We start from the raw sequence: 57,671 nt of genomic DNA, 5'->3' as shown, positions 1-57,671 counted from the left end.
TCCGGGTCGCCTTCCAGGAAGCTCACCAGCACTTCCATGCCTACCCTGGGAATGACCAGCGCGCCAAATCCGTCACCGGCCCAGCCCGAAGTCACCCGCAGCCAACAGCTGCTCGTATCGTCGTTTTTGTCCAGGCGATCCCAATGAAAGCGCACCTTCACCCGGCCATAGGCATCGCAATGCACGTCCTCTCCAACGGGCCCGGTTACCGTTGCGGTCTGGCTGCTACTGATCGTCGGCTTGGGGTGCTTGAGGGCCGGGCGATGTACTGCGCGCCAGGGGGTTGCAGTGAATCGGTTGCGATAGCCCTGAAACCCGCTGGCCTCGAATGCCGACTCTTCCAACACCTGCGGCTGGCAGCCCTCATGACGCACCGACGTCAGCAACCATAAGTCATTGCAGGCTGGATCCGGGTGACCGCACAGTTCAAGAAAGTGACCACTGCGTAACGCGGGTTGATCGCTTTTGCCCAACACCCGATGGCGATCACGCTGATGGCGCTCCAGGCCACGTCGCGCCAGTTGCGCCCCCCGGGCACGGCCGGTGAAACCACCGGGGCATTCATAGTCTTCCCATGGTTCTGCCGTTTTGGCACCGGCCTGTTCTTGCAGGCAAAACGAAGGATGCTCAAAGTCATAGTCTCGACGCACGGTTCGCTGACTGCGTGCTTGCAAACGCCGGTCGAAGCGCTGGACCACCCGGGCCTCGAGCGCCGGATCACCCGACGAGCAATAACGCTGCACCGCCAGCCGTCGAAATACCGTCTGGTCGTCACCGAATACCAGCAGATGGTTATCCACGCTGTGGCGAAAATGGTAGTGAATACCCTCCTCTTCACACAGCCGCTGTATAAAGTGCAGGTCGGATTCCCTGTACTGCACGCAAAACACCCGAGGTGGATACACCACCGGTCCAAGCTCGAAGGCATAGGCGTCGGCAAGGATCCCGTGGTGTTCAAGGACCGTTGCAATGATCTGCGGCACGCTGCGTTGCTGGAATATCCGCTGGTCGCGACGATGGGCAAGGCAGGCCAGGCGCGGGGCGAGGGTCAGGTGATAACGGGTGAGCCGCACGCCAGGGTCATCTCGACCGATGGCGTAGACCTGCCCATGCAGCCCCTGCTCCGCTTCGCCAAAGTCCAGATAGGCGGGTTGATGAAGAAGCGCCTCCAAATCGAAGGAAGGGTCTTCGCTGACCAGTTGCACATGTATGAAGTAAGGCTGATCGAGGGCTTCAGTGCCTTTGAATGCCACTACCTGAAAGTCTGTGGTTATGCCTGGAAGAACCAATTTGAAACGTGACGAAACAAACGCGTTAACCATCCTTTGTTACCCGCCATCAACTTTTCAACTGAACGACTCCCCCTCGCCAATACCTGATGGATTGCGAAAAAAAGCACCTGAACAGCCTAAAGCTTAGCGATTTCCCGCGCTTTTCGGCGCTTACCCAATAAAAAAGAAGTTTCGTACACCGAAGATGGAAGTGTCGCTTATAAAGCAAGATATACAGCCAATGAGCCATCTAAGAACAACAAGAAAACTCTTACGCGAGTTTATATCTGAATAACCAAGTTCCGAAGAAACAGCTGACATCTGCCCACCAACGTTATCGGACAGGGGAAGCGTATTACAGAACCTCCAACCTGTGGGAAGTGGACTGGAAGGTGGTAATCCGTCGCAAGAAACCTGGGGTTCAGCCACCCTCACGAGGATTACGCACCTTCCAGACCACCGCCTACAGGTTCAATCACTCCTGTGTGGTTATCAGCCACCAAAGCGTTCCGGCCCTGTAAAAAAATAATTTTCTCAATCCGTATTTTTAATCCCGAACGCGGAGGGAACCCGGCTCGCTCCAGAGGGCCTGATGTGCAAGGATGTAACACTGAACATCGCTCGATGAACGCAAAACCAAGGACTTTTCATGACTGCCATCCCCACCCCTGCGCCCGTAATTCCCGGGCGGCTGGAGCAGATGTCGACGCGCATCGCTTTCTTTATCGCTGGCTTCGGTATCGCCGCCTGGGCGCCGTTGGTGCCGTATGCCAAAGCGCGCGCCGATCTGAATGAAGGCACGCTTGGCCTGCTGCTGTTGTGCCTGGGAGTTGGCTCGATCATCGCGATGCCGGCAGCAGGCGCCTTGGCATCGCGCTACGGCTGCCGTCGCGTGCTGACCGCGGGGACGCTCATGATCTGCCTGGCCCTGCCGATGCTGGCCACGGTCAGTTCGATCCCGTTGTTGATCGCAGGGTTGTTCCTGTTCGGCGCGGGCTTGGGCACCGTGGATTCCACCGTCAATCTGCAAGCGGTGATTGTCGAGCGCGCCAGTGGTAAAACCATGATGTCGGGCTTCCATGGTTTGTTCAGCCTGGGGGGCATCGTCGGCGCAGCGGGGGTTGCCGGGTTGCTGGGCCTGGGCCTGTCGCCACTTGAGGCGACGCTGGTAGTAGTGGTTATCATGGTTGTGGCGCTGCTCAAGGCCGCACCGCACCTCCTGCCTTATGGCAGTGAAAGCTCCGGCCCGGCGTTTGCGGTGCCACATGGAGTGGTGTTGTTTATCGGTTGCCTGTGTTTCATCGTGTTCCTGGCCGAAGGTGCCGTGCTGGATTGGAGTGCTGTATTCCTCAGTGCCGAGCGCGGCCTGGATGAAGCTTACGCCGGCCTTGGCTACGCGGCATTTGCCTTGACCATGACCGCTGGGCGTTTGACCGGTGATGCCATTGTCCGACGCCTGGGGGCAACGCGAGTGATCGTGATCGGGGGCACCTTGGCGTGTGTCGGCCTGCTCATCGCGACGCTATTACCCGCCTGGGAAACTGCATTGCTTGGATACGCATTGGTGGGTGCCGGGTGTTCGAATATCGTGCCGGTGCTGTATACCGCCGTCGGCAAACAAAAGGTCATGCCGGAGCATATTGCGGTGCCGGCCATCACCACGCTCGGTTATGCCGGCATTCTCGCCGGCCCTGCGGTGATCGGTTTTATCGCCCATGGCAGCAGCCTGAGCACCGCCTTTGTATTGATAGCAGTGTTGCTGGCGGCCGTGGCCATCAGCGGCAAAATCCTCAAGGTATAAGTCAGCGCGCTTTGCGAGCATCGTCCTGCTCCCGCCAGCGCTCGAGGCTTTTGTTGCTCAGCCACCCCTCTTTGTGGGGGGGCCCAAACAGTCGCGTGCCGTTGGCACGTTCCAATGAGGGCAGCAAACCTGGGCGTTCGAAAATGTTCTTCGCCGTGTAGACACACAACTCACTGTATTGGGGCCTGGGCATGCCGGTAGACGTGTCCAGTACAGGGCTGCCCTGCTGATCAACTTCGTAAGGGTCCTGCATGACCGCCTTGAGCTTGGCAATCTCAACGTACTGGTGTTGTTCGAACAGGAAGGTGCGATCCATTGTCTTGTCTCTCAACTGTTCAAACTGGCTTTGCAGCGCTTGCACCACTTGCGCGTTGCCATGGGTATGAAACGGATCCTGGCTGAACACACTCGCCGAGCTGTTGCCATGCAAAGCCTGGGCTGCCGCACTGAGGCTGTCACGCGTGATATCGCCGTCGCGGCTGAAGATGGTGTCGCTTAACCGCGCACGCTTGAGAATTTCCCTGACGACCTGAATGACGCCGTCCAGTGCCTCGTTTTCACCCATGGGTTGAGCGGCGATCCGCTGCAATGACATCCAGGTCAAGCGCCCCTCATTAAGGAAGGGGTGCAACAGACCAAAGGCTTTTTCAAGGGCCTTTGCCAATTGCTTGTCCGTTGAAGTTTCACCCGGCAAGGAACTGCTCGCCCGTTCAGCGGGGAAGTTCTGCAGGTTTCGATGACTTAGAGCGGATAACGTTCCGCGCAAAAGAGTGGGCTGGCGAGAGATTCCTCGCTCCGACACGCAAGAGGCTTCCTGCCAAGTGACCGGTGATAGCGACGTTGCTCGCGCGGCTGATCCGCCAGGGGCGAGAGGCCGACCGGGAGGTAGTACACCCTCGATTTTCATGGGTTTTCTCCAACTCTATTCAGATGCATATCCGCTTGGTGACCTGTGTCGGAATGACAAGATCAACGAATGGATTCCACTCGGACAAGCACCTCATGTGTGGTTGGAGGGAGACGGCAGTTCCGGATGAGTAGCGAATACCAATGACAATATGTAAAAGCCCAGGCAAGGCAGCATCAACCTGACTTTCGACTACGCCACCACGTCGTCAGGCTATTGATCAGCCCGGTGCTTTTCAGTGAATCGGCGCGGGCCACTGGAACCTGGCGGTCAGCCAACATGCCCCGGGAAAAATCATCCGCAACGGGCGCCTGAAATTTTCGCTCGCCGGCAAACGCTTTCATGCGGCGGGCTTGGGCCACATATTCCTGCGCTGCAGTGGGCATACCTTCTGATACTCCGCCCTTGTCGGAGAGCGAAGGTTTTACTTGCTGGTTGTTTTGCAGAAGTTCAAGGCGGCAGGATTGGGAGGAATTAAACGAAGTTGAAGTCATGTGTTTTCCCTCAGGCGAAATCTGAAAAGCGGTGGGCCGATGCACCACCGCAGTTACCACCTATGTGGCAAATAAGCGTAAGCCGTTCCTTAAATAATTTAATCAGGCGCCGTTTTCGCAGCGCAGCGCCTGAAAGTGGGTTATTGCGACAGTAAGGCCAATGCTTTGCGACGGATCTTTCCATCACCGTCGGCACTGACGAGGTTATCCATCAGTTTGAGCAGGTCGCCCCGTTTCATGACTGCCTGGGCCAATTGGATCAGGTGATCCTTGGCTGCATCGCCCGTGAGCTCCTGACTTGCAAGTTTCCTCAAGTCTTTGAATTTCAGGTGGGGCCCGCCGCTCCCATCCTTGAGTTCATCGAAATGCTCGAGCATTTCAGCGGCCAATTCCTTGTCAGTCTTGTACTTGAAGTAGTTATCTCCCTGGATAACCGCGTTCAGGCTTTTCCAATCAATAAGATCATTCAACGCACCGGTGCGACCGTCCCGGTCAAGCGCCGCCATCAGTTCCGGACGTCGCAGCAGCTCATTGGCCAAGCGGGTGTTTTCCCTCATGACCGGGTTAGGTGACCATCCTCGTTTCGCCATCGCAAGAATGCTGTCAACGCTGATAGACCCAGGGTTATTTGGATCTCTAAACGCGTTGAAACTGTCGCGCAATTGCTGCGCCAACTCTTCGTTACTCTTTAATGAGTATTGCGGGTCCGGCCTGCCGGGGGCGACCGGATAAGGCCTACCCCCTGCGGTAGGGTCGGGGCGCGGCGGTGGATTGCTTGCCCCGGGGTTGGGCCTTGGCGGCGGGTTGCTGCAGCCCGGATGCATGGGCGGCCGATGCCCCAGGAACCAATGACTGAGCCAGCGCTTGAGTTGGCTCAGTAAGTGATGCAGCCCGGGAGGGTTGTGTTGATGGCCAAGCACATCAGCCGCGGTTGTTGCCGGCTGATGGTGATCGAACACCGGCCCGGCCTTGTTTTCCGCGCTCGGGAAGTTGACATGGGCAGCTCGCTGATCATTGAAAGAAGGCGCAGCAGGGGCCTCGCGAGTGTGTTTGACGACGGCCTTGCCAGTGACTTGTGAAAGGTCTGGCGTTTTTGAAGCAGAGACGGATGTATCCATCGATACCGACATAGGTTTCTCCATTGCAGTAGGCGCGATTTTCAGCTTGTCGCTCCAACACAGTGTCGAAGCCCATCAGCTTTCCCATGTGTGGTTTTGTGTCGGAAACAGTTCCTGACGCAGCAACAGTATGTGCTTTGGCAGTGTAGGAAACACATCAGGCAGGCTTGCGTTACGCCTGGCGCAGGCAAAAAAAATCGCAACCCTTGGGCTGCGATTTTTGCCATCCATCGAAGATCAGAATCCAACGCTTGCCTGTACGAAGAACGTGCGTGGCTCGCCCAGGTATATCCCGGCGTTGTTGTCGCTGGAGCGCGTGTAATGTTGCTGGTCGAAGAGATTTTTCACCCCCACGCCAAGTTTCAGGTTCGACAGTTGCGCGCCGAAGTCATAACCGCTGCGCACGTTGACCGAAACATAGCCCGGAATATCACCGTACTGGCCGTCAGCGGTGCCTTGAGTGATATAGGTGGTGCCGGTGCCTGGCGCACGCTGGCCAGACTGGGCATAGACGTCCAGGTTGTGCGTCCAGTGGTTGACATCGTAACGCAGGCCCAGGGTCGCCACTTCACGGGAATACAGCGGCAGATCGCGGCCCTTGAACGGTACGTCGCCCTCGGAGGTGGCCTTGGTGTAGGTAAAGCCGGCGTTGGCGGTCAGGCCGTCGAGGCGCGGGTCAAGATTGGACAGGTCGTAGTGGGCCGACGCTTCGATACCAGCGTGCTTGGTGGCGCCGAGGTTGGTCCAGCCTACGTCATTGCTGACGTATTGCAGTTCATCCGAGAAGTCGATGTAGAACAGCGTCACTTCGCCGCCCCAGATGCTGTCGTTGTAGCGCGTCCCGATCTCGTAGGTCTTGGCTTTTTCCGGGTTCAGACCGTTGGCGGTCTGGTTGCCGGTACCGCCCTGCCCCAACTGGAAATACTGCAAGCTGCCGAAGGAGGTTTCATAGTTGGCGAACAGTTTCCATGCGTCGCTGACGTGGTACATCACGCTCAGGGCCGGTAGCGGTTCATTGTTGTGAATCTCGCGGCGTTTTTCCTCGGTACGCTTGCCGTTCAGGGCCACGACCGGGCGGTCATGCCATTCGGTGCGGATGTCTTCAAAGCGGATGCCCGGCGTGATGGTCCACTGGCCGATGTCGATTTTGTTGTCGATGTAGAACGCGCTGGCTTCGGTGCCGCCGGTGCGGTCTTGATAAACGTGGCCGTCGTTCTGCCCACCTGGCGTGGGTACGTTGTTGACCAGGTTCAAGCTGGTGGCCTGCTCATGCATGCCTTCCTTCAAATAGCGGTAGCCAACGCTGACTTCCTGCGTGCTGGGGCCCACATCGAACACATGAGACACCCGTGGCTCGATGCCGAAGGTGTAGTAGGTGCGTGGGTAGGAACTGAGGGTTTTCAGATCGCGGTTGGCGATGTTGCTGCCTCGGAAGCTGTCGGAATAGTAGGTCAGCACTTCAGCCTGGGTACGGTCGTCGATCTGGCGGATGTACTTGAAGGACACGTCCTTGCGGCGGCCGCTGAAGTTGTCCCAGTCGCGCACCGACTGGTACGGGTTGGCGTCAAACTGCTTCTGGGTCAGGCCACCGGGCATGTCGGCGCTGGCATCGTAATAGTGGAAGTTGAGCGAGAAGTCATCTTGATCAGTCGGCGCCCAGTGGGTCTTGAAGATTACATCGTCAATGTCGTTGGAATTGTTGCTGTTGCGATAGCCGTTGCCATTGACCCCGGAGTACAGCAACGCGGCGCCGATGCCGTTGTCGGCGGTGCCGCCGATAAACGCATTTTCGACGTGCTTCCAGCCACCGTGGGCGGACGTTTGCAGGGTGGTGCCGACTTCCCCGGAGAATTTTTCCGGGATGGCGCGGGTCACGAAATTGATCACACCGCCGACGTTCTGTGGGCCATAGCGCACGGACCCGGCACCACGCACGACGTCGATGCTGTCCAGGTTACCGGCGGAAATGGGCGCCATCGACAGTTGCGGTTGGCCGTACGGGGCGAAGGCTGCCGGTACGCCGTCAATCAGCACGGTCGAGCGTGGCGACAGGCGTGAGGTCAAGCCGCGTACACCGACGTTGAGGGAAATATCGCTGCCCCCGGTGCCGTTGGATTCCTGTACCTGCACGCCAGGCACGCGGCGCAATACGTCACCGACGTTCATCGCGCCCTGCTCCACCATGGCTTCGCGGCGCACCACAGTGCGTGCACCCGCATGGTTTTGCACCACGGCGGCATCGGCATCGCCGAGCCAGTCGCCCACCACCTTGATGTCGGTGACGCCCAGTTCCAGCGGCGAGCCAGCTTCGCCAGTGCCGGCGCTCAGCGTGCGCAAGGTTACGGAGCCTGCGTCGATCTGGTAATCCAGCCCACTGCCTTGCAACAATTGGCGCAGGGCTTGTTCAGGCGAGAGGTTGCCATCCACTGCTGGGGCTTGCTTGCCGGCGACCATGTCGGGGCTGAAGAACACTTGCAGGGAGGTCTGCTGGCCCAGTTGGCTCAAGGCTGCGCCCAGGGGCTGGGCGCGAATATGAATGCCTTCGCCAGCCTGTGCGGCAGGCAGCGCGATGCTGACTGCAATAGCCAGGGCGAGAGGCGCCCAGCGGGAGATTTTATTGTTGTGGAGGGCGAGTTTTTTCACGTCGAACCTAGTCCTGTGATCGCAAAAGTGTGCGGCTGTTAATGCAAACCAGTTGCAGTTGCAGGAGAAGACGAATAACGCGAAAAAAACCTGAATGTCAGCGTGAAATAATTTCCTGGCTGCCGTCCGGCAAGGTGCGCAAGGCAACCGGCAGAATATGTGGCAAGGCTTTGAGCAAGGCTTCGGTGTCACTGGCGTTGAACACGCTGGTCAGACGCAGGTTGCCCACCGCTGCCGTGGTGACGCGCAACGGTTGCTCGCGATAGCGCGACACTTCCCGCGCCACTTCGGCCAGGCTAGCGTTGTTGAACACCAGTTTGCCGGTGCGCCATGCGGTCAGCTCTTCAGGGTTTACGGCGTAGGCCGCAGCCACTTCGCCCTGAGTATCGACATGAGTGCCCCGGCCGGCGGTGAGCGTCACGACTTGAGCCGACGCTCGTCCCTGCACCTTGACGGTGCCGGTCTCGACCACCACGCGGGTGCGGTCGTCATCGCGACGCACATCGAAGCGTGTGCCGGTGACCGTCACCTGCCCTGCCCCGGCGGCCACCACGAACGGGCGACTGACGTCGTGCTCGACACTGAACATCGCCTCACCCTGCTTGAGCTCAATGCCCCGCCGACCTTTTTCGTAGTGAACCGCAACCACACTGCGGCTGTTGAGGTCCATCACAGAACCGTCGGGCAAGGCCACCTGGCGCTGCTCGCCCACCCGGGTAGTGAACTCGGCGCTGTACGGCTTGGACTGGCCCAGCCCGCTGAACAAACCCAGGCCCACGGCAATGGCAACCACACCGGCCGCTACCGCATAACGCAGCACCGCGCCACCTCTGGGGCGCTCGGCCGGCGCATCGCACAAAGCCTGCAAACGGGGTTGGGGCAGCAGATCGGTGGCGCTCCACAGCCCTTGCAGCACATCGAATTCATATTGGTGTTCGGGCTGCTCGGCACGCCAGGCCTCGAAACGTCGCCGTTCTTCGGCGTTCAACGGGCCGTCTTGCAGGCGCACAAACCATTGTGCCGCTTCGTCACGGACACGCTTATCCATCGTGGAAGATCCTGTTTCAATGCGGGTCATGGCGCCATTGCATCCAGGCGGTCACGCAGATGCCGCAGGGTGCGGATCATATACTTCTCCACCATGTTTTTAGACAGCCCCAGGCGCACGGCGATTTCCTGCTGGGTGAGCCCCTCGATTTTCTGCCAGATAAAAATCTTGCGACAGTTGAGCGGCAACTCGACCAGGGCCCGCTCGATGGAGTCAGCCAACTGAATCGCGTGCATGTAATGCTCCGGATCACCGCTGTGGGGGGCGTGATCAGCGGCCTGCAACATCAACGCCTCGCGACGTTCTTCGCGCCGGTAGGCGTCCACCGCGATATTGCGCGCGGTTTGATGCAGGTAGGCGCGTGGTTGTGCAACCTCGCTGGCGTGGGACTCGAGCACTCGCACAAAAGTGTCGTGGGTCAGGTCCTCGGCTTGCTGACGGCTCCTCAAGCGGCGCGTCCACGTGCCGATCAACTCTTCGTAGTGCTCGAAAAAGCCTGTTCTGCGGGGCGGCTGAGGAATCATCGCGAAGGCACTGAGGAGGCGGGGCGTGAATAGTAATGTTTCCTATTAAGCAGGGCAATTGCTGTCCATCGGCGGTACGCCCGCCGCACTCAAACCCCTCAACTTTTTGAAATCACACTACTCATGTATTGATGCAGATCGCGGAAATCCTGAACGCTCCACGCGTGCGGCGCTATCTTCACACCGTTGTCCTTCAACGTCTTTGGAATCAGGTTGCCATTTGGGCGAAGTATTATCGACGACACGATCACGCCCGGATAATCATGCAGCCGTTGTTTGAACGCGGCGGTTGTAAGGTCGGGCGTGGGGGGATTGCTTTTTTTAGCCAATGGCCCGGAGGCCTTTATATCGGGGCCATGGCACACGGCGCATCGCTGTAGATAGAGCGTTTTTCCGTTGCTGTTTTCCGCAACGGCCAGTGATGTCTGAGCCAGTGGTAAAACGGCTGATAAGCCAATGAGTAAACGTTTCATCCTTGAGGTGCGTGTCGACATACACATTCCTTTGCTCCATCCCTTATCTTTTGTTTTCAGCATATTACGATAAACCTTTGCCTTGCGCCCCGGCGCTACACCTGCGGCCCACGGCCTGAGCGTACAAACCGCGCGGTGAACTTCCGCTCTACGCCGTCAGTCAGCTGAAAGGACTCTGATAAACACAGTGGGTGGGCGATGCAGATTTCCTTGCAGCAACAAGTAGCTCTGGTCACCGGCGCCAGTTCCGGCATCGGTGCTGGCGCAGCCAAAGCCCTGGCCGACGCGGGCGCGGCGGTAGTGCTTAACTACAACTCCCAGGCGGCCCCCGCCGAGGCCCTTGCCGCACAGATCAATGCCAACGGCGGTCGGGCGCTTGCCATCGGTGGCGATGTGTCCAAGGAGGCCGATGTCGAGCGCCTGTTCGCACAGACCCTCGATGCCTTCGGCCACCTGGATATTCTGGTGGCCAACTCCGGCCTGCAAAAAGACGCCAACCTGGTCGACATGAGCCTCGAGGACTGGAACACCGTGATCGGTGTCAACCTCACCGGGCAGTTCCTCTGTGCCCGAGCGGCGGTGCGTATCTTCAATCGTCAGGGCGTTCGCGAGGGCGTGTCACGAGCGGCCGGCAAAATCATCCATATGAGTTCGGTGCATCAAGTCATTCCGTGGGCCGGGCATGTGAATTATGCAGCGTCCAAGGGCGGCGTTGAGATGCTGATGCGCACCCTCGCCCAGGAAGTCAGCGAGCAACGCATCCGCATCAATGGCATTGCGCCTGGGGCGATTCGCACAGCAATCAACCGCGCAGCCACTGAAGGCGCTGCGGAGAAAGAGTTGCTCAAATTGATTCCTTACGGTCGTGTCGGCGATGTAGAAGATGTGGCCAATGCAGTGGTGTGGCTGGCCAGTGATGCTTCTGATTACGTGGTCGGCAGTACGTTGTTCATCGATGGCGGCATGAGCCTTTATCCGGAGTTTCGCGGCAATGGTTGATCTGAAAAAAGAACCCCAAAGCGCCATCGATGCCCATGGCATCATCGGCGACATGCGCAGTGCCGCACTGGTAAACGACCGTGGCAGCATCGATTTTTTCTGCTGGCCGGAATTCGACAGCCCGTCGATCTTCTGCGCACTGCTCGACACGCCCGACGCCGGCACCTTCCAACTTACCCCGGACCTGCCCAACGCCCGCCGCGAGCAGATCTACCTGCCTGACACCAACGTGCTGCAAACACGCTGGCTGAGTGACGAGGCAGTGGTGGAAATCACCGATCTGCTGGCCGTCAGCGAAGACGTTGACGATTTGCCGCTGCTGATTCGCCGCGTACGGGTAGTCAGTGGCCAGGCAACTCTGCACCTGCGTTGCGCCGTGCGCCACGACTACGCCCGTGCCAAGACCCACACCACAGCCGATGACAGCGGCGTGCTGTTCAGCGCCGACGGTCAGCCCGGCCTGCGCCTGGTAGGCAGCCACCCGCTGACCCTCGAAGAAAATGCCGTCGTATCCCGCTTCACCCTGGCCCAGGACGAGGGCGCTGAATTTGTGCTCGGCGGCCAGGATGATCCGCGGGTGGTCAACGACTGCACGGACCTGTACCTGGAACGCACCCTCAAGTTCTGGCGCGGCTGGATCTCCCAGTCCAATTACCGTGGGCGCTGGCGCGAAATGGTCAACCGCTCGGCCTTGGCGTTGAAGCTTTTGACCTCGCGCAAGCACGGCGCAATCATCGCCGCCGCCACCTTCGGCCTGCCGGAAAGCCCCGGCGGCGAGCGCAACTGGGATTACCGCTATACCTGGATACGCGATGCGTCGTTTACCGTCTACGCGTTCATGCGCCTGGGGTTTGTCGAGGAAGCCAACGCCTATATGCGCTGGCTCAAAGGCAGAGTCAGCGACTGCTGCGGCCAGCCGACCAAAATCAATATTCTCTACGGCATCGACGGTCGCCAGGAGTTGCCGGAAACCACCCTCGATCATTTGCGCGGCCACGGCGACGCCCAACCGGTGCGCGTGGGCAACGAAGCGTTCGACCAGATCCAGCTGGATATCTACGGCGAATTGATGGACGCGGTGTATCTGGTCAACAAGTACGGCGAAGCCATTTCCCACGAAGGCTGGAAACATACGGTGGAAGTGGTCGACCAAGTGTGTGAGATCTGGAACCGCAAAGACGTAGGTATCTGGGAAATGCGCGGCGAGCAACACCACTTTTTGCACTCGCGCCTGATGTGCTGGGTGGCTTTGGACCGAGCTATTCGCCTCGCCTCCAAACGCTCGCTGCCCGCCCCGTTCGCGCGCTGGGACCAGACACGCCAGGCTATCTACGCCGACATCTGGAGCAACTTCTGGAACGAAGAACGCGGGCATTTCGTCCAGCATATCGGCAGTACGGCGCTGGACGGCTCGATGCTGTTGATGCCGCTGGTGCGCTTCGTTGCGGCCACCGACCCGCGCTGGCTGGCGACGCTGGAAGCGATCCAGAAAAGCCTGGTGCGCGACGGCATGGTCTACCGCTACCGCAATGACGACAGCCAGATCGATGGGCTGCAAGGCACAGAAGGCGCATTTGCTGCCTGCTCGTTCTGGTACGTGGAATGCCTGGCCCGCGCCGGACAAGTGGAAAAGGCCCACCTGGAATTCGAACAGCTGCTGCGCTACGCCAACCCGCTGGGGCTGTACGCCGAAGAATTCGACAGCCAGGCTCGGCACTTGGGCAACACACCTCAGGCGTTGAGCCACTTGGCATTGATCAGTGCGGCAACCTTCCTGGACCGCAAACTCAGTGGGGAGAAGACTGTATGGCAACCCTGACGACCCCTGCCCCGCTGTTGTATGTGCGCACGTCCATGCTAGACGTGGCTTATGAGACGCACGGCCCCATCGCGGGCGAGCCGGTGATCCTGCTGCATGGATTCCCTTATGACCCTCGCAGTTATGACGAAATCGCGCCGGTGCTGGCCGAGCGTGGTTATCGGGTGTTGGTCCCGTATTTGCGCGGTTATGGCCCGACGCGGTTTATCAACGACCAGGTCATGCGCTCCGGCCAACAGGCGGCGTTGGCCAAGGACCTGCTGGATTTCATGGATGCGCTGTCCATTAAGCAGGCCACGCTCGCCGGGTATGACTGGGGTGGGCGCGCGGCGTGTATTGTCGCGGCGCTATGGCCCGAGCGGGTACGCGGCTTGGTGACGGGGGACGGTTACAACATCCAGGACATCGCCAAGTCCCTTGAGCCTCGGGCACCGGAAACCGAGCATCGATTGTGGTACCAGTATTACTTCCACACCCAGCGTGGGGTCGACGGTTTGACCGCCAATCGACGAGAGCTGTGTGAGTTGTTATGGCGGCTTTGGTCGCCGACCTGGCGTGAAGGGCCAAGTCTGTATGGCAAGACTGCGCCGTCATTTGATAACCCGGACTTTGTCGCGGTGGTGATCCACTCTTACCGCCATCGTTTCATGTATGCGCCGGGTGATCCCGCGTTGGAGTACATCGAACAGGCGCTGGTGCCCCAACCGGCGATAACGGTGCCCAGCATTTCGTTATGCGGGGCCGACGACGGTGTGGGCCCGCCGCCACTTGAGGATGACGATGTGGAGCACTTCAGCGGTTTTTATCGCCGGCAGGTTTTGCCAGGCATTGGTCATAATGTTTTCCAGGAAGCGCCCCTGGTCACGCTTGAAGCATTGCTGGAACTACTGGAGCGCTGAAAAACGCTCCCGGTAAGCTTGAGGCGTCACTGACAAGGCCCGCACAAAGCTGCGGCGCAAAGTCTCTTCACAGCCAAAACCGCACTGCATGGCGATACGTTTGATGGAGGTCGTGCTGTCTGCCAATTGCCGGCGCGCAGTTTCGACACGGATCAGTTCCACGGCCCGGGCCGGGGTCTGGCCGGTCTCGGCGCGGTAATGGCGCACAAAGCTACGCTCGCTCATGCCAGCCTGGGCCGCAAGGGTGGCGATGTTCAGATCCAGCGTCAGATGGTCGGCGATCCAAGCGTGCAGGTCGGCAAAGCGGCTGTCGCTCTTTTGCAGGGATAACGTCACGCTAAATTGCGACTGACCGCCAGGGCGCTTGAGAAAGACCACCAAGTGGCGCGCCACTTCCAAGGCAATGGCGCGACCCAGGTCATCCTCTACCAGGGCCAGGCACAGGTCGATCCCGGCGGTCACACCAGCAGACGTCCACACGGCGCCCTGCTGGATGAAAATCGGATTGGCCTCCACCGTGAGTGCGGGAAACTTGCGCGCCAGTTCTTCACACCGCGTCCAGTGCGTGGCCACTCGGCAACCATCGAGCAAACCACTGGCGGCCAGCAGAAAGGCCCCGGTGCACACCGAAGCCATGCGCCGGGTGTGCCGGGATTTATCGCGCACCCATTGCACCAGTGTCGCGTCTTCGGCGGCAGCGTACACGCCCCAGCCACCGGCGATCACCAGGGTGTCGCAAGGCGCGTCGATGGCGGGCAGCGGCTCAGCCAGCAGCGCCAGGCCGGCAGAAGTCCTCACCGGTTCAGGCTGAGCGGCGATCACGTTCACCGCGTAGGGCAACGGTAAACCACGTTGGCGCAACAGGTCATTAGCCGACGCAAACACTTGCAGAGGCCCGGTGACATCGAGCACCTGGGCATTTTCAAAAGCGAGTACATGAATAATCTTGGGCATGATTGGCGTGATTAGTGGGTTCAATGGCGTACCCGCCAAAGCCTAGGCTTCTACAGTGAGGTCGTCCATTTCTTTCGGAGCTTGCACCATGACCTTGCAGATCGGCTTTCTGTTGTTCCCCGGCATCCAGCAACTGGACCTGACCGGCCCCTATGATGTCCTCGGTTCGCTGCCAGACGTGAAGCTGCACCTGGTGTGGAAAGACCTCGCGCCGATCACCTCCAGCACTGGCCTGGTGTTCACGCCGACCATCACTTACGCCGACTGCCCGAACCTGGATGTGCTCTGCGTACCCGGTGGCGCCGGTGTGGGCCCTTTGATGGAAGACCCGCAAACCCTGGATTTTCTCAAGGCCCAGGCACAGACAGTGCGCTACATGACCTCGGTGTGCACCGGCTCATTGGTATTGGGCGCGGCAGGGTTGCTGCGCGGTCGCAAGGCCACGACCCACTGGGCCTACCACCACCTGCTCGCCCCGCTCGGTGCTATTCCCGTGCAGGAGCGCGTGGTGCGTGACGGCAACCTGTTTACCGGCGGCGGGATCACCGCCGGCATCGACTTTGCCCTGACCCTGGCCGCAGAGTTGTACAGCGAAGCGGCGGCGCAACTGGTGCAATTGCAAATCGAATATGCGCCGGCCCCACCGTTTGACTCCGGCCGCCCGGAGACTGCGCCCCGATATGTACTGGAGGAAGCCAACAAGCGCACGGTGGAGTCACGCAGAGTGCGTGGGGAGATTGTTGCGCGGGCGGCTGCGCGGTTGGGGTGAATGTTCATCCGTGGCGAGCCATCAACCTCAAAGGCCAGGTGCGCCGCTATGGCATTGATGGATTCCAGATCCTGGGAAGCATTGACCAGCAGGGTTTCTGTGTCGCGGTTGGGACGGAGGGTGAAGAGTAGGTTTGAATCTGAAGGAGGATTGGAGATGTCTTTGATCATGATGTAGTTCCTGAGAGTAATGGACTACTGGAGTAATTCGGATTTCTCACGTCCGGTCGCTGAATTGGCAGCGACTGGGCAAGACTAGTGACGACTGTTTCTAGCAGCAACCTTAAAGGGTTGTGGGAAAAAACCGGCTTCAGCGCCTGGACGCAAGGTGAGTCCTAGGCTGCTGTACGAAACTTCTTTTGATTCTTTCGGGGGTAAACGGCCTGTCCGGTTGTAGCCGACAGTAACCACGATGCGAAGCGAGCCGCTCTTGATCTCGATCTGCTTGTGATCTTGATCTTAAGCGCCCCGTTAAACCACGCTGGCGGATTACGGGCACACCGAGCCCAGGCGAGGTGCCGAGTGGTGGGGCAAGAGCGTTTTGCTTACTTTTGCGCTTTTCAAAAGTGAGCCGCCGTCAGGGCGGAACCCTAAGTGGCCGTTACCGCAGGAATGGATATGTACTCGGTATGACTGTGTCGGCTGTCAGGCCGCCTTCGCGAGCAAGCCCGCTCCCACATTTGGATCGCGGGGTGTCAGGTAGAGAAGCATCGCCTGTCAGGCCGCCATCGCAGGCAAGCCAGCTCCCACAATTGGATTGTGAGGTGTCAGGTAAATGAGCATCGACTGGCAGGCCGTTACGGGAGCAAGCTCCCTCGCCACACAGAAACCTGCTTGGCTTCCCGCGTGTCGTCAGGCAGGACGTGACATCACCGCCAAGCGCACGGCCAGCGCCATCAACACTGCCGCCAACCTCCACTTCTGCAGCCAGGCGCTTTTGGTGCGTTTGGCGAAGAAGCGGCTGAGCGCCCCGCCAAACATGCCCAGCAGTAGGTGAAACACACTCGCGATCAGCGTCAGCACGGCGCTCGCAGGCTCTACAAAAAATTGTGCTGGATACATTACTGACGCAGCGAACCAGTGATTGCTGAATGCCACAACCAACGTCTAGAATGCGAAACATTATCAATTAAGCCTGCTGCGCCAGGATGACCATGTCGAGCGATCACCCACTGGACCATGCCGCCATCGGCCAGCTTTACCAAGCCCACCATTCCTGGCTGCGCGGCTGGTTGAGCCGACGCACCGGCTGCCGTGAACACGCCGCTGACCTGGCGCAGGAAACCTTCGTGCGCCTGCTCAACGCGCGCAAGCAACAGACCTTGCAGCAGCCGCGTGCTTACTTGAGCAGCATCGCGCGCAGTTTGATGATCGACCAGTACCGACGCCGCGAACTGGAACGTGCCTACCTGGAAAGCCTGGCGCACTTTCCTCAAGTCGAGGTGCCGAGCGAAGAAACCCGCCTGCTGATCCTCGACAACCTGGAGCGCATCGACCGTTTGCTCGACCAGCTCAAGCCACGGGTGCGCGAGGCGTTTCTGTTGGCCCAACTGGACGGCCTGACCTGCCCGCAAATCGCCCTGCGCCTGGGCGTGTCCAAGGCCACGGTGGAGCGCGATCTGTCCAAGGCCCTGCACGCTTGTTATCGGTTGCGTTATGCCGAATGCTGATCCGCGCCTGGTGGACCAGGCCATCCAGTGGATGATCAAGCTGCGCTTCAACACCGCTGACGACGCCAGTACGGCGGCCTTCGAACAGTGGCTGCACACCAGCGCCGCGCATCAACTGGCGTGGCAGCGCGTGGCGACCATGAATGACGACTTCACCCAACTGCCGGCGCATGTCAGTCGCCATGCCCTCGATGGCGCGCGCCAACGTATCAGTCGGCGTGAAGGCTTGAAGCTGCTGGGGTTGTTGGCCGGCGCCGCCGGGTTGGCCTGGCTGGGTCGCGACTACACGCCCCTGCCCGCCCTGATGGCCGACTATCGCACCGCCACCGGCGAGCGGCGCTGGGTGGTGTTGAACGATGGCAGCAAGGTCCAGCTCAACAGCGCCAGTGCCATCGATATCACCCTGAATGCCGAGCGGCGTCTGGTGAACCTGCGTCAGGGTGAAGTGTTGGTCAATACCGGCGCTGACAACCGTCCGTTCTGGGTGCACACCCGCGATGGTTACCTGCGCACCCTCGGCACGCGCTTTGTGGTACGTGAAGAAGCCCAAGGTACGCTGCTGGCTGTGCAGCAGGGTGCGGTCGCGGTGTATGCCGACAGCCATGACGCCAGCGCACGCCAAATGATCAAGCCGGGCGAACAGGTGCTGTTCAACCGTAGCGGCATTCGCCCTTCTCCCACCAATGGCCTGGATCCCTGGGCCTGGAGCGACGGCGTCATCAGCGCCCACAATATGCGCCTTGACGACTTCCTGGCCGAACTGGGCCGCTACCGCAACGGCTTGCTCCGTTGCAGCGAAGCCGTCGCGGGGCTGCGGGTTTCGGGCACCTATCAACTGGAAGACACCGATCAGGTACTCAAGCTGGTGGCGCAATCGTTGTCGATCAATGTGACCTACCGCAGCCCCTATTGGGTGACCGTCTCCGCTCGGGTTTGAGCGACCGAAAATAAATGAGGTGAATTCTCATTGCCATTCGACCTGTAAGGAAAGGCCGATCAACAGGCCGGTGTTGTCCACTTCCTTCAGGAGCATCCCGCGGTCATGCAAGCGTTCCCCTCCAAACGTTCCCCCCTCAGACACGCCCTCAATGCCACTCTTCTTGGCGCGTGCGTGGCAGCCAGCGCTTTGCCGTATACCGCAACAGCCCAGGAACCCCGCAGCGAGCGCCAGGCCCGCGCCTGGAATATTGCGCCCGGGCCTCTGGCGGGCGCCCTTGATCAGTTTGCGCGGCAGGCCGGTATCAGCCTGTCGTATGACGCGGGCAGCGTGGCCGGCAAAAGCAGCCCGGGGCTGAGCGGCACCCTGGCCCCACAACAGGCCCTGAGTCAGTTGCTTCAGGGCCAGGGTTTGCAGGCGCAAAGCCAGGGCCAGAACGCCTGGTTACTGCTACCTCAGCAGCAAGCCGGCTCGGCGCTGAGCCTGGGCGCCACCACCATCACTGGTGATCGTCTGGGCGCCACCACCGAAGGCAGCGGTTCCTACACCACCGGTGCGGTGACCATCGGCAAGGGCGAACATAGCCTGCGACGCACGCCGCAATCGGTGAGCGTGATGACCCGCAAGCTGATGGATGACCAGAACATCACCACCATCGACCAATTGCTGGAGCGCACGCCAGGGATCACCAGCTACGAGTCGCCCATGGGCGGCAAGTATTTTTACTCCCGGGGCTTCAAGATGCTCGGTCAGTACCAGTTCGATGGTGTGCCGCTGGACATCGGCAAGGACTACATACAGGCCGACAGTTTCAGCGCGAACATGGCGATTTATGACCGGGTAGAGGTGCTAAAAGGCGCCGCCGGTATGCTCAAGGGCGCCGGCACCGCCAGCGGTGCAGTGAACTTCGTGCGTAAGCGGCCCCAAGCCACCCCGACCACCAGCCTCGGGCTGTCGGCGGGCACCTGGGATAACTACCACGCCGAACTCGACACCGGCGGCCCGTTGAACGACAGCGGCACGGTGCGCGGCCGTGCGTCGGTCAGCCAGCAGAATCGTGGCTCCTACATGGACCTTGCCAAGCGCCAGGACCAGGCGTTTTACGCGGCGCTGGACATGGATGTCAGCCCTGACACCACCCTAGGCTTCGGCGCCAGCTATGAGGATGTCGACGCCACACCGTGCTGGAGCGGCCTGCCGCGCTACCGCGACGGCAAAAGCCTCGGCCTGAGCCGCTCCACCTGCCTGGGCCAGGCCTGGAACGATTGGCAAAGCCAGCGCACCACGCTGTTCGCCGATCTGACCCATCACTTCAACGACGACTGGAAGCTCAAAGTCAGCGCCGTGCATAGCCGCAACCTGCAAGACATCAAATACGCCGCCAGCGAAAGCACCGTGGACTATGGCAACCCGGCCCCTACGCTCACCAGCTACGCCGCGCTGCTGGATTACGATCACAAGGACTACGGCCTGGATGCCTACATTGATGGTCAATTCGAAGCGTTTGGCCTGCAACATGAGTTGATCCTCGGCGCCAATGGCAGTCGTGGCACCCAGGACGATGTCTACGCGATCCGCAACCTGCCCCAGCGCCAAAGCGTTTTCAACCCCAACCACCACTTCCCGGAACCTGCCGACGATACCTTCTGGCCCAACATGTACCGTGGCGGCACGGTCAAGGAAACCGCCACCCAATACGGCGCCTACGCCACCTTGCGCCTGCGTCTGGCCGAACCGTTGATGCTGGTTCTGGGCAGTCGCGTCAGTTGGTATGAAAACCGCCGTGAGTCCTTGAACCTGGCCTGGGGCGAGTGGGCCGACCAGGATGCACGCACCAAGGAAACCGGCGTGGTCACGCCGTTTGCCGCGCTGATCTACGACCTCAATGACAACCTTTCGGTGTACGCCAGCTACGCCGATATCTTCCAGCCACAAAGCTCCTACGCCACGGTCAGCGGTTCGGCGCTCAAGCCGAAAATGGGTGAGAACTACGAGCTGGGTATCAAGGGCGAATGGTTTGACGGGCGCCTCAACAGCTCCCTGGCGCTGTTTCGCGCCATCGAAAAAAACGCCGCCCAAACCGATTTCGAGACCCGCTGCGGCAGCTCCTCCGACGGCTACTGCTACACCGACACGGGCAAAGTTCGCGCCCAAGGGGTCGAGGCCGAGCTGAGCGGCGAATTGCTTGAACGCCTGCAAGTGTTTGGCGGCTACACCTACACGCAAACCAAGAACCTGAAGAACATCGACAGCGCAGCCGAAGGCGCGGTGTCCAACACCTACGTACCAAGGCATATGCTGCGTTTGTGGGGCGACTACCAGTTGGACGGTGCACTGTCAAAATGGACAGTCGGCGCCGGGGTCAACGCCCAAAGCAGCAATTACCGGTTGCAAACCATCAAACTGGAACAGGCCGGGTATGCGTTGTGGAATGCGCGCATTGCGTATCAGGTGGACGACACCTGGACTGTGGCGCTCAACGGCAACAACCTGTTCGATAAAAACTACTACCAGACCGTGGGTACCTCAGGCTGGGGTAATCTTTATGGAGAGCCGCGCAACCTTACGCTGAGCCTCAAAGGCAACTTCTAAACATCAGCAGTCCTTGCACCAGAGCCGGCAAGCCGGCCCTGGTTCGACAACCCCCCTTCCCCCGCCCTGCTTCTGTCAAAAAAAAGCTTTTTTCGCTGGCAGGCAAATCCCCACGTTTGTTCCTACACTCCAAAAAGCCATCATCGATTCTCGATTTTTCTGAAAGCATGGCCTCTCATGTCAATAAATCGTCATATCATGGGGGCCTCATGAGAGCCATTGAAGGCAGCGGCGAAAAAAGCCAAATCATTGACACGGAACCTCAAGGAAGCCACTATTTAGCCATCACTCCGTAAATTCCTGCGTCTGAACAGGCATTACGTATTACCCAGCAACTGCAGTTGTTCGATTTGCACCACTTGTAAAGCAAACCTGCCTTATGGATGAGCAAAACGAATAGGAACGTTCTGGTGGTGTATTGAGGATCTGATCTATGCGCGGTAAATCGTCGGTCGATAGCCTGTTTTTGACTCGTCCCGGTTTCGTTGAGTTTTTTGTCGTCTTCGTAAAACTGATCCACGGCCTCACTGCTGTGGTGCCGGCAATTATCCTGTTGTTCTACCCGGAACCCGTCGCCGAGCACATGCGCAACCACTACCTGGGCCTGCTGATATTCTTTGCGCTCTTGACCATCATTCTGTTCCAGGCCCTGGGGGTGTACTCCGAGGATCTGTTCAGCAATCGCCTGCGTTTTCGCGTGATGCTGGTGGCCTGGGTCTCAGCGTTTTGCATCCTGCTGTTCATGTACCAGATCCTGCTCCTGTTCCCACAGTTGAGCCCACGCAACCTGGCGGCCTGGTTCTCCATGAGCCTGGTGCTGTTTGGCGTGGAGCGGATATTGATGCTGCGCCTGTATCGCCATTTGATGAAGAACGGCAAATTCTTGCAGCGTACGGTGATCCTGGGTTTTACCGAGACGGCGGTGCATGTGGCTGAACACCTGTCGCGCAACAGCGATATCCGTTCCGGCCTGATCGGCTTTATCGACGACCGTACCGAGCGCATTCCCAAGGAATTGAGCCGCCTGCCCTTGCTGGGCAATACCCGCGACCTGGAAAAGCTGATCCGCTCCGAACAGGTCAACCAAGTCATGATCACCCTGCCCTGGGCCGCCGAGCAGCGTATCAACGGGCTGGTCAAACGCCTGCGGCAGATGTCGGTGAACGTCATGCTGGTGCCCGACATGGCGGCCTTGCGTTATGGGCATAACCGCATTACCGATGTGGGCGGCATCCTGATGTTCAACACCTCGCAGTTGCCGCTGCGCGGCTGGTCGCCCTTTATCAAGCGTTGCGAAGACCTGCTGCTGGCCAGCCTCGGCCTGTTGTTGCTGTCACCGGTGATGCTGGCGACGGCCATCGCGATCAAACTCGATTCCAAGGGCCCGGTGCTGTTTCGCCAGAAGCGCTTTGGCTACAACGACAACCTGATCCGGGTGTTCAAGTTCCGCTCGATGTACGTGGAACAGACCGACCTCAACGCCGAGAACCAGACCACACGCCAGGACCCGCGCATCACCCGGGTAGGCAGGATCATTCGCAAGACCAGCATCGATGAGCTGCCACAACTGTTCAACGTGCTGCTGGGCAATATGTCGATGGTCGGCCCGCGCCCCCACGCCACGGCCACCAAGGCCGCCGGGATTCCGTTCGAGCAAGCGGTCAGCGAATACAGCTCACGCCACCGGGTCAAGCCAGGCATCACCGGCTGGGCACAGATCAATGGCTACCGTGGCGAGACCGACACCCTGTTCAAAATCCAGAAGCGCGTCGAATACGACCTGGAATACATCGCCAAATGGTCGGTGTGGCTGGATCTGTACATCGTTTTCATGACGGTTCCGGCCGTCCTTTCCACCAAGGAAGTCTATTGATGAACCCTCTTAACGGATTGATCCCGTGCATCATCTCCGGTGGTTCGGGCACGCGGCTGTGGCCGGTTTCGCGGCAGAACATGCCCAAACCCTTCATGCGCATGCGCGATGACCAGAGCCTGCTGCAAAAGACCTTCCTGCGCGCCAGTCACTTGCCGGGGGTGGAGAGCATCCTGACGGTGACCAACCGCGACCTGCTGTTTCGCACCCTCGACGACTACCGTGCGGTGAACACTCAGCGATTGGCCCTGGAGCTGCTGCTGGAGCCGTTTGGCCGTAACACCGCCGCCGCCATCGCCGTGGCCGCCTTGCATGTGCAGGAGCATTTCGGCGCTGAAGCACAGTTGCTGGTGATGCCCGCCGATCACCTGATCCTGGATGAAACGGCCTTCGCCCAAGCGGTGGAAAAAGCCCGTGCGCTGGCCGAGGCCGGTTACCTGGTGACCTTCGGCATTCAGCCTGACCGTGCCGAAACCGGCTTTGGCTATATCGAACAAGGCGCAGCGTTGGGGGCCGGGTTTCAGGTCCGGCGCTTTGTCGAGAAGCCCGATCTGGCCACCGCCCAAGGCTATCTGGACGGCGGCAAGCACCTGTGGAATGCCGGCATGTTCTGCTTCAAGGCGGCCAGCCTGTTGGAAGAATTGGCCAGCCACGCCCCGGCAGTCCTGGACGCTGCCAAGGCCGCACTCGAGCACAGCCAGAGCCTGCAGAACAGCAGCAGTCGCCAGCGTGAGCTGAGCCCGGAAGGTTTCGGTACCGCGCCGGACATCTCCATCGACGTGGCCCTGATGGAAAAATCCGCAAAGGTCGCGGTCGTGCCCTGCAACATTGGCTGGAGCGATATCGGCTCCTGGGAAGCGCTGCGCCAACTCACCCCCAGTGATGACAATGGCAACCAGATCAATGGCGAGGCGATCCTGCACGACGTGCATAACTGCTACATCGACTCGCCCAAGCGGGTACTCGGTGCAGTGGGCGTGCGCGATCTGATCATCGTCGACACCCCGGACGCACTGTTGATCGCCGACGCGCACCGCAGCCAGGACGTGCGCTATATCGTCGCCGAACTCAAGCGCCAGAATCACCCGGCGTTCAGTCTGCACCGCACGGTCACCCGCCCGTGGGGCACCTACACGGTGCTGGAAGAAAGCACGCGTTTCAAAATCAAGCGCATTGTGGTCAAGCCCAAAGGCTCGCTGTCCCTGCAAATGCACCATCACCGCAGCGAGCATTGGGTAGTGGTCAGCGGCGCAGCGATGATCACCAATGGCGAGCGCGAAATCCTGCTCAACATGAACGAGTCCACCTATATTCCCGCCGGCCACAAACACCGCCTGACCAACCCCGGCATCATCGATCTGGTGATGATCGAGGTACAGAGCGGTGAGTACCTGGGCGAAGACGACATCGTGCGTTATGACGACATCTACGGCCGCGCGCCGGTGGAAGAGAAACCCTGATGCGCACGTCCCTGATCATCCCCACCCGCAACGCGGCCAGCCATCTGGACCGCCTGCTGCCAGCGCTGCGCATGCAGACCCTGCAACCGGACGAGATGCTGGTGGTCGACAGCGCATCGAGCGATGACACCGTGGCGCGTTTTCGCGAGTTTGGCGCGCGCGTGGAGGTGATTGCTGCCCGCGACTTCAACCACGGCGGCACCCGGCGCTGGGCCAGTGAACAGGTGGGCGGCGACGCTTTGATCGTCATGACTCAGGACGCGATCCCCGCCACGGCCGAGACCTTCGCCAACCTGATCGCCGAATTGCAACTGGAGCCGCTCAATGGCGTGGCCTATGGACGGCAGTTGCCGCACCCCGGTGCAGGGGTGCTGGGGGCACAGTCGCGGCACTTCAACTACCCGGCGGCCAGCCGCAGCAAAAGCCTGGCCGATGCACCGCAGCTAGGGATCAAAACCTGCTTCAGCTCCGACTCGTTTTCGGTGTACCGACGCAGCGCCCTGCAGGCGGTGGGTGGTTTTCCCCAGGATGTGATTGGCAGCGAAGACGCCTACGTCGCCGCACGCATGTTGCTGGCCGGCTACCAGGTGCGCTACGCCGCCAGCGCGCAGGTTTATCACTCCCATGATTACCGCTTGCTGGACGAGTTCAAGCGCTACTTCGATATCGGTGTGTTCTACGGCCGCGAGGCGTGGATTCGCCAGGCGTTCGGCGACGCCGGCGGCGAAGGTAAACGTTATGTGCTGGCCGAACTGCGCGCATTGCGCGAGGCCAACGCGCTGCACCGTGCGCCGGAAGTGGTGGTGCGCAGCGCCTTTAAATTGCTGGGTTATCGCCTCGGCCACCTTGAACGCCACTTGCCCAACTCGCTTAAACGGCGCCTGGGCATGTTTTCCACCTACTGGACTTGAGCTGTCATGAAGACTACCAACCGACGTTCCCGTCTTACCCTGCTCAGCCTCTTGAGTGCCTCAATCTGGCTGGCGGGCTGTTCGACCCCCGCGCGGGTGCCGCTTCCTGACAACAATACGCTCAAGGCCGGCCATCAAGCGGCGCTGACCCTGGCCGACCTGCCACCACCGCAGGTGCTGATCCAGACCGGCGACTCGCTGCGGATCGTGCGCGATGCCCAGGAACCGGCGGCGGCCGATGACATGACCGTATTCGTCGTGCGCCCCGACGGCGTGATCTCGGTGCCCAATATTGGCCGGGTCAAGGCCGCCCTGCGCACGCCCGAAGACCTGGGCAAGGAAATCACCGAGAAGTACAAGCGCATCTACCGCGAACCGGCGGTGACGGTGAACATCGCCAGCGCACCGAGCAACAAGGTGTTTATCGGCGGCGCGGTGTCCAACCCGGCGTTTTTCGACCTGGCCGGCAACGTCAGCGTCGAGCAGGCGCTGCTCAGTTCCGGTGGTGTATTGCCCTCGGCGGATGCCTCCAACGTGGCCTTGCTGCGCACCGGGCCAGATGGCAAGTACAGGACGTACTTCATCAGCCTGGAGAGCATGTTGACCAACCCCAATCACCCGCGGGTGGCGTTGCAGCGCGGCGACTTGATCTTTGTGCCGCAGTCGGGCATCGGCGCGACGGTGGAAGCCGTGGATATGTACTTCACCAAGCTGTTTCCCATCAACAAAGGGATTGGCGTGGGCTTTAACTACGACCTGAACAAGAGCGACGTGAAAAACAGCGGCAACACCATCTACAACAACCCAACCATCAACGCAGGCCAAGGATTATGAAGCGGGCGTCGTATCACTCGAACCAAGCGTTCCCGTCTTTCGTAAACCCCATATGCAATGGAGTGATCCTGTGATCGAAATCCGCTCTCTTCGCGACCTGCTGCGGCTGTTTTTCATCTACCGCCGCGAATTCAAACTGGCAGTGATCACCACGATCGTCGTCGCGGTGCTGGGTGCCTTCCTGTTGCCGGCTCGCTACGAGTCCGACGCGCGCTTGCTGGTCAAGCCGGGGCGGGACAACACCACCGTGCCGATCGAAGCCGGCAACCGCCAGACGCTGATTGCCCCGAGCACCCAGCACGACCCGATTGTCGACGAAGAAAAAATGCTCACGGGCCGGCCCATCGTGCATATCGTTGCCGAGCGCTATATGGCGATGACCTCCGAGCCGCCGCAGGGCTTCTGGAAGGTCACCAAGTTCTACATCAAGAAGGGCCTTGGCGAAGTCATCAATGGCATACGCAGTGTGCTGCAGTTTGTGGGCCTTGCCGAGAAACAAAGCCCGCTGGAGCGCCTCGCGACCTCGCTGGAGAAGAACTTCAAAGCCGGTCACGAGCCGGGCTCTTCGGTGATCGAGATTTCCTTCACTTGGGACGACCCGGCGGTGGCGCAAAAAATCGTCGAGGAATGGGTCAACGCCTACCTTGAGGAACGTGCGCGGATTCTCGGGCGCAAGAGCCTGCATACCTTCTACGAAACCGAACGCGCCAAGGTGGCGGAAAATATCCAAAGCCTGAAGGACCAACTGCAAGGCCGTTTGAAGCAGATCGATTCGATCAGTGTCGATGCGCGCCTGAAGAACCTCACCAGTCAGATCGACCGTGTCACCGACGCCAAGGTCAGCGCACAGAACCAGATCTCGGGCATTCGCAGCCTCCTGGCCAATGCCAGCCAGCAGATCAAGAGCCAGCCGGCAGACGTGGTGACGATGCGCGAAACCAGCCTCAACCCCACCCAACTGGACCTCAAGCGCCAGCTCAATGCGCTGCAAGTGGAACGCGCACGCCTGTTGCGCACCTACCTGCCGGGCACGCCGCAGGTCAATCAGATCGAGCAGAACATCCGCGACATTGAAGCCCTCAGCGCTCAGGAAGCTACGCGCCTGGAACGCTCGCAAAACACTGCGCCCAACAGCTTGGTGATCAACGTCAAGCAGCAAGTGATCGACGCCCAATTGCAAGAGCGCAAACTGGCCGGGGAAATCGAGAACTACGACAAGACCCTCGCCGAACTGCGTGACCAGCGTGACAAGGCGATGACCGATGAGCCGGAACTCAACAAGCTGAGCCAACAACTGCGCGCCGCCGAAAAAAGCTACGCCTTGTACTCGGACAATCTTGAACAGGCGCGTATCGATCACGAACTGGACAACAGCCAGATCAGCAACATCGCGCTGATCGAACACGCCACCCTGAACCCGTCACGTGTGTTTCCCAAGAGCCTGCTGATTCTGTTGTTCGCCATTCCCGCCGGCGTAGCCGTGGGCTTTTTGACCATTTATGTGCTGTACCTGCTGGACCAGCGCATCCACGATGGCACCCGCTTGCAGGAGATGTTCCAGGTGCCGCTGTGGAGCAGCATCCCCGACGTGCAAGACGCCACGCCGGCCGCCGTCACCGCCAGCCTCTATCGCCTGTACAGCCTGCTGCCCCTGGAGCGCATCGCAAGTGAAGGCTTTGCCCTGGGCCTGACCTCGGCGCGGCATGGCGAGGGCGTGACGTTTATCATCGAGCAGCTCAAGCGCCTGCTGGAAGAACGTGGCCACCGCGTCTCGGTCGACGGGGCGAACGCGCCCACGGCGGGTGAAGTGCTGTTGCTGGATGCCTCGGCCTTGTCGTCCAACCCACAGGCCTTCCTGACGCTACGCCGTGCCGACCAGATCGTGCTGGTGATCGAAGCCCGCACCAGTACCGTACCGACCATCGAAAACGCGGTGTCGCTGCTGACCACCGCGTTCGGCAAAGTCGACGGCATGATCCTCAACCGCCGCCGCTTCGAAGTACCGGCCAAGGTCCTGGCGCGGATCAACAGCTGGCGCGGTGCGGCCTGATGCGTATTGCATTGCTGGCACCTCTGCCGCCGGAGCAGACCGGAATCGCCGATTACGCCGCGCATTTGCGCAACGCGTTGATCGAACTGGGCCTTGAAGTGGTGACCCCCCTCGCGGGTTGCCAGGACCTGGCTGAACAGTTGCGGCGCTTGCAAGTCTTTGACTGGCACGGTGTGGACCTGGTCCATGCCGAACTGGGAGGTGGGCGCTTCGGTGAGTTCCAGGCGCTTGACTACCTGCGCCGGGCACACCCACAACTGCCGTTGACTGCCACGGTGCATGACCCGGAGCGCTTGATCTGGCGCCGGGCCAAGCTGTTTTTCCCCTTGACCCTGCTCGAACGCCTGCCCCACCCGCTGCCCCAGGCGGCGGCGCTGCTGGCCGACCCGCTGACCTTGCACGAAGAACGACGCCTGGCCAAAGGTATGCGCCGGCTGATCACCCTCACCCGCCTGGGAGGCGACTGCCTGCGCCAACGCATGGGCCTGCGCCCGCAGCAAGTGGCGGTGATTGCTCACGGCAACCTGCCCATCGCGCCCCAGGACTTGCCGCCGCTTGCGCCGCTGCGTCTGTTGTATTTCGGCTTTATCTATCGCGGCAAGGGCATTGAAGATCTGCTCCAGGCCCTGGCCCAGTCACTGGCCGCTCACCCGCAATGCCGAGGCCAGGTGCGCCTGACCCTGGCCGGCGGCACCGCCCCGGAAATGACCTTCGACCCGGCCGGCAACTACCTCGACGGCCTGCGCCAACAGATCAGCGCGCTGCACCTGGAGGATGTGGTGGACTGGCAGCTGGACCTGCCATCGGCGCAGATCGCCGCTACGATCCAGGCGCACCATGTGATGGTGCTGCCCTACCGTGAATCGAAAAAACTCGGTTTCCTGGGACAGATGCGTGGCACCAGTGGCGCGCTGTCGTGGGCCAATGCCTGCGGGCGCGGGGTGATCACCTCCAATGCGCGTGCCTTTGCTGAAGAGGTGGCCGGCGGCAATGGCATCACCTATCAGCAGGGCGATATCGATTCCTTGAGCAACGCCTTGAACCGCTTGATCCTCGACCCGCAGCAGGCCCGGCAATGGGCTGCCCGGGCAGCGGAAATCGGCCACCAACGCCAGTGGGCCACCACGGCCCAACGTTTTGCCGAATTATTTCGGGATGCTTGTGAGGAGCCGTTGCGATGAATATTTCATCTGTTCGCCCGATGTGGCGCTATCTGCCGCTGGTGCTGGCAATCGCCGTGGGTGGCGCCCTGCTGTCGAGTGAAAAAGTCGATGCGCAGCCGGTGAATCTGGCCCCGGAGCGCACTGTGGTATGGAAGGACTTCCTTGGCGTGAACGCGCACTTTCTGTGGTTCACGCCCGAGCAGTACCGCCAGCAGATCAAGCAATACAAGAAACTTGGGTTGCAATGGGTGCGGGTCGACCTGCACTGGGATCGCCTGGAGCCCACAGAAGACGGCTATCAACTCAGCACCTTCGATGAACTGGACCGCACCCTGAGCGCTGAAAAAATCCGCTCGGCGTTTTACCTGGTGGGCTCGGCGCCCTTTATCACCACCGCCCCCAAGGGCGCGCAGTTCCAGGACCAGTATCGCCCGCGGGACCCCGAAATCTACGCGCTGCGCCTGGCACTCCTGGCCAAGCGCTACCCCAATATCGATGCCTGGCAGGTGTGGAACGAGCAGAACCTGCCGAACAACTGGCGCCCCAAAGTCAACGCCAAGGAGTACGGGCAATTGTTATTGGCCAGTCACCAGGCGTTGAATATTGCCGCGCCCGGCAAACTGCAGGTCATGGGCGGCATGGCGTACTACAGCCAGATGCCGCCGCGGGGCAAAACCCTGATGTTCGAAGCGCTTGGCGCGCTGGGCGTGCAAAACCTGGGCATGGTCGCGGCCTATCACCCTTATTCGATGACCCCGGAAACCGATGAACCGGGCAAGAACGAAGTGCTGCTGCGCGGCGATCAACTCAATACCATGCTGCACGGCGCCGGCATCAAGAACGTATGGGCTACCGAGTGGGGCTGGTCCAGCTATGCCGGCCCCAAGGAGATGCAGGACCTGATCGGTATCGACGGGCAGGCCGACTACACCTTGCGCCGCCTGGCGTTGATGGCGTCCCAGGACTATCAGAAGATTTTCCTGTTCGCGCTGTCCGACCTCGACCAACGCGCCTCGCCACGCGACCAGCATTACGGCCTGCTGAACCTGGACGGCGAACCCAAGCCGGTCTACACCGCCCTCGCCCGCTTCCTCGAGATCACCGGCCCCTCCCTTAAACCCGGCACCACGCCCAAGCTTGAGGATGTGCCGGACAGTTTCTACAGCGTGGCCTGGACTCGGCCTGACGGAAAACACCTGTTGATGTACTGGAGTGCCAAAGGCAGCAGCATCAGCCTGCCGGACATCAAACACGCAGAACTGCTGGACCCGCTGACCGGAACTCGGCAGCCCCTGAACGACGACAACGGTATTCGCCCAGCGGTGAAGCCGAGTTTGCAGATACTGGTGTGGTAGCCCCGGGCATGGAGAGCTGTACATGAGAATCCTATGGATTGTGCCCTACCTGCCGTGGCCGACCACCAGCGGCGGCAAGACCCGGCAGTATCATTTGCTGCGCACCTTGAGTGAGCGCGGGCATCGCATCACGCTGCTGGCGCAATCGAAGACACCGGCCGATGACGCGGTGCACGCAGCCCTTGAACCGTTGCTCGAACGCCTGATCGTGGTGCCGCGCCGGCCGCTGAAACACCCGATGACCCTGCTCGCGGGCGTATTCGCACCGTGGCCGCTGTTGACCACGGTCAATGGCCTGTCGGCACCGTTGCAAGCCCAATTTGCGCAACTGTTGAACGAGCGCTGGGACGTGATTCAAGTGGAACACAGCTACAGCCTGCAACCGTTTCTGCGCACCTTGCAGCAGCGCCAGCGCGAGTTTGTGCTGACCGAGCACAACCTGGAATCAAGCCTGGGCGGCGCCACTTATGACCGTTTTCCCAAGTGGGCTGCGCCGTTCGTGCAGTACGACCAATGGCGCTGCCGGCAATGGGAGCGCAAGGCGTTCGATGCCGCCGCCCATGTGATCGCGGTGACCGACGCGGACGCCCAGGCCATGCGGCCGTTGACTGCAACGCCGGTAAGCGTGGTAGTCAATGGCGTCGACAGCCGTGCCTTCGCCCAGGTCAGTGCCGATACGCAGAGCCAGCGTTTGTTGTTTGTCGGCAATTACGAATACGCACCGAACCTGGACGCTGTGCAGTGGTTGCTTGAAGAGATATTCCCCCGGGTCTGGCTGCAGTGTCCGAACGCGCGCCTGGCGGTGGCCGGTTACGGCTTGCCCGAACACTGGCGCGACCGTTGGCCGGATGAACGTGTCGAGTGGCTGGGGTTTGTTCCTGATCTGTGCGCCCTGCAACGGCGCTGCGCCGGTTTTGTCGCCGCGTTGCGCCATGGCGGCGGCTCCAAGCTCAAGGTGCTGGAGGCAATGGCCGCCGGCTTGCCGCTGGTCAGCACGGCCCAGGGTGTTTCCGGTTTGGCGGTGCAACCACAGGCGCATTACCTCGCGGGCGAAAGCGCCGAGGCCCTGGCCGACGCCATCGTGCGTCTGCTGGATCAGCCGCTGCTGGCCCGGCAACTGGCCGATGCGGCACGCGATTATGCGCGGCACTACCACGACTGGGCGGTGGCCGGTGACGAACTGGAGCACATCTACCGCACCTTGATCGCCTCTAAGGAGTCTCAGCCATGCGCGTAGCCCTGGACTATCGCCCCGCCACGGTTGCGCCCTCGTCGGGCATCGCCCGCCAGGTCCTGGCGCTGGAAGATGCCCTGCGCGCGCGGGGCAACACCGAGGTGGTGCTGTTCACTGAGGCGCCCCTGGACCACCCGCAACGCCAGACCGCCATTTGCCCACCCTGGGCCAGCCCGCTGGATGGCCTGCAACGGCCGCAGGTACGCTTGCGGTTCGAGCGCAAATTTTTGCCCAGAGCCCTGCACGAGCAACAGATCGACCTGCACATCGCCACGGCCAATATGGGCTTGCCGCTGTGCCGCAAACCCGCCGGCACCCGTTATGTCCTGGTGCTGCATGACCTGTTTCAGCTGACTCAGCGTAACTTCCATCGCTCCAGGCTCAAGGCCCTGGCCTATCGTTTGATCGACGGCGCCTCGATTGCCTGGTCGGTGTGGCAGGCTGACCGGGTGTGGTGCCCTTCGCAGTTTTCCTGCAACGAAGCCGCCCGCGTATTCCCCTGGGCCCGGGCCAAGTTCCGGGTGTTGAGCAACCTGGTGCCCGAATTGAATGCAGCGCCAGAGCCGCTGCCAGACAACCTGCCGGCGCGTTACTGGCTGGTGGTGGGCACACGGGAGCCGCGCAAGAACATGGCATTTTTCCTGCGTCAATGGCAGGCCTGCCGTGCGGCGAACCCTGAGGTGCCGGACCTGGTACTGGTGGGCCACGCCAGCGATGTACCGTCCGCCCTTGGCGAACTGCCGGGCCTGCACTGGTGCAGCGGCTTATCGGACGGCCAACTGCAAGCCCTCTACCGTCATACCGACTGCCTATGGCAGCCGTCTTATGCCGAGGGCTTTGGCCTGCCGGTGGTGGAAGCTTTGAGTGTGGGCACGCCGGTGGCGGTGGCACGCGGTTCCGCCCTGGATGAAGTCGCGCCGCCCGGCGCCCCGCGCTTCGACCCACACGATGCCAGGCAATTGCAGAACGTCATGCAGCAACTGGCAACCGCGGGCGACACGGCAGACGCCGAAACGCAGCGCGCCTGGGCCCGGCAATTTGCCGAACCGGCCTATCGCTCGCGCCTGGATACTTTGCTCAAGGAATTGGACCGCTAATGCTGCCAGGAAAACTCATCAGTCTGCTCCTGGGCCTGGTCTTCGGCATTTTGCTGTTGGCCCTGTCGCCGATCAAGGCCTTGCTGGTCGTGGCCGGCGCGGGTGTGGCCTTGACCCTGATCCGCTTTCCCCTGTGGGGCTTGCTGATTTTCGCGGTGTTGGCCACCAGCATTCCCTACACCACGTTGGAACTGGGGATCCGCACCACCATCAGCGAAGCCGTGTTGGGGCTGACCTGGGTCGGGGTGTTCTGGCAATCGTTTATCGGCAAGACCCGCGGCTTGATCCTGTGGCGTCCGACCGAGCGCGCGCTGATGTGGTTGATGCTGTTCAGCACTATTCCGTTTATCTGGGGCATGGTCATCATCCATGCCGAAGGCAACGGGCCGGTGAACTGGGTACGCTGGCTGATGAACCTGTCGTTGCTGTTTATCGTGCCGTTGCTGCTGCGCACCGACGCCGACCGCGACAAGGTGGTGGTCGCCCTGCTGCTGGGCAACCTGGCGATGCTGTTGCTGTCGATTTTCATGTTTTTGAAAACGCGCAACGCCATGTCGATGATCGAGGTGCTCACCGACCTCAAGTACGCCCACCCGGAAGCGGTGAAGGATATTTTTTCCGCCAACTACACGCGCATGGCCTCGCCCTGGGTGCACCCAAACCTGACGGGTGGCGTGCTGGTGCTGTTTATCCCCCTGGCGCTGTTCTACGGCTGGACCCGCAGCGGCTGGCGCCGGGCGCTGGGCCTGGCGGTGGCGGTGCTGGGTTGCGCCGGCCTGCTGCTGAGTATTTCCCGTGGCGCCATCGTGGCCCTGGCGCTGGTGCTGATCTGGCTGACCTATAAGCGCGTACCCAACAGCGGGCGCATCATCGGTATCGGCGTGGCGTTTGGGGTTGCGCTGGTGATGTTCTATCCGCCGTTGCAGGAGCGCTTGCTGACCATCTTCTCGTCCACCAATGCCAGTACCGAAATCCGCTTCGACGAGTACGCAAGATTCCCCGAGGCCATGTCGACATACCCCCTGGGGATCGGCTTCAAGATCGACCCACCCGTACCCGGCACCAACCTGTTGGGCATCTCCAACCTGTGGCTGAACTTCATCTACAAGGTCGGCATTCCGGGGATGCTGTTGTTTATCACCGTCACGGTGTTGTGGTGGCGTGAAGTGCGCCCCCTGGGCCAGGTGCGCAAGGTCACCGCCGACAACGCCCTGTGGCTGGGGTGTATCTGCGGCGTGATGGCAGCGCTGTTGACGGGGATTTTCGACCACTATTTCAGCTTCACCTTTGTACTGATCGCGCTGTTCTGGCTGTTGATGGGCATGAGCCTGCAACAGGTGCGTCTGCGCCCCTCCATTACCGCCCCTGTTGCTGCTATTGCGCCAAAGGATAACCAACCATGAAGCACCGGATGATTCACTCCACCGATTTACGCGATCGCCTCCCCACACTGGCCGCTGAACTGGGCGTGAGCCTGCCGGACCTGGAAGAGGCGCTGGACTGGTGCCTGGCCAACGACGTGGTGTTTGAAGAGGGCGAAGGCGACAACAAGCGCTTCTGGATAAACTCCATCGACCTGGAACCCGCCCTTGAGCACCCGGTGGCCCGCCTTTTGTTCCGCCGTATGAAACAGGACCTGCCGGGCAAGCTGTTGCCGCGCTATGGCAAAAACTGGGCAACGATCAAGGATCGCTGGCGCAACGCCTGGGACATGGCCTACAACATTTTGATCAACAAGATCCCCAGCCACCATGTGCGCATTGCCTGGCTGCGCCTGGGCGGCGCGAAGATCGGCAAGGGCACAAGCTTGTGGCGTAACACCGAAGTGTTGGGCATCCACAACTTGAGAGTCGGTGACGATACGGTGATCGGTTGGCATTGCCAAGTAGACGCCCGCGCCGGGCTGGTGATCGGCAACCACGTGGCGATTGCCTCCCACGTGCTGATCATCGCCGGCAGTCATGATTTGCAGGCACCGGAGTTCTGGTCGATTTCCGGGCCGATCTACATCGACGACTATGTGTGGATCGGCAGCCGGGCGTTGATCGGCTACGGCACGCACCTGGGTCATGGTTCGGTGATCAGCGCCAATACCGTGGTGGCCAAGGCTGTGGCCCCCTATAAAATCATTGGCGGTTCCGGGGCCAAAATCATGGGCGAACGTTGCCATGATCTGAACTATAAGGTGGGTGGCAAGGGCCTGTTCACCCTGTTCCACTGATGTTCGGCAGCACGCTCTGGCTGACCGTCGCGACCCTCGCCGGGCTGGTCGCCGGTTTTGCCCGCGAATGGCTGCTGGTGGCGGCCTGGGGCGCAGGTAGCCGCAGCGACGGGTTTCTGGTGGCGGTGTTTTTGCCCGAAGCGTTGCGCATGACCCTGGCCGCCGGCTTGCTTGCGGCGGCTGCCCTGCCCCTCTATCAACAACGCGACCCACAACGCCAGCAAGCCTGGCTGGCCAGCCTTTCTCCACGCCTGCTGGGAGTAGGCCTGGCCCTGTTTGCCGTATTGGCGCTGGGCGCGCCGCTGTGGGTGCGCCTGATCGGCCCCGGCCTGGACGCCGCAGCCCATGCCGAAGCTGCCGCTAACTTGCGCTGGCTGGCGGCCTGTGCGCCGGGCCTGGTGATGCATGGGTTGTTCAGTATTCCCTTGCAGGCACGCCAGCGTTTTGTGCTGCCGGGGCTGGGCTCTTTGCTGTTCAACCTGCCGCCGGTGCTGTACCTGTTTATCCGCGGCAGCGCAAGCGACAGCGGCGAACTGGCCATGAGCTTTTTTGCCGGCAGTGTGTTGATGTGCCTGCCGCTGCTGGCGCCGGTCTGGTCTTTCGGCTGGCGGCCGTGGCAAGTCACTGGCGACAAGCTGGCGGGCCGCGAACTGTTGGGGCGCATCGGACCATTGTTGGCCAGCAATATCGCCAGCCAGGGTTTGGCGCTGCTTGAGCGATTGATCGCCAGTTACCTGGGGGAAGGCGCCGTCACGTGGGTCAACCTTGCACGCAAACTGATCAATCTGCCCTTGATCGCCCTGATGAGCCTCAACCAGGTACTGCTGGGCATGATGAGCGGCGAACAAGGCCAGCAGCGCCTGGCCCTGCTGCGCCGAGGCCTGGATGCTGCGACCCTGCTCAGCCTGCCGGCCGCCCTCGGCCTGATCGGCGCCAGCCCGGTGCTGATTCATCTGCTGATGCCCGCCCAAAGCGCCGACAGCCCACTGCCCGCCCTGCTGGCCTGGTTCGCGACGCCATTGGTGTTCGGCGCCTGGAACGCTATGCTCGCCCGCTACGCCTATGCCAGCGGCGACACGCGCCTGCCCTTGCGCTGCGAATTGCTGGGCAGCGGGGTCAACGCTTTGCTGTTGGTGCTGCTGCCGTACTTTCTGGGTTTGCCGGGTATCGCCCTGGCGGCGTTGGGCGGGGTTATCGTCACCAACCTGCTGCTGATGCAGCGCCAGCAATTGCTTGGGCAACTGGGCTGGCCGCTGCAATGGGGGCTGAGTGCGGTTTTACTGGGTTTTGCAGCCGTGATATTGCACCCGCTGCACAATGATGGGTGGCAACTGGGCTTGAGTACCTTGGCGGCTGCCCTGGTATTGGGAGGGTTGGCTGGGTGGTTCAAGCCGTGGAAACAGTGAACTGGAGCCACCACCGCAATGGCCTGCGCAGGAGCTGGTAAGCCAGCTCCTGCACGGACTCAGTCATCCAACTGTTGAGGCGCAGCCGGCTTGGTTGCCTTACCCGCTTTGGTAGCGTTCTTGCCAGGCGCAGGCGCCGGTTCTGGCACAACCGGAGCAGCCGCTTCTTTCTCGGCCATCGGCATCTGGTCGATGGTGCTGAAAAATTCCTTCAGGTCGAGGGTATCCGGCGGGACGGTCTTCTCAACTTTCTTCTCACCATCCTTGCCGATCAGGATCACCTTGGTGCCGCTGCCGACGCCGAGCTTGAGGGCACGGATCAGCGCGTTGGTTTCAGGCGGCGTGAGCTTTTTGCTGTCCTTTGGGTCCTTGGCGAACTTCTCCCCTTCGGCGCCAATGCTACCGAACTTGACGGTGTAGAACACCATGCTGCGCTCTTCGAAGGACTGCTTGGTGGCAGCCTCTTCCAGTTGTTTCTTCAGCGTTGCCAGTGTCGGGTTTCCAGCATCAAGCTCCACGACCACCAGCGGGCGCGTCTTGCCCAACTCCTGCTTGAGCGGATTATCATCAGCGGCCAACAACGGCCCCGTAAAAGCCATCAAGGTAGCCAGGGTCAGCGACCGGATGAGCATGCGCACCTCCTTTGAATTCCATGCAGGGTTCTTGAGTTTCATGTCTGCGACAGTCAAATTCAAGGATGATTCCTACATCACTTTGAGAAGAGTAGGTCAGGACGCCCGCTACGCAAGGGCTTGGACAGTGGCCGGAGCATTGTTTCTTCCGGTTACGAGACCGTCCACTGCGGCCAATGACGGGCAAAAACCGGGGCCACGACAGGGTCGGCGTCTACCCGCTCCAGGCTCTGTGCAAAGCCCGGCGCCAGGTTGCCGAGCACCTCGCGCGCGTCATCCCAGCGCGACACCGCCGCCGCCATGATGCCCAGTGCATTCGGCACATTGCCCGGGGTAAACAGCTGGTCGGCAAACTGATCGGCAAACACGACCCAGGCCTGGTGCAGGTAGCGCCGTGTGCCGCTGACCAGTTGCGCTTGCTGCGCCTCATCGGCATTACCCAACCAGCGTTGCGGGTAGTCGATGATGCCGATCGCCGAATAGCAATTGGCGGCGATGTACAGCAGCCCGCGCAGGATCTGCGCACGATCGCCGGCCAGCAACTCGGCCTTGGGGTACTCCAGGCCCAGGTGGATCAGGATAGCGGCGCTTTCGGTCAGCACCTGGCCATTGGGGGTGACCAGGGTGGGGATCTGCTTGAGTGGATTGATACGTGCAAGAGCGTCGCTGCCCTCGCCGTCCTGCCAGGAGCTGGCGTCCACGCGATGCCACGGCACGGCGCAGCGCTGCAGGGCGATTTCGATCATGCAGGAGCCGGATTCGTCGGTGCCATAAAGTGTGTACATGGGCGTTGCCTCCTGAGCGATGGGCGATAGGGACAGTGTGGTCCATTGCCTAGAATAGCCCCATCTGCCCGCCCACCAGGGTACCGAAGTCATCATTCACAAACGGCAAGATCGCGTCAGCAACGGGCTGCAATTGCCGGGTCACATAGTGGTCGTAGTCGATGGGCGCTTGCCGCACTTCCAAGGGTTCGGGGCCGTTGACGCTGATCACGTAGCTGATCCAGCCACCGCGCTGGTACTGGCGCGGGCGCCCCAGGCGGTCGTTGTACTCGTCGGCCAAACGTGCCGCGCGCACATGGGGCGGAACGTTGCGTTCATAGTCGTGCAAGGGGCGGCGCAGGCGCTTGCGGTAGATCAGCAACTCGTCGAACTCGCCGCTCAGGGTACGGCGCACGTAGTCGCGTATGTAGTCCTGATGGGGCTGGCGATGGAAGATGCGCCGGTAGAGTTCCTGCTGGAATTGCCGGGCCAGAGGCGACCAATCGCTGCGCACGGTTTCCAGGCCTTTGTAGACCATCTCTTCGCTGCCATCGTCGCGCACCACCAAACCGGCGTAGCGCTTCTTGCTGCCCTCCTCCGCGCCACGGATGGTCGGCATCAGGAAGCGGCTGAAGTGGGTTTCGTATTGCAGCTCCAAGGCGCTTTGCAGGCCGTACTCCGTGCTCAGGTGGGCGCGCCACCAATCATTGACGTGCTGCACCAGCGCCTGGCCGATGCGATTGGCATCCTGCGGAGAATGGGCGCTGCCGAGCCAGACGAAGGTGGAGTCGGTGTCGCCGTAGATCACTTCATAACCCTGGGCCTCCACCAGCTCGCGGGTCTGGCGCATGATCTGGTGCCCACGCAGGGTGATCGACGACGCCAACCGCGTATCGAAGAACCGACAGCCACTGGAGCCGAGCACGCCATAGAAGGCATTCATGATGATTTTCAAGGCTTGGGACAGCGGCGCGTTGTGCTCGCGCTTGGCCTCTTCACGGCCTTCGGATACGCGAGTGACGATGGACGGCAGGCAGTGCCGGGTGCGGGAGAAACGTGCGCCGCGAAAGCCCTCTACCGAGTCGCTATCGTCGGGATGCTTGAGGCCCTCGATCAAGCCCACCGGGTCGATCAGGAAGCTGCGGATGATCGATGGGTAAAGGCTTTTGTAGTCCAGCACCAGCACCGATTCGTAGAGGCCCGGGCGTGAGTCCATGACAAACCCGCCAGGGCTGGCCTGGGGCGGTTTGTCGCCCAGGTTCGGCGCGACGAAACCCTGGCGATGCATCAACGGCAGGTACAAGTGGGTGAAGGCGGCGACCGAACCGCCGTTACGATCGGCCGGCAAGCCAGTGACGCTGGCACGCTCCAGCAAGAACTTGAGTAACTCGGTCTTTTCAAAAATCCGTGTGACCAGCTCACAGTCCTTGAGGTTGTAGCGCGCCAAGGCGGGCTTGTCCTCGGCGAACATGCGGTTGATTTCGTCCATGCGCTGGTACGGGGTGGAAATGTCCTTGCCTTCGCCGAGCAGGGTTTGTGCGACGTTTTCCAGGCTGAAGGATTCAAAGCTCCAGGTCGCCGAGCGCAGTGCTTCGATCCCGTCGATGATCAAGCGCCCCGCCGCTGCCGCGAAGTAGTGATTGCGGCTGCCGTGCTCGCGCCAGGTCATGGCTTCACCGCCACGCCCCAACAACAGCGGCACGTTCAAACGTTGGGCGTGCTCATGCAGGACGCGCAGGTCGAACTGCACCACATTCCAGCCGATGATCGCATCGGGATCAAAGGTGGCCAGCCATTGGTTGAGGCGTTCGAGCAGTTGCGCACGGGTGTCGCAGTAGTCGAGCTTGAAGTCCACGGCATCGGTTTTGTTTGGCGGGCCGAGCATATACACCTGGCGTTCGCCGCAGCCTTCCAGCGCGATGGAATACAGATCGCCCTGGGCGGTGGTTTCGATGTCCAGGGACACCAGCTTCAAGCGCGGGCGGTAGTCGGGCGCGGGCTTCATCTGCGCATCCAGCAAGGTACCGCTGGCATCCGCAGTGCCGCCAAACCACACGGGAGCTGTGATAAAGCGCTCCATCATGTAGCGCTCGGGCGGTCGCACATCGCCTTCATAGACATCGACCCCGGCGCTGCGCAGGCGCTTTTCGATGTCCATCAATTGGCGGTGCTGGCGGGCATAGAGGCCCAGGACCGGGCGATGGTGGAAGTCGCAGAGTTGCAACGGGCGCAGCTCAAGATCGCGCTCGCCCTTGAGCAGCCAATCAAGCGGCTTGCGATGGACTTCGGGGATGAACATCACCGAGGTTTGCACGGGTAGGCGAATACACCGAGGCCCGTGGTCGGTGGCCAGCCAGAAACTGACCTCCGTGCCCAACGAGGTATCGCGCCAATGCCGGGTCAGGACAAAACCCTGCTGTAAATCCACCGTACCGCACCTCAGGAATCGCTTTCAGGGCGTGATTCTACTCGGCATCCGGGCAAACGCGTCGGGTAAACGCACACGCAGTGCGCAATCGAATAAATTTGTTGCAGGACATTAATAACAATCACTATCATTTGCGTCGGAGTCGTATCCGCGCAGTGAGGAAGCGCAACGTCGCTGCCCCCTTCCTCATAAGTTAGCCGTCTGGATCGACCATGCCCCTCTGCAATCTTTTCGCTGCGCCATTTCGCCCGACCCTGCTCGCCCTTTGCTGCTCCGTGAGCCTTGCTGCACAGGCGGCAACCCCCGAGGCCGCAGACAACGTGCTGGAACTGGGCGCCACCAACATCAATGCCCAAGCACCCGCGCCCACGGCGCTGCCCCCTGAGTTTGCAGGTGGCCAGGTTGCACGCGGCGGCCAACTGGGTGTGCTGGGCAACCAGGACATCATGGATGTGCCCTTCAGCATGTCCTCCTACACCGAAAAGCTGATTCGCGACCAGCAGGCGGAAACCGTCGGCGACGTGTTGCTCAATGACTCCTCGGTGCGCCAGGCCTCGGGGTATGCGAACCAGTCACAGACGTTCATGATTCGTGGCCTGCCGTTGAATGGCGATGACATTTCCTATAATGGTTTGTACGGTGTCCTGCCGCGCCAGATCATTTCCACTGACGCCTTGGAGCGCGTGGAGGTATTCAAGGGCCCTAACGCCTTTATCAACGGCGTCACCCCCACCGGCTCGGGGATTGGTGGCGGCGTGAACCTGCAACCCAAGCGCGCCGATGATGTGCCACTGCGTCGTTTCAGTACCGACATCAGCAGTGATGGGCGGATTGGCGAACACTTGGATATTGGCCAGCGCTTCGGCGAAGACAACCGGTTTGGCGCACGGGTCAACCTGTCCCAGCGCGAAGGCGATACCGGGATTGATGATGAAAACCAGCGTTCGAAGCTGTTTGCCGTCGGCCTTGATTACCGCGGCGATGCGTTGCGGCTGTCCGGTGATTTTGTGTATCAGAAGCAGCGTATCAACGGTGGGCGTAACTCGGTGTTCCTTGGCACCATCACCCAGGTGCCGGATGCGCCGTCGGCAGACACCAACTACGCGCCAAGCTGGAGCAGTACCAACCTTGAAGACACCTTGGGGATGCTGCGCGCCGAATATGACCTGAATGAAAACTGGACCGCCTACGCGGCAACCGGTGCCAAGCACAGCCGTGAAATGGGGCGCTACTCGTCGGTGACCTTGAGCGATAATCTCGGCAATGCCAGCGCCAGCGGCTCGACTATCGCCCACGAAGAAAACAATACCAGTGCCATGGGTGGCCTCAATGGCAAGTTCCACACCGGCCCAGTGAGCCATCGGCTTAACTTCGGCCTGGCAGGCATCTGGACCGAGGCGCGCAACGCCTATGTATTCGCCAGCGCAAAAAACCCGACCAATATCTACAACCCCGTAACCGGCGCGCCGCCGGCCCTCAACAGCCCACGCAATACCCCAGGCACCGACTTCAGCGATCCGACCATCACCGGCAAGACATTCGTGCGCAGCGTCGCGGTATCCGACACCTTGGGGTTCTTCGATGACCGCCTGTTAGTGACCGTTGGTGCACGTCGCCAGCAGATGGTGGTGCAGAGTTACAACTACATGAGCGGTACCCGCACCGCCAACTATGACGAATCGATCACCACACCGGTCTACGGCATTGTGTTCAAACCGTGGGAGCACGTATCTCTGTATGCCAACCGCATTGAAGGCCTGGCTCAGGGCCCGACGTCGCCGCTCAAATCAGGCAACCTGACGGTCATCGGTGGCGGGCAAGCTTATGCGCCTGCCCGGTCCAAGCAGATCGAAGCGGGTGTCAAAGTGGACATGGGCACCTATGGCGCGACCCTGGGTGTATATCGTATCGAGCAGCCCGGCGCGGGTTATGCCGAAGCCATCGACGCCACCACCGCCCGTTATGTGCGGGAAGGTCAGCAGATCAACAAGGGCGTCGAGCTCAACGTATTCGGCGAACCGGTCAGCGGCCTGCGCTTGCTGGGCGGGGTAACCCTGATGAAAACCGAACTCAAGGGTACCCTCAACGGCGCCAACGATGGCAACCGCGCCATTGGCGTACCCTCATTCCAACTCAATGCCGGGGTGGATTGGGATGTGCCCGGCCTGCAAGGCGTAAGCCTCAGCGGGCGTATGCTGCGCACCGGCGGGCAGTACGCCGACGCGGCCAACAACCTGAGCCTGCCGGCCTGGAACCGCTTCGACGTGGGTGCGCGCTACACCTTCGCCGTGGACAAGCGCGAGGTGACATTGGGTGCCACGGTAGAGAACGTCGCCAACCAGAAATACTGGGAGTCAGCCCAGGGCGGGTTCCTGAGCCAGGGTGATCCGCGAGTGGCGAAGTTGTCGGCGTCGATTGATTTCTAGAACGTGATTACGTTGGGGGGCTGATCTGCCCCCTTGCCCACCATCATACTGGTCGGGTTTCGCTCAGATAGGTTTCGATATTGCCCATCTGCTCATCCCAACCACGGGAGTTCATCTTGAACGCCTTCTGGCGCCGCGCCTCGGGAACCTGGTCGAAACCGGATTCGACAACCCGCAGCAGGATGCCGGGGGCGCGATCCTCGATGGTGAACTCCACCAGGGTCGGTGTTTCGTTGTCGTAGTCGACGCCCTCTTCCACTGCGAAAGGATGCCACCAGAAAGAGAACGGGGTTTGCGGCAGGACGCGTTCGATCCTGGCCTCCCAGACTACATGTTCGTAACCTGGGTAAGTAATTGGCGCTTCGATGGTTTGCCCGGCAACAAAGGTTTTGCCCTTGAGCGCGATACCGAACCAACTGCCAAATTGCTCGGCATCCGTGAGAGCCTCCCAAACCTGTTTACGCGATGCATTGAGCAGGACTTTGCGTTCGATTCGATCTAATACGTGCATGAGTCACCTCCTTCTTTGAACAGTAGGCGACATCGACCAATGCGCAACCTTGCATTGTGCGCGATGATGATGACCCCCTCCTTGACCTGGCCATAGGTTATGACTGACCCATTGAATGGAAGTTGCTTGTGCAAAGGTGTGCGCTATCAGGTGGACAGCCTGGACATGCCCATCAGCCACTGCCATTGCGACAGCTGTCGCAAAGCACACGCAGCTGCGTTTGTTGCCACTGCCGGGGTGATGCGCGAGCATTTTCGCTGGACGCACGGTGAAGAGCTTTTGGCATCCTTTGAATCCTCGCCGGGGAAACTCCGACGCTTCTGCTCGCGCTGCGGCTCACATCTGATTGCCGAACGGGGGCATCAGCCCCACGTGATCGTGCGGGTGGCGACGCTGGACGATGATCCCGGCGTCAGGCCCACCTCGCATATCTGGATGGCCCATGAGGTGCCATGGCTGGCCTATGACGGCGTAGAGCGCTGGGTCGAGTGGCAGGCCTGAGTCAGACGCGTGGGTCGCCTGGCGCTTTGGCTGGCGTCGCATATTGCGGCTTGAGATGACCTTCCTGATCAAGCAACCAGGCATCCATGATTTGCCGCACTACCGGCCCAGCCACACGGCCTCCGGCCTCACCGTTTTCAATCATGACGGAAATCACGATTTTCGGATGTTCGGCCGGCGCAAAACCGACGAACAAGGCGTTATCGCGATGACGCTCCAGCGTCTTGTTGCGGTTGTAGCGCTCACCCTGCTTGATCGCCACTACCTGGGCGGTGCCGCTCTTGCCGGCGATGCGGTATTGGGCGCCTTGCGCTGCCGCCCTGGCGATACCGCGTGGGTCGTGCATCACCAATTGCATACCATGGTTGACCTGCTCCCAATCACGCGGATCTTTTAAGACTACGTTGGGCATCGGGTTCTCATCCACCGGAGGCACTCCGTTGATGGTCTTGGCCAGGTGCGGACGGTTCCAGATGCCTTTATTGGCGATCAATGCGGTGGCTTGAGCCAGTTGCAGCGGCGTCACCTGCATATAGCCCTGGCCGATGCCGAGGATCACGGTTTCGCCTGGGAACCAGGGCTGGCGACGGGTCGCACGCTTCCAGGCTTGAGAGGGCATCAGACCTGCGGACTCTTCGAACATGTCCAGGGACACCTTCTGACCAAGGCCGAACTCGGCGAGGTAGTCGTGCAGGCGATCGATGCCTAGCTTGTGGGCCAGGTCGTAGAAGTAAGTGTCGTTGGAACGCATGATGGCGGCGTCCATGTCTACCCAACCGTCGCCACTGTGGTTCCAGTTGCGGTATTTGTGATCGAAGTCCGGCAGCTGGTAATAACCGGGATCGAACACCCGGGTTTGCGGGGTAACAACGCCACTGTCGAGACCCGCGATCGCCACTTCCGGCTTGATGGTTGAACCCGGCGCATAGAGCCCACGTAGCACGCGGTTGAACAGCGGCCGATCAATGGAATCGTGCAGCGCGGCGTATTCCTTGAAGCTGATGCCGGTGACGAACAGGTTCGGATCGAAACTCGGTTTGCTGACCATAGCCAGTACTTCACCGGTTTGCGGGTCCAGAGCCACGACCGAACCACGCCGGTCGCCCAGGGCTTCTTCGGCGGCTTCCTGAAGCTTGACGTCGAGGCTCAGGACGATGTTTTTGCCAGGGATCGGATCGGTGTGCTTGAGCACGCGTAGTACGCGCCCCTGGGCATTGGTCTCGACCTCTTCATAACCGACATGGCCGTGCAGCTCGGCCTCGTAAAAACGCTCGATCCCGGTTTTACCGATGGATTGGGTACCGCGGTACTCCACGGAATCAAGGGTCTTGGATTCTTTCTCATTGATGCGGCCGACATAGCCGATGGAGTGGGCAAAGTGCGCACCCAGCGGGTAGTGGCGGACAAACTGGGGCTCGACGTCCACCCCTGGTAGACGGAACTCGTTGACGGCCAAAACGGCGATCTGTTCTTCGTTCAACTCATAGAACAACGTGACCGGAACAAACGGGTGACGAGCCTGCTTAAGCGCCTTATCGAACATCGCTCGGTCTTCGGCAGGCAGATGCAGCAGATTGACGATCGCGTCCAGCTCACCCTTGAGATCGGTGGTGCGTTCACGGGTGATGGTCAGGTTGTAACTCGGACGGTTGTCGGCCAGGACTACACCATTACGGTCATAGATCAAGCCGCGAGTTGGCGTGATCGGCAGTACGTGAACCCGATTGTTTTCCGAGATCGTGGAGTGGTAGTCGTACTGCACCACTTGCAGAAAATACATACGCCCCACCAGGGCACAGGTGATGCCTACCACTAGCAGTGCACAGGCCAGCAAGCGCTTGTTGACCAGGCGGTTTTCTTTTTCGTGATCTTTGATAGGTATCGGTTCAGGCATTTCTACAGCATCTCGTTGGAAAATAGCGACGCCGCCTCCTGCGGGTAACGATCAGTCCTTGTGAAAATGTGCTGCACCATACCAAAAATGCAGAAACATTTTGCATTGATTTCCCCAACGGCACGTTATTTAAGCGAGAGTCCCAGAGGCAGCCGGCTTTTCAACCGCCCAAAACAAAACCCCTGTTTGCGTTAGCAAACAGGGGTTTCGGAATTTAATCTTGACGATGACCTACTCTCACATGGGGAAACCCCACACTACCATCGGCGATGCATCGTTTCACTGCTGAGTTCGGGATGGGATCAGGTGGTTCCAATGCTCTATGGTCGTCAAGAAATTCGGGTACTGAGTCGCGACCAGTTGGTCTCGCTTCAGCAAATTGGGTATGTGACAGCTTTCGGTGTTTTGTGAGCGTCGAACTTTCGGTTCATCTTCGTCTTCACACACCGCAATCTGATGCTCTTTCGAGAAACAAATTGCTTGGGTGTTATATGGTCAAGCCTCACGGGCAATTAGTATTGGTTAGCTCAACGCCTCACAGCGCTTACACACCCAACCTATCAACGTCGTAGTCTTCGACGGCCCTTCAGGGAACTCAAGGTTCCAGTGAGATCTCATCTTGAGGCTAGTTTCCCGCTTAGATGCTTTCAGCGGTTATCTATTCCGAACATAGCTACCCGGCAATGCCACTGGCGTGACAACCGGAACACCAGAGGTTCGTCCACTCCGGTCCTCTCGTACTAGGAGCAGCCCCTCTCAAATCTCAAACGTCCACGGCAGATAGGGACCGAACTGTCTCACGACGTTCTAAACCCAGCTCGCGTACCACTTTAAATGGCGAACAGCCATACCCTTGGGACCGGCTTCAGCCCCAGGATGTGATGAGCCGACATCGAGGTGCCAAACACCGCCGTCGATATGAACTCTTGGGCGGTATCAGCCTGTTATCCCCGGAGTACCTTTTATCCGTTGAGCGATGGCCCTTCCATACAGAACCACCGGATCACTAAGACCTACTTTCGTACCTGCTCGACGTGTCTGTCTCGCAGTCAAGCGCGCTTTTGCCTTTATACTCTACGACCGATTTCCGACCGGTCTGAGCGCACCTTCGTACTCCTCCGTTACTCTTTAGGAGGAGACCGCCCCAGTCAAACTACCCACCATACACTGTCCTCGATCCGGATAACGGACCTGAGTTAGAACCTCAAAGTTGCCAGGGTGGTATTTCAAGGTTGGCTCCACGCAGACTGGCGTCCACGCTTCAAAGCCTCCCACCTATCCTACACAAGCAAATTCAAAGTCCAGTGCAAAGCTATAGTAAAGGTTCACGGGGTCTTTCCGTCTAGCCGCGGATACACTGCATCTTCACAGCGATTTCAATTTCACTGAGTCTCGGGTGGAGACAGCGCCGCCATCGTTACGCCATTCGTGCAGGTCGGAACTTACCCGACAAGGAATTTCGCTACCTTAGGACCGTTATAGTTACGGCCGCCGTTTACCGGGGCTTCGATCAAGAGCTTCGCGTTAGCTAACCCCATCAATTAACCTTCCGGCACCGGGCAGGCGTCACACCCTATACGTCCACTTTCGTGTTTGCAGAGTGCTGTGTTTTTAATAAACAGTCGCAGCGGCCTGGTATCTTCGACCGGCATGAGCTTACGGAGCAAGTCCTTCACCCTCACCGGCGCACCTTCTCCCGAAGTTACGGTGCCATTTTGCCTAGTTCCTTCACCCGAGTTCTCTCAAGCGCCTTGGTATTCTCTACCCAACCACCTGTGTCGGTTTGGGGTACGGTTCCTGGTTACCTGAAGCTTAGAAGCTTTTCTTGGAAGCATGGCATCAACCACTTCGTTAACTAAAAGTTAACTCGTCATCAGCTCTCGGCCTTAGAATCCCGGATTTACCTAAGATTCCAGCCTACCACCTTAAACTTGGACAACCAACGCCAAGCTGGCCTAGCCTTCTCCGTCCCTCCATCGCAATAACCAGAAGTACAGGAATATTAACCTGTTTTCCATCGACTACGCTTTTCAGCCTCGCCTTAGGGACCGACTAACCCTGCGTCGATTAACGTTGCGCAGGAAACCTTGGTCTTTCGGCGTGGGTGTTTTTCACACCCATTGTCGTTACTCATGTCAGCATTCGCACTTCTGATACCTCCAGCAAGCTTCTCAACTCACCTTCACAGGCTTACAGAACGCTCCTCTACCGCATCACTTACGTGATACCCGTAGCTTCGGTGTATGGTTTGAGCCCCGTTACATCTTCCGCGCAGGCCGACTCGACTAGTGAGCTATTACGCTTTCTTTAAAGGGTGGCTGCTTCTAAGCCAACCTCCTAGCTGTCTAAGCCTTCCCACATCGTTTCCCACTTAACCATAACTTTGGGACCTTAGCTGACGGTCTGGGTTGTTTCCCTTTTCACGACGGACGTTAGCACCCGCCGTGTGTCTCCCATGCTCGGCACTTGTAGGTATTCGGAGTTTGCATCGGTTTGGTAAGTCGGGATGACCCCCTAGCCGAAACAGTGCTCTACCCCTACAGTGATACATGAGGCGCTACCTAAATAGCTTTCGAGGAGAACCAGCTATCTCCGAGCTTGATTAGCCTTTCACTCCGATCCACAGGTCATCCGCTAACTTTTCAACGGTAGTCGGTTCGGTCCTCCAGTTAGTGTTACCCAACCTTCAACCTGCCCATGGATAGATCGCCCGGTTTCGGGTCTATTCCCAGCGACTAGACGCCCTATTAAGACTCGCTTTCGCTACGCCTCCCCTATTCGGTTAAGCTCGCCACTGAAAATAAGTCGCTGACCCATTATACAAAAGGTACGCAGTCACCCAACAAAGTGGGCTCCCACTGCTTGTACGCATACGGTTTCAGGATCTATTTCACTCCCCTCTCCGGGGTTCTTTTCGCCTTTCCCTCACGGTACTAGTTCACTATCGGTCAGTCAGTAGTATTTAGCCTTGGAGGATGGTCCCCCCATATTCAGACAAAGTTTCTCGTGCTCCGTCCTACTCGATTTCATGACTAAGAGATTTTCGCGTACAGGGCTATCACCCACTATGGCCGCACTTTCCAGAGCGTTCCGCTAATCTCAAAGCCACTTAAGGGCTAGTCCCCGTTCGCTCGCCACTACTAAGGGAATCTCGGTTGATTTCTTTTCCTCAGGGTACTTAGATGTTTCAGTTCCCCTGGTTCGCTTCTTGCACCTATGTATTCAGTACAAGATAACCATCTTATGATGGCTGGGTTCCCCCATTCAGACATCTCCGGATCAAAGTCTGTTTGCCGACTCCCCGAAGCTTTTCGCAGGCTACCACGTCTTTCATCGCCTCTGACTGCCAAGGCATCCACCGTATGCGCTTCTTCACTTGACCATATAACCCCAAGCAATCTGGTTATACTGTGAAGACAACATTCGCCGAAAATTCGAATTTCTCAATTAAGAGAACTCACAAATTTTACCTTAGCCTGATCCGTTACCAGTGAAAGTAACGTTCAGTCTATCTTTCTATCACATACCCAAATTTTTAAAGAACGATCTAATCAAAGACTAGAAATCAATATTCACTTCAGAATATTCATTTCTAAACTCTAACAGCAGAAGCAGTTAATGGTGGAGCCAAACGGGATCGAACCGTTGACCTCCTGCGTGCAAGGCAGGCGCTCTCCCAGCTGAGCTATGGCCCCATAACAAAATTGGTGGGTCTGGGCAGATTCGAACTGCCGACCTCACCCTTATCAGGGGTGCGCTCTAACCAACTGAGCTACAGACCCAATTTCGAGCGCGTAACTGATTAGCTAAGAGCTATCAGCTTGGAGCTTAAAGCTGCTTCTATCGTCTTCTTCAATGAATCAAGCAATTCGTGTGGGAACTTATGGAGCAGCTGATGTCGTCGATTAAGGAGGTGATCCAGCCGCAGGTTCCCCTACGGCTACCTTGTTACGACTTCACCCCAGTCATGAATCACACCGTGGTAACCGTCCTCCCGAAGGTTAGACTAGCTACTTCTGGTGCAACCCACTCCCATGGTGTGACGGGCGGTGTGTACAAGGCCCGGGAACGTATTCACCGCGACATTCTGATTCGCGATTACTAGCGATTCCGACTTCACGCAGTCGAGTTGCAGACTGCGATCCGGACTACGATCGGTTTTATGGGATTAGCTCCACCTCGCGGCTTGGCAACCCTCTGTACCGACCATTGTAGCACGTGTGTAGCCCAGGCCGTAAGGGCCATGATGACTTGACGTCATCCCCACCTTCCTCCGGTTTGTCACCGGCAGTCTCCTTAGAGTGCCCACCATGACGTGCTGGTAACTAAGGACAAGGGTTGCGCTCGTTACGGGACTTAACCCAACATCTCACGACACGAGCTGACGACAGCCATGCAGCACCTGTCTCAATGTTCCCGAAGGCACCAATCTATCTCTAGAAAGCTCATTGGATGTCAAGGCCTGGTAAGGTTCTTCGCGTTGCTTCGAATTAAACCACATGCTCCACCGCTTGTGCGGGCCCCCGTCAATTCATTTGAGTTTTAACCTTGCGGCCGTACTCCCCAGGCGGTCAACTTAATGCGTTAGCTGCGCCACTAAAAGCTCAAGGCTTCCAACGGCTAGTTGACATCGTTTACGGCGTGGACTACCAGGGTATCTAATCCTGTTTGCTCCCCACGCTTTCGCACCTCAGTGTCAGTATTAGTCCAGGTGGTCGCCTTCGCCACTGGTGTTCCTTCCTATATCTACGCATTTCACCGCTACACAGGAAATTCCACCACCCTCTACCATACTCTAGTCAGTCAGTTTTGAATGCAGTTCCCAGGTTGAGCCCGGGGATTTCACATCCAACTTAACAAACCACCTACGCGCGCTTTACGCCCAGTAATTCCGATTAACGCTTGCACCCTCTGTATTACCGCGGCTGCTGGCACAGAGTTAGCCGGTGCTTATTCTGTCGGTAACGTCAAAATTGCAGAGTATTAATCTACAACCCTTCCTCCCAACTTAAAGTGCTTTACAATCCGAAGACCTTCTTCACACACGCGGCATGGCTGGATCAGGCTTTCGCCCATTGTCCAATATTCCCCACTGCTGCCTCCCGTAGGAGTCTGGACCGTGTCTCAGTTCCAGTGTGACTGATCATCCTCTCAGACCAGTTACGGATCGTTGCCTTGGTGAGCCATTACCCCACCAACTAGCTAATCCGACCTAGGCTCATCTGATAGCGCAAGGCCCGAAGGTCCCCTGCTTTCTCCCGTAGGACGTATGCGGTATTAGCGTCCGTTTCCGAACGTTATCCCCCACTACCAGGCAGATTCCTAGGCATTACTCACCCGTCCGCCGCTCTCAAGAGAAGCAAGCTTCTCTCTACCGCTCGACTTGCATGTGTTAGGCCTGCCGCCAGCGTTCAATCTGAGCCATGATCAAACTCTTCAGTTCAAACATCTTTGGGTTTTTAAGAAACCCTAAACTTGGCTCAGCAATCGTTGGTTACATCTTTGATCTCGCGGAGTAACTTGTGATGCTGATAATCTTGTTGACTATCAGTCTGACTCCACAAGCACCCACACGAATTGCTTGATTCAGTTGTTAAAGAGCGGTTGGTTAAGATCTTTCGTCTCAACCGAGGCGCGCATTCTACAGCAGCCTCATTTGCTGTCAAGTGATTATTTTCAGAAGCTTTCGAAGATTTCTTCAACAACTTCAACCACTTGCGCTTAAGATCTCTCCGAAGCGGGAGGCGAATTCTACAGCGTTACACGCTGCTGTCAACACCTCTTTTTCAACTTGCTTTTGGCTTCGATGAACTGAAGCAACTTGCTGCCGAGAACTACGTAACTCATTGTTTACCAAGGAGTTTTCCGTTTCGACTGCGCCGGAAGTGGGGCGAATTATAGGCTTCCAGAATCTGCCGTCAACTCTTAATTTGGGTTTTCTATTAAATCCGCGGCAAACTCAAGAATTACACTATATAGACAACCACTGCGTGCGATTTGAGCAATATATTGCTCATCGCTTAACAGTTAAGCATCATAGCGTCTTCTGCTTATTGACTACGACCTCAGAAGAGCCCTCTCAATGACCACTTCACCCCGCAGCCTGGCCTCGGCACTGTTTCCCGTCGGCCTGCTGTTGATCGCCATGGCCTCCATCCAATCCGGGGCATCATTGGCCAAGAGCATGTTCCCCGTTGTCGGCGCACAAGGCACCACCGCCCTGCGTTTGATTTTTGCCAGTGCGATCATGCTGCTCATATTGCGACCATGGCGCGCCAAGCTGACGGCCAAGTCACTGCACACAGTGATCATCTACGGGATGGCGCTAGGTGGCATGAACTTCCTCTTCTATATGTCACTGCGCACTGTCCCCCTGGGAATTGCCGTAGCGCTCGAATTCACAGGCCCGCTTGCTGTAGCTATCTATGCCTCGCGCCGAGCTGTCGACTTCGTGTGGATTGCTCTGGCGATCATTGGCCTGCTTCTGTTGATTCCGATGGACAAGGCCAGTAGCGGCGTTGATCTGATAGGGGCCGCTTACGCGCTGGGCGCCGGCGTATGCTGGGCGCTCTACATTTTGTTTGGCCAAAAGGCGGGAAATGACAATGGCGTCCAGACCGCCGCGCTCGGCGTAATGATTGCCGCCCTCTTCGTTGCACCGATCGGCATCGTGCATGCCGGCGCCGCGCTGCTGACGCCAGCACTGATCCCTGTCGCCATCGGCGTGGCGATTCTGTCCACTGCCCTGCCCTACACCCTTGAGATGGTCGCACTAACACGCCTTCCCGCCCGTACTTTCGGCACACTGATGAGTATCGAGCCGGCGTTCGGCGCCCTCTCCGGCCTGTTTTTCCTGCACGAGCATCTATCGCTCGCCCAGTGGCTGGCCATCACCTGCATTATCCTGGCCTCGGTCGGTGCCACTTTGACGATGCGCCACGAATCCAAACCACTGGTACCCGCCGACTGATCATCTTTAACCCCAGCTCTGGTATTTGCCGCTCATTTAGGCCATGTTTAGGCCGTAACCGAATGTCATTCATGGAGAATTTCGACACGGACTGCATGAACGCTTCGCTCGAGAGCGAGTAAAGCAGCCCTGTTCTTTGCAGGGCGGCTATTAAGGATGGGAATGAAACGAATTTTGATACTGTTGCTGGTTGTAGGCATCGCGGGTTGTGCCGCCACCACTAAAACAGAAGTGAAACGCGGTAAAAAAGGACTGCATATCAACTGTTCGGGCCTGTCCTCCTCCTGGGACCAGTGCTACACCAGTGCCGCCAATTCATGCGGCGCCAAGGGTTATCGAGTGATTGCCAAGTCCGGCGACAACTCCGAAGAGCCAGGGGACTATCCCTTCGGTCTCAACCCTGCCGGCTATACCAGCCGCAGCATGATCGTCATCTGCAAATAGCTGCCCGAGCAGTCTCCCTGACTGCTCATCTTAAATTTCCACACAGGCCAGGCCATTTACGACATGGCGACTAAACTCCTGCTCGATCATCGAGCCAATGGAGTTCCCATGACGCACAACAACAAAATCGTATTGGTGGTAGGCGCCGGTGACGCAACCGGCGGCGCCATAGCCAAGCGCTTTGCCCGCGAAGGTTACATCGCCTGCGTGACCCGTCGTAGTGCCGACAAATTGCAACCACTGGTAGACAGCATTCAATTGGCGGGCGGGCAAGCCCATGGCTTTGCCTGTGATGCACGTAAAGAAGAAGACGTGATCGCACTGGTAGAGCAAATCGAAACGGAGCTGGGGCCCATTGAAGCGTTCGTCTTCAACATCGGTGCCAATGTGCCTTGCAGCATTCTGGAAGAAACCGCACGCAAGTACTTCAAGATTTGGGAGATGGCGTGTTTCTCCGGTTTCTTGAACGCGCGCGAAGTCGCCAAGCGTATGGCCACCCGTAAACGCGGCACCATCCTGTTCACCGGCGCCACTGCCGGCTTGCGCGGGGCCGCGGGATTTGCCGCATTCGCCGGGGCCAAACACGGTATCCGAGCCCTGGCCCAAAGCATGGCGCGGGAATTAGGCCCGATGAACATCCACGTCGCCCATGTAGTAGTCGATGGCGCCATCGATACCGAGTTCATCCGCGAGAACTTCCCGCAAAAATATGCTCTCAAGGATCAGGACGGCCTCCTCAACCCTGACCACATCGCCGAAAACTACTGGTACCTGCACAGCCAGCCCCGGGACGCCTGGACGTTCGAGATGGACCTGCGCCCCTGGAACGAACCCTGGTAACACGCCCCTATAACAATAAGCAGCGAGTATCGACCATGAGTAAAACCCTGGAATTTTTCTTTGATCTCGGTAGCCCCGCGACTTACCTGGCCTATACCCAACTATCGGCACTCTGCGCCGAGACCGGCGCGCATCTGGTCTATCAACCGATGCTGTTGGGCGGCGTATTCAAGGCTACTGGCAACGCCTCACCGATCACTGTGCCGGCCAAGGGTCGCTACATGCTGGATGACTTGGCGCGCTACGCCAAACGCTACAATGTACCGCTCAGGTTCAACCCGCACTTTCCCATCAATACACTGGTACTGATGCGCGCAATCACCGGCATACAAATCCATGAGCCTGAGCGCTTCCCCGACTTTATCGACTGCCTGTTCCGCGCCCTCTGGGTGGAAGGCCGACACCTGGGCGATCTCGAGGTCGTGGCCCATGTGCTGACCGAGCATGGGTTCGACCCAGAGCAGGTATTGGCCCTGTCCAATGATGAAGCCGTCAAAAGCGCGCTCAAGGACAAAACCGAACAAGCCGTTAAACGCGGCGTGTTCGGTGCCCCCAGCTTTTTTGTAGGCAATCAGCTGTTCTTTGGTCAGGACCGGCTGGATTTCGTGCGCGAAGCCCTCAGCTAAATATCGCTTGCAGCCGGCACAGGCCGGCTGCAGCCAATCAAATAGCTGTGGTACGCACCTGCAACCACTCAAGCGCCGCACCACTGAGCAACGGGCTCAAGCGCTCACGCACCTGGGCGTGATAGGCGTTGAACCATTCGCGCTCATCCGCCGTCAGCAACGACGGTTCCAGGCAACGGGTGTCAATCGGGCACAAGGTCAGGGTTTCGAACTTGAGGAACTCCCCAAACTCGGTCTTGCCCGCTTCACGGTTCAACACCAGGTTTTCGATGCGTACACCCCAACGACCAGGGCGATAAGTCCCCGGCTCGATGGAAGTAATCATCCCGGGGTGCATCGCTGTTTGTGGCGCGGCAGCGGCCTGGTAGGCAATAACCTGCGGCCCCTCATGCACATTGAGGAAATAACCTACGCCATGACCTGTACCGTGACCGTAGTCCACCCCTTCGGCCCAGATCGGCGCACGGGCAATCGCATCCAGCAACGGTGAGAGAATACCTTTGGGGAAGTGTGCACGGGACAGGGCAATCACACCCTTGAGTACCCGCGTGCAATCGCGCTTCTGCTCATCACTCGGGGTACCGATGGGCACCATCCGCGTGATGTCCGTGGTGCCCCCCAGGTACTGGCCACCGGAATCGATCAATAGCAAGCCATCGCCTTCGATCAGGGCATGCTCTTGTTCAGTCGCGTGGTAATGCGGCATGGCGCCGTTGGCGTTGAACGCAGCAATGGTGTTGAAGCTCAGCGACACATAGCCAGGGCGACGGGTACGCGCCGCAGTCAAGTGTTCGTCGATCGTCAGTTCGGTAATGCGCTCGCGGCCCAGGGCGCTGTCGAGCCAGGCAAAAAATTCGCACAACGCAGCGCCATCCTGCTCCATGGCCTGACGGATATGTTCCGCGTCCGCCAGGCTTTTGCGGGATTTTGCGAGCGTGGTCGGGTTGAGTCCTTCAACCAGCTTGACGCCGGCATCGAGATTTTCCAGCAAGCCGGCCGTCACGCGTGCGGGGTCCACTTGCAAACTGGCCCCCGACGGTACGGCACGCAGTGCATTGGCCACTTCGCTGTAGTCGCGCAACGTCACGCCATCCTGCTCGAGCATCGCCCGCAACTCGGCATCGACCTTGCCCAGCGCGACAAACAACGTAGCCTGCTGTTGGTTGATCAACGCAAAAGATACAAACACCGGGTTGAAGGACACATCACCGCCACGCAGGTTGAACAACCAGGCGATGTCGTCCAGCGTCGCGATGAAATGCCAATCGGCGCCCTTGTCTTTCAAGCTGGCGCGCAGTGCGGCGAGTTTCTCGCCACGGCTGACGGTGGCTTGAGGCGGCAGATGCTGGTAGATCGGCTGGTTCGGTAGCGTCGGGCGGTCTTGCCAGACTTCGTCGAGCAGGTCGATATCAGTGCGCAAGCGGGCGCCGCGCTCGGCAAGCTTGCCCCCCAGAGTACGTGCCGAAGCCACGGCCATGACCGCGCCGTCCACAGCCACTACGCCACCTTCAGGGGTTTGCTCGGCCAGCCATTCCAACGGCCCAGGCTGGCCCGGCTGCAGCTTTACCAACTCAATGCCACTGCCCTTGAGTTCCTTGGTCGCCTGTTCCCAGTAACGACTATCGGCCCAGACCCCGGCAAAATCCGCTGTGACGATCAGTGTCCCCACCGAGCCATGGAACCCCGACAACCATTGGCGCCCCTGCCAGTAGCCCGGCAAGTATTCGGACAAGTGCGGGTCAGCCGATGGCACCAGCAGGGCGTGAATGCCCTCGCGGCGCATCAGTTCACGGGTATGCGCCAGGCGCTGGGGAACCGTTCCATGGGTCAAAGGCTGCGTACTCATTGTGTCTCCTGCTAACCACGAATAATTGTTATATGTTGCCAATGATAAATCAGACCGCCCAAAACGCCGGTGCGCTGGCCCGTGCGGCCTTGATCAGCCGGGCCGCTTCGTCGATATCCTGTTCGGTGGTAAACCGGCCCAGGCTCAAGCGGATAGTGCGTCCGGCGCTGCGAGCATCATGCCCCAAGGCCAGGAGCACATGGGACGGCGCATTGCTCGCCGAATTGCACGCCGAAGTCGCGGAAAAGGCAATGCCCGCGCTCAGTGTGGCAGAGTTGAACTCACCCTCGCTGAACGTGAGGCTCAGGGTATGTGGGATACGTTGGGTTGGGCTGCCATTGAGGCGCAAGCCGGTAACCGACGTCAGGTGATCCAGCAGGCGCTGGCGCAACGCTACAATACGAGCCTTCTCATCAGCAAAGGACGCTGCCGCCAAGGCAAACGCCGTCCCCATGCCGGCAATTTGATGGGTCGCCAGGGTGCCGGAACGCAAGCCCCCTTCGTGTCCACCGCCATGAATCTGCGCCAGCACTTTCTGTTGCGCCAAAGGCCCGACATACAACGCGCCGATACCTTTGGGGCCGTACAGCTTGTGAGCGGAGAACGACATCAAATCCACCGGCCACAGGCCCAGGTCGATGGCTACCTTGCCAGCCCCTTGCGCCGCGTCCACATGAAACAACGCGCCATGCTCACGTACCCGCGCACCGATGGCCGGGATGTCATTCAGGGTGCCCAGCTCGTTATTGACCAGCATCAGCGAGACCAGGAAGGTGTCCTCGCGCAGGGCTTCGCTGACCGCTTCGACGCTGATCAAGCCGTCCGCATCCGGCACCAGGTAGGTCACCGCCACGCCGGCTTCCTGCAGTTGCCGCGCAGTATCCAGTGTGGCCTTGTGCTCGATCTGGCTGGTGATGATATGCCCACCCGCCACACCCCGGGCCTGGGTCACTCCCTTGAGCGCCAGGTTGTTGGACTCCGTGGCGCCGGAGGTCCAGACGATCTGCTCCGGCTGGGCGCCGACCAGCTCGGCGACCTGGCGACGCGCCTGTTCAACCGTGTGCCGGGCCGCCTGGCCGAATGCATGGGAACTGGACGCCGGGTTACCAAAGTTGGCATTGAAGCCCAGGCACTCGACCATCACCTGGATAACCCGCTCATCCACCGGCGTGGTAGCGGCGTAGTCAAAATACAACGGACGTTTATTCATGACGTTAAAACTCGCAGAGCGTGCTCCCGAAAGCAGCCTCTCGGGGGGCATCGACCGG

At 59.5% G+C, this 57,671-nt stretch carries 42 protein-coding genes, 2 tRNA genes, 3 rRNA genes and 2 pseudogenes (1 of these 49 only partly in view); 26 read left to right on the top strand and 23 right to left on the bottom strand.

The window, feature by feature from the left end; genetic code table 11:
- Positions 1-1,322 carry the 5' portion of a type VI secretion system tip protein TssI/VgrG gene (gene tssI / locus PSEBG33_RS17070; protein WP_005786841.1) on the bottom strand. Its footprint begins 694 nt before the window's first position, so only the first 1,322 of its 2,016 coding nucleotides appear in the window; its start codon is at positions 1,320-1,322; its stop codon lies off the left edge, out of view.
- A 598-nt stretch (positions 1,323-1,920) separates the two neighbouring features.
- Here tssI and PSEBG33_RS17075 point away from each other — a divergent pair.
- Positions 1,921-3,072: an MFS transporter gene (locus PSEBG33_RS17075; protein WP_005786838.1), complete on the top strand. Its 1,152-nt coding sequence runs from the start codon at positions 1,921-1,923 to the stop codon at positions 3,070-3,072.
- Position 3,073: 1 nt separating this feature from the next.
- Here PSEBG33_RS17075 and PSEBG33_RS27155 read toward each other — a convergent pair whose 3' ends face one another.
- The 7 genes from PSEBG33_RS27155 to PSEBG33_RS27140 form a co-directional block, all read right to left on the bottom strand.
- Entirely contained in the window at positions 3,074-3,736 is a 663-nt protein-coding gene (locus PSEBG33_RS27155) for a type III secretion effector protein (protein WP_232289413.1), read from the bottom strand.
- 419 nt (positions 3,737-4,155) lie between these two features.
- Positions 4,156-4,473: a hypothetical protein gene (locus PSEBG33_RS29720; RefSeq protein WP_005786834.1), complete on the bottom strand. Its 318-nt coding sequence runs from the start codon at positions 4,471-4,473 to the stop codon at positions 4,156-4,158.
- Between the two features lie 140 nt (positions 4,474-4,613).
- Complete coding sequence (locus PSEBG33_RS29515; RefSeq protein ID WP_005786832.1) at positions 4,614-5,603, bottom strand: hypothetical protein; 990 nt, start codon at positions 5,601-5,603, stop codon at positions 4,614-4,616.
- A gap of 225 nt (positions 5,604-5,828) precedes the next feature.
- Positions 5,829-8,234 carry a TonB-dependent siderophore receptor gene (locus PSEBG33_RS17085; RefSeq protein ID WP_005786830.1) on the bottom strand — a complete coding sequence of 802 codons (2,406 nt, stop codon included), beginning with the start codon at positions 8,232-8,234 and terminating at the stop codon, positions 5,829-5,831.
- Between the two features lie 97 nt (positions 8,235-8,331).
- Positions 8,332-9,282: a FecR family protein gene (locus PSEBG33_RS17090; protein WP_032803401.1), complete on the bottom strand. Its 951-nt coding sequence runs from the start codon at positions 9,280-9,282 to the stop codon at positions 8,332-8,334.
- A 26-nt stretch (positions 9,283-9,308) separates the two neighbouring features.
- Positions 9,309-9,806, bottom strand: coding sequence for a sigma-70 family RNA polymerase sigma factor (locus PSEBG33_RS17095; protein ID WP_005786827.1), 498 nt, complete (start codon positions 9,804-9,806; stop codon positions 9,309-9,311).
- A gap of 98 nt (positions 9,807-9,904) precedes the next feature.
- Positions 9,905-10,279 (bottom strand): c-type cytochrome, encoded by a 375-nt coding sequence (locus PSEBG33_RS27140; RefSeq protein ID WP_087945280.1) that lies wholly within the window; start codon positions 10,277-10,279, stop codon positions 9,905-9,907.
- A 198-nt stretch (positions 10,280-10,477) separates the two neighbouring features.
- Here PSEBG33_RS27140 and PSEBG33_RS17100 point away from each other — a divergent pair, with 198 nt between their 5' ends.
- The 3 genes from PSEBG33_RS17100 to PSEBG33_RS17110 are packed head-to-tail and all read left to right on the top strand — an operon-like array spanning position 10,478 to position 13,996.
- Entirely contained in the window at positions 10,478-11,278 is an 801-nt protein-coding gene (locus PSEBG33_RS17100) for a glucose 1-dehydrogenase (protein ID WP_005786823.1), read from the top strand.
- A complete protein-coding gene (locus PSEBG33_RS17105) occupies positions 11,271-13,097 on the top strand; it encodes a glycoside hydrolase family 15 protein (RefSeq protein WP_005786821.1) in 1,827 nt (608 codons plus the stop codon). Before PSEBG33_RS17100 ends, PSEBG33_RS17105 begins: the two co-directional genes overlap by 8 nt.
- On the top strand, positions 13,085-13,996 hold the full coding sequence (locus tag PSEBG33_RS17110; protein ID WP_005786820.1) for an alpha/beta fold hydrolase: 912 nt from the start codon (positions 13,085-13,087) through the stop codon (positions 13,994-13,996). The genes PSEBG33_RS17105 and PSEBG33_RS17110 overlap by 13 nt, the downstream gene beginning before the upstream one ends.
- Here PSEBG33_RS17110 and PSEBG33_RS17115 read toward each other — a convergent pair.
- Positions 13,982-14,950, bottom strand: a complete 969-nt coding sequence (locus PSEBG33_RS17115; RefSeq protein WP_005786818.1) for a GlxA family transcriptional regulator — start codon at positions 14,948-14,950, stop codon at positions 13,982-13,984. The two genes, PSEBG33_RS17110 and PSEBG33_RS17115, sit on opposite strands and share 15 nt — an antisense overlap.
- A gap of 88 nt (positions 14,951-15,038) precedes the next feature.
- Between PSEBG33_RS17115 and inhA the strand changes: the two genes are divergently transcribed.
- Positions 15,039-15,719 carry an isonitrile hydratase gene (inhA, locus tag PSEBG33_RS17120; protein WP_005786816.1) on the top strand — a complete coding sequence of 227 codons (681 nt, stop codon included), beginning with the start codon at positions 15,039-15,041 and terminating at the stop codon, positions 15,717-15,719.
- A gap of 8 nt (positions 15,720-15,727) precedes the next feature.
- On the opposite strand, the pseudogene PSEBG33_RS30100 reads toward inhA, so the two are convergent.
- Positions 15,728-15,889, bottom strand: a pseudogene (locus tag PSEBG33_RS30100) (DUF6124 family protein); the annotation flags it as partial.
- A 681-nt stretch (positions 15,890-16,570) separates the two neighbouring features.
- Positions 16,571-16,741 (bottom strand): annotated as a pseudogene (locus PSEBG33_RS27135) (LysE family translocator); the annotation flags it as partial.
- A 131-nt stretch (positions 16,742-16,872) separates the two neighbouring features.
- Here PSEBG33_RS27135 and PSEBG33_RS17125 point away from each other — a divergent pair.
- The 15 genes from PSEBG33_RS17125 (at position 16,873) to PSEBG33_RS17195 (ending at position 36,521) form a co-directional block, all read left to right on the top strand.
- Positions 16,873-17,388 carry a sigma-70 family RNA polymerase sigma factor gene (locus PSEBG33_RS17125; RefSeq protein ID WP_005786814.1) on the top strand — a complete coding sequence of 172 codons (516 nt, stop codon included), beginning with the start codon at positions 16,873-16,875 and terminating at the stop codon, positions 17,386-17,388.
- Entirely contained in the window at positions 17,375-18,325 is a 951-nt protein-coding gene (locus PSEBG33_RS17130) for a FecR domain-containing protein (RefSeq protein WP_005786812.1), read from the top strand. Before PSEBG33_RS17125 ends, PSEBG33_RS17130 begins: the two co-directional genes overlap by 14 nt.
- Positions 18,326-18,430: 105 nt before the next feature.
- Positions 18,431-20,917, top strand: coding sequence for a TonB-dependent siderophore receptor (locus PSEBG33_RS17135; RefSeq protein ID WP_005786810.1), 2,487 nt, complete (start codon positions 18,431-18,433; stop codon positions 20,915-20,917).
- Positions 20,918-21,350: 433 nt separating this feature from the next.
- A complete protein-coding gene (locus PSEBG33_RS17140; protein ID WP_005786808.1) occupies positions 21,351-22,790 on the top strand; it encodes an undecaprenyl-phosphate glucose phosphotransferase in 1,440 nt (479 codons plus the stop codon).
- Positions 22,790-24,250 (top strand): mannose-1-phosphate guanylyltransferase/mannose-6-phosphate isomerase, encoded by a 1,461-nt coding sequence (locus PSEBG33_RS17145; RefSeq protein WP_005786806.1) that lies wholly within the window; start codon positions 22,790-22,792, stop codon positions 24,248-24,250. Before PSEBG33_RS17140 ends, PSEBG33_RS17145 begins: the two co-directional genes overlap by 1 nt.
- On the top strand, positions 24,250-25,161 hold the full coding sequence (locus PSEBG33_RS17150; protein WP_005786804.1) for a glycosyltransferase family 2 protein: 912 nt from the start codon (positions 24,250-24,252) through the stop codon (positions 25,159-25,161). Before PSEBG33_RS17145 ends, PSEBG33_RS17150 begins: the two co-directional genes overlap by 1 nt.
- Before the next feature lie 6 nt (positions 25,162-25,167).
- Entirely contained in the window at positions 25,168-25,995 is an 828-nt protein-coding gene (locus PSEBG33_RS17155; protein ID WP_005786802.1) for a polysaccharide biosynthesis/export family protein, read from the top strand.
- 70 nt (positions 25,996-26,065) lie between these two features.
- A complete protein-coding gene (locus PSEBG33_RS17160; protein ID WP_005786801.1) occupies positions 26,066-28,045 on the top strand; it encodes a GumC family protein in 1,980 nt (659 codons plus the stop codon).
- Positions 28,045-29,226, top strand: a complete 1,182-nt coding sequence (locus PSEBG33_RS17165) for a glycosyltransferase (protein ID WP_005786799.1) — start codon at positions 28,045-28,047, stop codon at positions 29,224-29,226. Before PSEBG33_RS17160 ends, PSEBG33_RS17165 begins: the two co-directional genes overlap by 1 nt.
- Positions 29,223-30,563 carry a hypothetical protein gene (locus tag PSEBG33_RS17170; RefSeq protein WP_005786797.1) on the top strand — a complete coding sequence of 447 codons (1,341 nt, stop codon included), beginning with the start codon at positions 29,223-29,225 and terminating at the stop codon, positions 30,561-30,563. Before PSEBG33_RS17165 ends, PSEBG33_RS17170 begins: the two co-directional genes overlap by 4 nt.
- A gap of 22 nt (positions 30,564-30,585) precedes the next feature.
- The gene (locus tag PSEBG33_RS17175; RefSeq protein WP_005786794.1) at positions 30,586-31,800 is read left to right on the top strand and encodes a glycosyltransferase family 4 protein; all 1,215 of its coding nucleotides are present in this window, start codon (positions 30,586-30,588) and stop codon (positions 31,798-31,800) included.
- Complete coding sequence (locus PSEBG33_RS17180) at positions 31,791-32,894, top strand: glycosyltransferase family 4 protein (protein ID WP_005786792.1); 1,104 nt, start codon at positions 31,791-31,793, stop codon at positions 32,892-32,894. Before PSEBG33_RS17175 ends, PSEBG33_RS17180 begins: the two co-directional genes overlap by 10 nt.
- Positions 32,894-34,297 carry an O-antigen ligase family protein gene (locus PSEBG33_RS17185; RefSeq protein ID WP_005786790.1) on the top strand — a complete coding sequence of 468 codons (1,404 nt, stop codon included), beginning with the start codon at positions 32,894-32,896 and terminating at the stop codon, positions 34,295-34,297. The genes PSEBG33_RS17180 and PSEBG33_RS17185 overlap by 1 nt, the downstream gene beginning before the upstream one ends.
- Positions 34,294-35,115, top strand: a complete 822-nt coding sequence (locus tag PSEBG33_RS17190; protein WP_005786788.1) for an acyltransferase — start codon at positions 34,294-34,296, stop codon at positions 35,113-35,115. Before PSEBG33_RS17185 ends, PSEBG33_RS17190 begins: the two co-directional genes overlap by 4 nt.
- On the top strand, positions 35,115-36,521 hold the full coding sequence (locus tag PSEBG33_RS17195) for a lipid II flippase MurJ (RefSeq protein ID WP_005786785.1): 1,407 nt from the start codon (positions 35,115-35,117) through the stop codon (positions 36,519-36,521). Before PSEBG33_RS17190 ends, PSEBG33_RS17195 begins: the two co-directional genes overlap by 1 nt.
- 59 nt (positions 36,522-36,580) lie before the next feature.
- Here the strand turns inward: PSEBG33_RS17195 and PSEBG33_RS17200 are convergent, their stop codons facing one another.
- The 3 genes from PSEBG33_RS17200 to PSEBG33_RS17210 all read right to left on the bottom strand — a co-directional run bounded on the left by PSEBG33_RS17200 (position 36,581) and on the right by PSEBG33_RS17210 (position 40,345).
- The gene (locus PSEBG33_RS17200; protein WP_005786783.1) at positions 36,581-37,153 is read right to left on the bottom strand and encodes a DUF4174 domain-containing protein; all 573 of its coding nucleotides are present in this window, start codon (positions 37,151-37,153) and stop codon (positions 36,581-36,583) included.
- Between the two features lie 152 nt (positions 37,154-37,305).
- Entirely contained in the window at positions 37,306-37,938 is a 633-nt protein-coding gene (locus PSEBG33_RS17205; RefSeq protein WP_005786781.1) for a glutathione S-transferase family protein, read from the bottom strand.
- 49 nt (positions 37,939-37,987) lie between these two features.
- Positions 37,988-40,345, bottom strand: coding sequence for a DNA polymerase II (locus PSEBG33_RS17210; protein ID WP_005786779.1), 2,358 nt, complete (start codon positions 40,343-40,345; stop codon positions 37,988-37,990).
- A 212-nt stretch (positions 40,346-40,557) separates the two neighbouring features.
- Between PSEBG33_RS17210 and PSEBG33_RS17215 the strand changes: the two genes are divergently transcribed.
- The gene (locus PSEBG33_RS17215) at positions 40,558-42,771 is read left to right on the top strand and encodes a TonB-dependent receptor (RefSeq protein ID WP_005786778.1); all 2,214 of its coding nucleotides are present in this window, start codon (positions 40,558-40,560) and stop codon (positions 42,769-42,771) included.
- Positions 42,772-42,814: 43 nt separating this feature from the next.
- Here PSEBG33_RS17215 and PSEBG33_RS17220 read toward each other — a convergent pair whose 3' ends face one another.
- Complete coding sequence (locus tag PSEBG33_RS17220) at positions 42,815-43,282, bottom strand: SRPBCC family protein (protein WP_005786776.1); 468 nt, start codon at positions 43,280-43,282, stop codon at positions 42,815-42,817.
- 99 nt (positions 43,283-43,381) lie between these two features.
- On the opposite strand from PSEBG33_RS17220, the gene PSEBG33_RS17225 reads away from it, so the two are divergent.
- Positions 43,382-43,783 carry a GFA family protein gene (locus tag PSEBG33_RS17225; RefSeq protein ID WP_005786775.1) on the top strand — a complete coding sequence of 134 codons (402 nt, stop codon included), beginning with the start codon at positions 43,382-43,384 and terminating at the stop codon, positions 43,781-43,783.
- Position 43,784: 1 nt separating this feature from the next.
- Here PSEBG33_RS17225 and mrdA read toward each other — a convergent pair whose 3' ends face one another.
- From mrdA to PSEBG33_RS17255, 6 genes are all read right to left on the bottom strand, one after another.
- Positions 43,785-45,677 carry a penicillin-binding protein 2 gene (mrdA, locus tag PSEBG33_RS17230; RefSeq protein WP_005786773.1) on the bottom strand — a complete coding sequence of 631 codons (1,893 nt, stop codon included), beginning with the start codon at positions 45,675-45,677 and terminating at the stop codon, positions 43,785-43,787.
- A gap of 218 nt (positions 45,678-45,895) precedes the next feature.
- Positions 45,896-46,011: ribosomal RNA gene (gene rrf, locus PSEBG33_RS17235) — 5S ribosomal RNA — on the bottom strand.
- Between the two features lie 157 nt (positions 46,012-46,168).
- Positions 46,169-49,059 (bottom strand): 23S ribosomal RNA (locus tag PSEBG33_RS17240).
- Positions 49,060-49,296: 237 nt separating this feature from the next.
- A tRNA-Ala gene (locus tag PSEBG33_RS17245) sits at positions 49,297-49,372 on the bottom strand.
- 10 nt (positions 49,373-49,382) lie between these two features.
- Positions 49,383-49,459: transfer RNA gene (locus PSEBG33_RS17250), tRNA-Ile, on the bottom strand.
- A gap of 124 nt (positions 49,460-49,583) precedes the next feature.
- Positions 49,584-51,120: ribosomal RNA gene (locus PSEBG33_RS17255) — 16S ribosomal RNA — on the bottom strand.
- Together the 16S, 23S and 5S rRNA genes with 2 tRNA genes alongside form the textbook arrangement of a ribosomal RNA operon.
- Before the next feature lie 639 nt (positions 51,121-51,759).
- On the opposite strand from PSEBG33_RS17255, the gene rhtA reads away from it, so the two are divergent.
- The 4 genes from rhtA to PSEBG33_RS17275 all read left to right on the top strand — a co-directional run bounded on the left by rhtA (position 51,760) and on the right by PSEBG33_RS17275 (position 54,557).
- The gene (rhtA, locus tag PSEBG33_RS17260; RefSeq protein ID WP_005786771.1) at positions 51,760-52,647 is read left to right on the top strand and encodes a threonine/homoserine exporter RhtA; all 888 of its coding nucleotides are present in this window, start codon (positions 51,760-51,762) and stop codon (positions 52,645-52,647) included.
- A 162-nt stretch (positions 52,648-52,809) separates the two neighbouring features.
- Positions 52,810-53,091, top strand: a complete 282-nt coding sequence (locus PSEBG33_RS17265; RefSeq protein WP_003190182.1) for a hypothetical protein — start codon at positions 52,810-52,812, stop codon at positions 53,089-53,091.
- 108 nt (positions 53,092-53,199) lie between these two features.
- Positions 53,200-53,931 carry an SDR family oxidoreductase gene (locus PSEBG33_RS17270; protein WP_005786768.1) on the top strand — a complete coding sequence of 244 codons (732 nt, stop codon included), beginning with the start codon at positions 53,200-53,202 and terminating at the stop codon, positions 53,929-53,931.
- A 35-nt stretch (positions 53,932-53,966) separates the two neighbouring features.
- On the top strand, positions 53,967-54,557 hold the full coding sequence (locus tag PSEBG33_RS17275) for a 2-hydroxychromene-2-carboxylate isomerase (RefSeq protein WP_005786766.1): 591 nt from the start codon (positions 53,967-53,969) through the stop codon (positions 54,555-54,557).
- 37 nt (positions 54,558-54,594) lie between these two features.
- Here the strand turns inward: PSEBG33_RS17275 and PSEBG33_RS17280 are convergent, their stop codons facing one another.
- Together PSEBG33_RS17280 and PSEBG33_RS17285 are read right to left on the bottom strand one after the other, a co-directional pair.
- Positions 54,595-56,403, bottom strand: a complete 1,809-nt coding sequence (locus tag PSEBG33_RS17280) for an aminopeptidase P family protein (protein WP_005786764.1) — start codon at positions 56,401-56,403, stop codon at positions 54,595-54,597.
- Between the two features lie 49 nt (positions 56,404-56,452).
- Complete coding sequence (locus PSEBG33_RS17285; protein WP_005786762.1) at positions 56,453-57,613, bottom strand: cysteine desulfurase family protein; 1,161 nt, start codon at positions 57,611-57,613, stop codon at positions 56,453-56,455.
- Positions 57,614-57,671: the final 58 nt, after the last annotated feature.

The organism is Pseudomonas synxantha BG33R (genome assembly GCF_000263715.2).
Classification (GTDB): domain Bacteria; phylum Pseudomonadota; class Gammaproteobacteria; order Pseudomonadales; family Pseudomonadaceae; genus Aquipseudomonas; species Aquipseudomonas synxantha_A.
The sequence above is the reverse complement of the archived record's forward strand: the minus strand, read 5'-3'. Positions and strand labels throughout refer to the sequence as shown.

Bases quoted from the DNA above. Each gene is read 5' to 3' on its own strand.
- PSEBG33_RS17285 (WP_005786762.1), bottom strand. From the start codon at position 57,613: ATGAATAAACGTCCGTTGTATTTTGACTACGCCGCTACCACGCCGGTG.
- rhtA (WP_005786771.1), top strand. From the start codon at position 51,760: ATGACCACTTCACCCCGCAGCCTGGCCTCGGCACTGTTTCCCGTCGGC.
- mrdA (WP_005786773.1), bottom strand. From the start codon at position 45,677: ATGCCTGAACCGATACCTATCAAAGATCACGAAAAAGAAAACCGCCTG.
- PSEBG33_RS17155 (WP_005786802.1), top strand. From the start codon at position 25,168: ATGAAGACTACCAACCGACGTTCCCGTCTTACCCTGCTCAGCCTCTTG.
- PSEBG33_RS17225 (WP_005786775.1), top strand. From the start codon at position 43,382: ATGACTGACCCATTGAATGGAAGTTGCTTGTGCAAAGGTGTGCGCTAT.
- PSEBG33_RS17145 (WP_005786806.1), top strand. From the start codon at position 22,790: ATGAACCCTCTTAACGGATTGATCCCGTGCATCATCTCCGGTGGTTCG.
- PSEBG33_RS17195 (WP_005786785.1), top strand. From the start codon at position 35,115: ATGTTCGGCAGCACGCTCTGGCTGACCGTCGCGACCCTCGCCGGGCTG.
- PSEBG33_RS17265 (WP_003190182.1), top strand. From the start codon at position 52,810: ATGAAACGAATTTTGATACTGTTGCTGGTTGTAGGCATCGCGGGTTGT.
- PSEBG33_RS29720 (WP_005786834.1), bottom strand. From the start codon at position 4,473: ATGACTTCAACTTCGTTTAATTCCTCCCAATCCTGCCGCCTTGAACTT.
- PSEBG33_RS17135 (WP_005786810.1), top strand. From the start codon at position 18,431: ATGCAAGCGTTCCCCTCCAAACGTTCCCCCCTCAGACACGCCCTCAAT.
- PSEBG33_RS17200 (WP_005786783.1), bottom strand. From the start codon at position 37,153: ATGCTCATCCGGTCGCTGACCCTGGCTACCTTGATGGCTTTTACGGGG.
- PSEBG33_RS17130 (WP_005786812.1), top strand. From the start codon at position 17,375: ATGCCGAATGCTGATCCGCGCCTGGTGGACCAGGCCATCCAGTGGATG.
- PSEBG33_RS17180 (WP_005786792.1), top strand. From the start codon at position 31,791: ATGCGCGTAGCCCTGGACTATCGCCCCGCCACGGTTGCGCCCTCGTCG.
- inhA (WP_005786816.1), top strand. From the start codon at position 15,039: ATGACCTTGCAGATCGGCTTTCTGTTGTTCCCCGGCATCCAGCAACTG.
- PSEBG33_RS17105 (WP_005786821.1), top strand. From the start codon at position 11,271: ATGGTTGATCTGAAAAAAGAACCCCAAAGCGCCATCGATGCCCATGGC.
- PSEBG33_RS17205 (WP_005786781.1), bottom strand. From the start codon at position 37,938: ATGTACACACTTTATGGCACCGACGAATCCGGCTCCTGCATGATCGAA.
- PSEBG33_RS17220 (WP_005786776.1), bottom strand. From the start codon at position 43,282: ATGCACGTATTAGATCGAATCGAACGCAAAGTCCTGCTCAATGCATCG.
- PSEBG33_RS17110 (WP_005786820.1), top strand. From the start codon at position 13,085: ATGGCAACCCTGACGACCCCTGCCCCGCTGTTGTATGTGCGCACGTCC.
- PSEBG33_RS17165 (WP_005786799.1), top strand. From the start codon at position 28,045: ATGCGTATTGCATTGCTGGCACCTCTGCCGCCGGAGCAGACCGGAATC.
- PSEBG33_RS17270 (WP_005786768.1), top strand. From the start codon at position 53,200: ATGACGCACAACAACAAAATCGTATTGGTGGTAGGCGCCGGTGACGCA.
- PSEBG33_RS17125 (WP_005786814.1), top strand. From the start codon at position 16,873: ATGTCGAGCGATCACCCACTGGACCATGCCGCCATCGGCCAGCTTTAC.
- PSEBG33_RS17150 (WP_005786804.1), top strand. From the start codon at position 24,250: ATGCGCACGTCCCTGATCATCCCCACCCGCAACGCGGCCAGCCATCTG.
- PSEBG33_RS17100 (WP_005786823.1), top strand. From the start codon at position 10,478: ATGCAGATTTCCTTGCAGCAACAAGTAGCTCTGGTCACCGGCGCCAGT.
- PSEBG33_RS17140 (WP_005786808.1), top strand. From the start codon at position 21,351: ATGCGCGGTAAATCGTCGGTCGATAGCCTGTTTTTGACTCGTCCCGGT.
- PSEBG33_RS17075 (WP_005786838.1), top strand. From the start codon at position 1,921: ATGACTGCCATCCCCACCCCTGCGCCCGTAATTCCCGGGCGGCTGGAG.
- PSEBG33_RS17115 (WP_005786818.1), bottom strand. From the start codon at position 14,950: ATGCCCAAGATTATTCATGTACTCGCTTTTGAAAATGCCCAGGTGCTC.
- PSEBG33_RS17275 (WP_005786766.1), top strand. From the start codon at position 53,967: ATGAGTAAAACCCTGGAATTTTTCTTTGATCTCGGTAGCCCCGCGACT.
- PSEBG33_RS17185 (WP_005786790.1), top strand. From the start codon at position 32,894: ATGCTGCCAGGAAAACTCATCAGTCTGCTCCTGGGCCTGGTCTTCGGC.
- PSEBG33_RS17095 (WP_005786827.1), bottom strand. From the start codon at position 9,806: ATGATTCCTCAGCCGCCCCGCAGAACAGGCTTTTTCGAGCACTACGAA.
- PSEBG33_RS17190 (WP_005786788.1), top strand. From the start codon at position 34,294: ATGAAGCACCGGATGATTCACTCCACCGATTTACGCGATCGCCTCCCC.
- PSEBG33_RS17170 (WP_005786797.1), top strand. From the start codon at position 29,223: ATGAATATTTCATCTGTTCGCCCGATGTGGCGCTATCTGCCGCTGGTG.
- PSEBG33_RS29515 (WP_005786832.1), bottom strand. From the start codon at position 5,603: ATGTCGGTATCGATGGATACATCCGTCTCTGCTTCAAAAACGCCAGAC.
- PSEBG33_RS17175 (WP_005786794.1), top strand. From the start codon at position 30,586: ATGAGAATCCTATGGATTGTGCCCTACCTGCCGTGGCCGACCACCAGC.
- PSEBG33_RS27140 (WP_087945280.1), bottom strand. From the start codon at position 10,279: ATGAAACGTTTACTCATTGGCTTATCAGCCGTTTTACCACTGGCTCAG.
- PSEBG33_RS17215 (WP_005786778.1), top strand. From the start codon at position 40,558: ATGCCCCTCTGCAATCTTTTCGCTGCGCCATTTCGCCCGACCCTGCTC.
- PSEBG33_RS17280 (WP_005786764.1), bottom strand. From the start codon at position 56,403: ATGAGTACGCAGCCTTTGACCCATGGAACGGTTCCCCAGCGCCTGGCG.
- PSEBG33_RS17090 (WP_032803401.1), bottom strand. From the start codon at position 9,282: ATGGATAAGCGTGTCCGTGACGAAGCGGCACAATGGTTTGTGCGCCTG.